53 protein-coding genes (2 of these 53 cut by a window edge) are annotated in these 57,671 nt (G+C 56.7%); 3 read left to right on the top strand and 50 right to left on the bottom strand.

The genetic code is table 11. The features are described from left to right. From ABRP31_RS08075 to ccmA, 6 genes are all read right to left on the bottom strand, one after another. On the bottom strand, positions 1-1,910 hold the 5' portion of the coding sequence (locus tag ABRP31_RS08075) for a heme lyase CcmF/NrfE family subunit (RefSeq protein WP_349970504.1). 61 nt of this gene lie to the left of the window's left edge; 1,910 of the gene's 1,971 nt are visible here — the first part of the coding sequence; it begins with the start codon at positions 1,908-1,910; its stop codon lies off the left edge, out of view. Between the two features lie 2 nt (positions 1,911-1,912). Then, entirely contained in the window at positions 1,913-2,377 is a 465-nt protein-coding gene (ccmE, locus tag ABRP31_RS08070) for a cytochrome c maturation protein CcmE (RefSeq protein WP_087266854.1), read from the bottom strand. Continuing rightward, a complete protein-coding gene (gene ccmD / locus ABRP31_RS08065) occupies positions 2,374-2,550 on the bottom strand; it encodes a heme exporter protein CcmD (RefSeq protein WP_349970503.1) in 177 nt (58 codons plus the stop codon). The genes ccmE and ccmD overlap by 4 nt, the downstream gene beginning before the upstream one ends. Then, positions 2,547-3,344, bottom strand: a complete 798-nt coding sequence (locus ABRP31_RS08060; RefSeq protein ID WP_349970502.1) for a heme ABC transporter permease — start codon at positions 3,342-3,344, stop codon at positions 2,547-2,549. Before ABRP31_RS08060 ends, ccmD begins: the two co-directional genes overlap by 4 nt. Before the next feature lie 84 nt (positions 3,345-3,428). Next, complete coding sequence (ccmB, locus tag ABRP31_RS08055; RefSeq protein ID WP_087267367.1) at positions 3,429-4,100, bottom strand: heme exporter protein CcmB; 672 nt, start codon at positions 4,098-4,100, stop codon at positions 3,429-3,431. Next, positions 4,097-4,738, bottom strand: a complete 642-nt coding sequence (gene ccmA, locus ABRP31_RS08050; RefSeq protein ID WP_349970501.1) for a cytochrome c biogenesis heme-transporting ATPase CcmA — start codon at positions 4,736-4,738, stop codon at positions 4,097-4,099. The genes ccmB and ccmA overlap by 4 nt, the downstream gene beginning before the upstream one ends. 194 nt (positions 4,739-4,932) lie before the next feature. Between ccmA and ABRP31_RS08045 the strand changes: the two genes are divergently transcribed. Then, positions 4,933-6,600: a flagellar hook-length control protein FliK gene (locus tag ABRP31_RS08045; RefSeq protein ID WP_349970500.1), complete on the top strand. Its 1,668-nt coding sequence runs from the start codon at positions 4,933-4,935 to the stop codon at positions 6,598-6,600. Then, positions 6,600-6,923: an EscU/YscU/HrcU family type III secretion system export apparatus switch protein gene (locus ABRP31_RS08040; RefSeq protein WP_087266842.1), complete on the top strand. Its 324-nt coding sequence runs from the start codon at positions 6,600-6,602 to the stop codon at positions 6,921-6,923. Before ABRP31_RS08045 ends, ABRP31_RS08040 begins: the two co-directional genes overlap by 1 nt. 277 nt (positions 6,924-7,200) lie before the next feature. Here the strand turns inward: ABRP31_RS08040 and ABRP31_RS08035 are convergent, their stop codons facing one another. The 14 genes from ABRP31_RS08035 to flhA form a co-directional block, all read right to left on the bottom strand. Beyond that, the gene (locus ABRP31_RS08035) at positions 7,201-7,602 is read right to left on the bottom strand and encodes a DUF2802 domain-containing protein (protein ID WP_087266840.1); all 402 of its coding nucleotides are present in this window, start codon (positions 7,600-7,602) and stop codon (positions 7,201-7,203) included. Next, entirely contained in the window at positions 7,603-8,082 is a 480-nt protein-coding gene (locus ABRP31_RS08030) for a chemotaxis protein CheW (protein WP_087266835.1), read from the bottom strand. A 57-nt stretch (positions 8,083-8,139) separates the two neighbouring features. Beyond that, entirely contained in the window at positions 8,140-9,042 is a 903-nt protein-coding gene (locus ABRP31_RS08025) for a CheW domain-containing protein (protein WP_349970499.1), read from the bottom strand. A gap of 114 nt (positions 9,043-9,156) precedes the next feature. Continuing rightward, the gene (locus ABRP31_RS08020; RefSeq protein ID WP_087266829.1) at positions 9,157-9,945 is read right to left on the bottom strand and encodes a ParA family protein; all 789 of its coding nucleotides are present in this window, start codon (positions 9,943-9,945) and stop codon (positions 9,157-9,159) included. A gap of 45 nt (positions 9,946-9,990) precedes the next feature. Next, positions 9,991-10,878 carry a flagellar motor protein MotD gene (gene motD / locus ABRP31_RS08015; protein ID WP_349970497.1) on the bottom strand — a complete coding sequence of 296 codons (888 nt, stop codon included), beginning with the start codon at positions 10,876-10,878 and terminating at the stop codon, positions 9,991-9,993. Positions 10,879-10,883: 5 nt separating this feature from the next. Then, positions 10,884-11,624, bottom strand: coding sequence for a flagellar motor protein (locus ABRP31_RS08010; RefSeq protein ID WP_087266822.1), 741 nt, complete (start codon positions 11,622-11,624; stop codon positions 10,884-10,886). Further along, positions 11,624-12,793, bottom strand: a complete 1,170-nt coding sequence (locus ABRP31_RS08005) for a chemotaxis response regulator protein-glutamate methylesterase (RefSeq protein ID WP_349970495.1) — start codon at positions 12,791-12,793, stop codon at positions 11,624-11,626. Before ABRP31_RS08005 ends, ABRP31_RS08010 begins: the two co-directional genes overlap by 1 nt. Positions 12,794-13,028: 235 nt before the next feature. Further along, entirely contained in the window at positions 13,029-15,314 is a 2,286-nt protein-coding gene (locus ABRP31_RS08000) for a chemotaxis protein CheA (RefSeq protein WP_349970494.1), read from the bottom strand. Positions 15,315-15,352: 38 nt separating this feature from the next. Next, positions 15,353-16,141 (bottom strand): protein phosphatase CheZ, encoded by a 789-nt coding sequence (locus tag ABRP31_RS07995; protein WP_087266810.1) that lies wholly within the window; start codon positions 16,139-16,141, stop codon positions 15,353-15,355. A gap of 19 nt (positions 16,142-16,160) precedes the next feature. Beyond that, complete coding sequence (locus tag ABRP31_RS07990) at positions 16,161-16,535, bottom strand: chemotaxis response regulator CheY (RefSeq protein ID WP_176469940.1); 375 nt, start codon at positions 16,533-16,535, stop codon at positions 16,161-16,163. 292 nt (positions 16,536-16,827) lie between these two features. Next, the gene (gene fliA, locus ABRP31_RS07985) at positions 16,828-17,568 is read right to left on the bottom strand and encodes an RNA polymerase sigma factor FliA (RefSeq protein WP_027898771.1); all 741 of its coding nucleotides are present in this window, start codon (positions 17,566-17,568) and stop codon (positions 16,828-16,830) included. Then, a complete protein-coding gene (gene fleN / locus ABRP31_RS07980) occupies positions 17,565-18,398 on the bottom strand; it encodes a flagellar synthesis regulator FleN (protein ID WP_087266807.1) in 834 nt (277 codons plus the stop codon). The genes fliA and fleN overlap by 4 nt, the downstream gene beginning before the upstream one ends. Before the next feature lie 115 nt (positions 18,399-18,513). Further along, positions 18,514-19,842: a flagellar biosynthesis protein FlhF gene (gene flhF / locus ABRP31_RS07975; RefSeq protein ID WP_349970490.1), complete on the bottom strand. Its 1,329-nt coding sequence runs from the start codon at positions 19,840-19,842 to the stop codon at positions 18,514-18,516. An 11-nt stretch (positions 19,843-19,853) separates the two neighbouring features. After that, complete coding sequence (gene flhA, locus ABRP31_RS07970; protein WP_087266801.1) at positions 19,854-21,983, bottom strand: flagellar biosynthesis protein FlhA; 2,130 nt, start codon at positions 21,981-21,983, stop codon at positions 19,854-19,856. A 340-nt stretch (positions 21,984-22,323) separates the two neighbouring features. Here flhA and ABRP31_RS07965 point away from each other — a divergent pair, with 340 nt between their 5' ends. Then, the gene (locus ABRP31_RS07965) at positions 22,324-23,499 is read left to right on the top strand and encodes an IS481 family transposase (protein WP_349973837.1); all 1,176 of its coding nucleotides are present in this window, start codon (positions 22,324-22,326) and stop codon (positions 23,497-23,499) included. 248 nt (positions 23,500-23,747) lie between these two features. Here ABRP31_RS07965 and flhB read toward each other — a convergent pair whose 3' ends face one another. The 30 genes from flhB to ABRP31_RS07815 all read right to left on the bottom strand — a co-directional run. Further along, entirely contained in the window at positions 23,748-24,884 is a 1,137-nt protein-coding gene (gene flhB, locus ABRP31_RS07960; protein WP_087273230.1) for a flagellar biosynthesis protein FlhB, read from the bottom strand. A gap of 1 nt (position 24,885) precedes the next feature. After that, entirely contained in the window at positions 24,886-25,671 is a 786-nt protein-coding gene (fliR, locus tag ABRP31_RS07955; protein WP_349971860.1) for a flagellar biosynthetic protein FliR, read from the bottom strand. Positions 25,672-25,675: 4 nt separating this feature from the next. Then, positions 25,676-25,945, bottom strand: a complete 270-nt coding sequence (locus ABRP31_RS07950; protein WP_349971859.1) for a flagellar biosynthetic protein FliQ — start codon at positions 25,943-25,945, stop codon at positions 25,676-25,678. 25 nt (positions 25,946-25,970) lie between these two features. Then, positions 25,971-26,717, bottom strand: a complete 747-nt coding sequence (fliP, locus tag ABRP31_RS07945; RefSeq protein ID WP_349971858.1) for a flagellar type III secretion system pore protein FliP — start codon at positions 26,715-26,717, stop codon at positions 25,971-25,973. Further along, positions 26,717-27,163 (bottom strand): flagellar biosynthetic protein FliO, encoded by a 447-nt coding sequence (gene fliO / locus ABRP31_RS07940; RefSeq protein WP_087273238.1) that lies wholly within the window; start codon positions 27,161-27,163, stop codon positions 26,717-26,719. The genes fliP and fliO overlap by 1 nt, the downstream gene beginning before the upstream one ends. A gap of 5 nt (positions 27,164-27,168) precedes the next feature. Continuing rightward, positions 27,169-27,636 carry a flagellar motor switch protein FliN gene (gene fliN / locus ABRP31_RS07935; RefSeq protein ID WP_087273222.1) on the bottom strand — a complete coding sequence of 156 codons (468 nt, stop codon included), beginning with the start codon at positions 27,634-27,636 and terminating at the stop codon, positions 27,169-27,171. A gap of 57 nt (positions 27,637-27,693) precedes the next feature. Further along, the gene (gene fliM / locus ABRP31_RS07930; protein WP_087273220.1) at positions 27,694-28,662 is read right to left on the bottom strand and encodes a flagellar motor switch protein FliM; all 969 of its coding nucleotides are present in this window, start codon (positions 28,660-28,662) and stop codon (positions 27,694-27,696) included. Positions 28,663-28,671: 9 nt separating this feature from the next. After that, positions 28,672-29,175 (bottom strand): flagellar basal body-associated protein FliL, encoded by a 504-nt coding sequence (gene fliL / locus ABRP31_RS07925; RefSeq protein WP_087273218.1) that lies wholly within the window; start codon positions 29,173-29,175, stop codon positions 28,672-28,674. Between the two features lie 196 nt (positions 29,176-29,371). Further along, complete coding sequence (locus tag ABRP31_RS07920; RefSeq protein ID WP_349971857.1) at positions 29,372-30,748, bottom strand: flagellar hook-length control protein FliK; 1,377 nt, start codon at positions 30,746-30,748, stop codon at positions 29,372-29,374. 85 nt (positions 30,749-30,833) lie between these two features. Then, positions 30,834-31,148: an Hpt domain-containing protein gene (locus ABRP31_RS07915; RefSeq protein ID WP_087273237.1), complete on the bottom strand. Its 315-nt coding sequence runs from the start codon at positions 31,146-31,148 to the stop codon at positions 30,834-30,836. A gap of 83 nt (positions 31,149-31,231) precedes the next feature. Next, entirely contained in the window at positions 31,232-32,938 is a 1,707-nt protein-coding gene (locus ABRP31_RS07910; RefSeq protein WP_349971856.1) for a fused response regulator/phosphatase, read from the bottom strand. Continuing rightward, complete coding sequence (locus ABRP31_RS07905) at positions 32,922-33,245, bottom strand: STAS domain-containing protein (RefSeq protein ID WP_349971855.1); 324 nt, start codon at positions 33,243-33,245, stop codon at positions 32,922-32,924. The genes ABRP31_RS07910 and ABRP31_RS07905 overlap by 17 nt, the downstream gene beginning before the upstream one ends. 231 nt (positions 33,246-33,476) lie before the next feature. Next, positions 33,477-33,926 (bottom strand): flagellar export protein FliJ, encoded by a 450-nt coding sequence (gene fliJ / locus ABRP31_RS07900; protein WP_087273210.1) that lies wholly within the window; start codon positions 33,924-33,926, stop codon positions 33,477-33,479. A gap of 6 nt (positions 33,927-33,932) precedes the next feature. Continuing rightward, complete coding sequence (fliI, locus tag ABRP31_RS07895) at positions 33,933-35,291, bottom strand: flagellar protein export ATPase FliI (RefSeq protein WP_087273208.1); 1,359 nt, start codon at positions 35,289-35,291, stop codon at positions 33,933-33,935. Beyond that, positions 35,281-36,096: a flagellar assembly protein FliH gene (gene fliH, locus ABRP31_RS07890; protein WP_087273206.1), complete on the bottom strand. Its 816-nt coding sequence runs from the start codon at positions 36,094-36,096 to the stop codon at positions 35,281-35,283. Before fliH ends, fliI begins: the two co-directional genes overlap by 11 nt. A gap of 125 nt (positions 36,097-36,221) precedes the next feature. Beyond that, a complete protein-coding gene (fliG, locus tag ABRP31_RS07885; RefSeq protein ID WP_087273204.1) occupies positions 36,222-37,238 on the bottom strand; it encodes a flagellar motor switch protein FliG in 1,017 nt (338 codons plus the stop codon). Next, on the bottom strand, positions 37,231-39,021 hold the full coding sequence (fliF, locus tag ABRP31_RS07880) for a flagellar basal-body MS-ring/collar protein FliF (RefSeq protein WP_349971854.1): 1,791 nt from the start codon (positions 39,019-39,021) through the stop codon (positions 37,231-37,233). Before fliF ends, fliG begins: the two co-directional genes overlap by 8 nt. A gap of 14 nt (positions 39,022-39,035) precedes the next feature. Further along, positions 39,036-39,362, bottom strand: coding sequence for a flagellar hook-basal body complex protein FliE (fliE, locus tag ABRP31_RS07875; RefSeq protein WP_349971853.1), 327 nt, complete (start codon positions 39,360-39,362; stop codon positions 39,036-39,038). A 250-nt stretch (positions 39,363-39,612) separates the two neighbouring features. Next, positions 39,613-41,034, bottom strand: a complete 1,422-nt coding sequence (locus tag ABRP31_RS07870; protein ID WP_349971852.1) for a sigma-54 dependent transcriptional regulator — start codon at positions 41,032-41,034, stop codon at positions 39,613-39,615. Next, positions 41,034-42,251, bottom strand: a complete 1,218-nt coding sequence (locus ABRP31_RS07865) for an ATP-binding protein (protein WP_349971850.1) — start codon at positions 42,249-42,251, stop codon at positions 41,034-41,036. The genes ABRP31_RS07870 and ABRP31_RS07865 overlap by 1 nt, the downstream gene beginning before the upstream one ends. 125 nt (positions 42,252-42,376) lie before the next feature. Continuing rightward, the gene (fleQ, locus tag ABRP31_RS07860; protein ID WP_087273194.1) at positions 42,377-43,855 is read right to left on the bottom strand and encodes a transcriptional regulator FleQ; all 1,479 of its coding nucleotides are present in this window, start codon (positions 43,853-43,855) and stop codon (positions 42,377-42,379) included. A 162-nt stretch (positions 43,856-44,017) separates the two neighbouring features. Beyond that, entirely contained in the window at positions 44,018-44,317 is a 300-nt protein-coding gene (locus tag ABRP31_RS07855; RefSeq protein ID WP_349971848.1) for a flagellar protein FliT, read from the bottom strand. Positions 44,318-44,343: 26 nt separating this feature from the next. Then, positions 44,344-44,739, bottom strand: a complete 396-nt coding sequence (gene fliS, locus ABRP31_RS07850; RefSeq protein ID WP_087273191.1) for a flagellar export chaperone FliS — start codon at positions 44,737-44,739, stop codon at positions 44,344-44,346. 115 nt (positions 44,740-44,854) lie between these two features. After that, the gene (gene fliD / locus ABRP31_RS07845) at positions 44,855-46,291 is read right to left on the bottom strand and encodes a flagellar filament capping protein FliD (RefSeq protein ID WP_349971846.1); all 1,437 of its coding nucleotides are present in this window, start codon (positions 46,289-46,291) and stop codon (positions 44,855-44,857) included. Positions 46,292-46,372: 81 nt separating this feature from the next. Beyond that, on the bottom strand, positions 46,373-46,750 hold the full coding sequence (locus ABRP31_RS07840) for a flagellar protein FlaG (RefSeq protein WP_349971845.1): 378 nt from the start codon (positions 46,748-46,750) through the stop codon (positions 46,373-46,375). Between the two features lie 71 nt (positions 46,751-46,821). Then, positions 46,822-47,670, bottom strand: coding sequence for a flagellin domain-containing protein (locus ABRP31_RS07835; RefSeq protein WP_349971844.1), 849 nt, complete (start codon positions 47,668-47,670; stop codon positions 46,822-46,824). A 499-nt stretch (positions 47,671-48,169) separates the two neighbouring features. Next, the gene (locus ABRP31_RS07830; RefSeq protein ID WP_087273182.1) at positions 48,170-49,096 is read right to left on the bottom strand and encodes a ketoacyl-ACP synthase III; all 927 of its coding nucleotides are present in this window, start codon (positions 49,094-49,096) and stop codon (positions 48,170-48,172) included. A gap of 304 nt (positions 49,097-49,400) precedes the next feature. Further along, positions 49,401-52,289: a TIGR00180 family glycosyltransferase gene (locus ABRP31_RS07825; protein WP_349971843.1), complete on the bottom strand. Its 2,889-nt coding sequence runs from the start codon at positions 52,287-52,289 to the stop codon at positions 49,401-49,403. Between the two features lie 122 nt (positions 52,290-52,411). Beyond that, positions 52,412-55,999 (bottom strand): glycosyltransferase, encoded by a 3,588-nt coding sequence (locus ABRP31_RS07820; protein ID WP_349971842.1) that lies wholly within the window; start codon positions 55,997-55,999, stop codon positions 52,412-52,414. A gap of 86 nt (positions 56,000-56,085) precedes the next feature. Next, positions 56,086-57,671, bottom strand: the 3' portion of a protein-coding gene (locus ABRP31_RS07815) for a flagellar hook-associated protein 3 (RefSeq protein ID WP_087273173.1). 7 nt of this gene lie beyond the right edge of the window; only the last 1,586 of its 1,593 coding nucleotides appear in the window; its start codon lies off the right edge, out of view — the gene reads right to left on this strand; it ends in the stop codon at positions 56,086-56,088.

Genomic DNA, 57,671 nt, shown 5'->3' with positions numbered 1-57,671 from the left:
CGCTTGTCCATCGCTGCCAGTACGCCACCCAATGCGGTGATCAGGCCGCCGAACCAGATCCAGCGCACGAACGGTTTGACGTGGACCCGCACCGCCCAGGCGCCATCGCCCAGCGGCTCGCCCATGGCCACATACAGATCTCGAGTAAAACCAGCGTCGATACCGGCTTCAGTCATCATCGATTGCTGTACGGTGTAAAGGCGTTTTTCAGGATGCAGGATGGTCACTAGCTTACCGCCCTCAAGCACGCGAACGGTGCCGCGATCCGACGTGAAGTTGGGGCCCTGATAATGCCGGGCACCTTCGAACACGAACGTGTAACCGCCCAGTTCCATGGATTCACCCGGAGACAGACGCAAATCGCGCTCGGCACTGTTCTGGCTGGACAGCACCACGCCCAGAGCGCACACCGCAATGCCGATATGGGCGAGCTGCATACCCCAGTAACTGCGGGTCAGACTGCGTGAGCCTTTAATCAAACCTTTGTGGCGGGTCTTGTCCAACAGATCGCGAACACCCGCCAGCAACACCCAGGCAGCCAGCATGAAAGTGGCCATGACCGCCCAGTGGAAATCATCCATGGCAAAACCGGCAATGACCGCCAGCACAGCACTTCCGATCAGTACCGGCGCGAGCATGCTGGCCAGCCATTTGACTGGAGTATCTTTCCAGCGCACCAGCACACCAATCGCCATGACCGCCATGAGCAAGCCCATCAACGGTACGAACAGCGCGTTGAAATAAGGCGGGCCGACCGACATCTTCGCGCCACTCATGGCATCAAGGACCAGTGGGTACAGCGTGCCGAGCAAAATCATCGATGCAGCCACCACCAGCACCAGGTTGTTGCCCAGCAGCAGTGTTTCCCGGGACCACAGGCCGAAGCCAACGTGGCTTTTGACCACAGGCGCACGGAAGGCAAACAGGGTCAGGGAACCGCCGACCACGAACAGCAGGAAGATCAGGATGAACACGCCGCGCTCGGGATCGGATGCGAAAGCATGCACCGAGGTCAGCACGCCGGAACGGACCAGGAATGTCCCCAGCAGGCTCAGGGAAAACGCAGCGATGGCCAGCAATACCGTCCAGCTTTTGAAAACGCCACGCTTTTCGGTCACGGCCAGGGAGTGAATCAGCGCAGTGCCAACCAGCCATGGCATGAACGAGGCATTTTCTACCGGGTCCCAAAACCACCAGCCGCCCCAGCCAAGCTCGTAATAGGCCCACCATGATCCCAGGGTGATACCAATCCCCAGGAATGCCCAGGCGACGATAGTCCATGGACGTGACCAACGTGCCCATGCAGCATCAAGCCGTCCTCCCAACAAGGCGGCGATGGCAAATGCGAACGCCACCGAGAAACCGACATAGCCCATGTAGAGCATCGGCGGATGGACGATCAGGCCGATATCCTGCAGCAGCGGATTCAGGTCGCGGCCGTTGGCGGGCACTTGCGGCAGGATCCGCGAAAACGGGTTAGAGGTCAGAATCAGAAACAGCATGAAACCAACGCTGATCATGCCCATGACGGCCAGCACTCGGGCCAGCATCACTTGCGGCAACTGTCGGGAAAATACTGAAACGGCGAAGGTCCAGGCACCAAGAATCAAAGCCCAGAGCAATAACGAGCCTTCGTGTGCACCCCAGACTGCGCTGAACTTGTAGTACCAGGGCAAGGCGCTATTGGAGTTTTCAGCGACATAAGCCACGGAAAAGTCGTCGGTCATGAAGGCGTAAGTCAGGCAACCAAAGGCGAAGACCAGAAAACTGAATTGCCCCCAGGCAGCCGGTTGCGCCAGGCCCATCCACAGCCGGTCGCCACGCCACGCGCCAACCAACGGCACGCAGGCCTGCACGACGGCGAAGCAAAGCGCCAGAATCATGGCCAGATGGCCGAGTTCAGGAATCATGATCAGCCCTGCTTCGATGGTGTTGAGGAAATCGGGGCGGGTTGACCGCTTTCCTTGAGCGCCTTGGTGACTTCCGGCGGCATGTACTTTTCATCGTGCTTGGCCAGCACTTCATCGGCGACGACCACGCCGTCTGCGGTGAGCTTGCCAAGAGCAACAATGCCCTGCCCTTCGCGGAACAGATCCGGCAGGATGCCGCGATAGGTGATGGTCACCGCCTTGTTGAAATCGGTAACGACGAACTTCACGTCCAGCGAGTCGGTGGAACGCTGCAAAGAGCCTTTTTCCACCATACCGCCCGCACGAATACGGGTATCCAGCGGCGCTTCGCCGTTGGCGATCTGGGTCGGGGTGTAAAACAGGTTGATGTTCTCTTTCAGAGCACTCAAGGCCAGAGTGACGGCGATGCTGACACCGGCGAGAATCGCAACGATGATCAACAGGCGCTTTTTACGCAGCGGATTCACTTTTGTTTCTCCCAGCGCAGGCGACGCGCCTCTTGTTGCAGGTAACGCCGACGTGCCAGCAACGGCAACGCCACATTGATCGCCAGCACCATGAAACAGATGCCATAGGCCGACCAGACGAACAGACCATGATGACCCATGGCCAGAAATTCGCCGAATGAATCAAATTTCATTGTGCCTCCCCCTTGGCTGGCGATTGACCCAGGGACTTGAGCACCTCGGCCTTGACCCAACTGGCGCGCGCCTCACGCTTGAGCACTTCAAGCCGCATGCGCAGCAGTAGCACCGCGCCGAAGAAGCAATAGAACCCCAGCACCGTGAACAGCAGCGGCAGCCACATTTCGGCGGGCATGGCCGGTTTTTCGGTCAGGCTGAACGTTGCGCCTTGATGGAGGGTGTTCCACCACTCCACCGAATACTTGATGATTGGAATATTGATCACACCCACAATGGCCAGCACAGCACAGGCCTTGGCGGCGCTGTCACGATTACTGATGGCGTTGCCCAGGGCAATCAGACCGAAGTATAGAAACAGCAGAATCAGCATTGAGGTGAGGCGCGCATCCCAGACCCACCATGAACCCCAGGTCGGTTTGCCCCAGATGGCGCCACTGACCAGCGCCAGGGCGGTCATCCAGGCGCCAATGGGTGCCGCGCTTTGCAGGGCAACGTCGGCCAGCTTCATCTTCCACACCAGCCCGACTACACCGCAGACCGCCAGCATCACGTAACAGGACTGGGCGAGCATCGCCGCGGGCACATGGATATAGATGATCCGGAAGCTATTGCCTTGCTGGTAATCGGGCGGCGCAAAGGCCAGGCCCCAGACGACGCCGATGCCGATCAGCAACACCGCGGCAATACTCAACCAGGGCAGCAGGCGTGCGCTGATGCCGTAAAACCATTTAGGTGAGCCGAGCTTGTGGAACCATGCCCAACTCAACCCGCGTTTAGCGTTGTCTTTCATTACGCTGCCTTTCATCAAGCTGCCTTCTCACGGTGTCGCTCGGGTTTGCTGCTGACTGAACCGCTTAGTCAGGCATAACCTCAATTATTCGCCGACGCTGATCTTCAGGCCAGCGGCTATTGCAAAGGGTGTCAGGGTGACCGCCAGGGCGGTCAGGCTGCCGAGCCAGAGCAGGTAGCCGGTCGCAGGCATACCTTGCAGTGCCGCTTGTAGAGCGCCACTCCCCAGAATCAGAACCGGGATGTACAACGGCAGGATCAACAGGGCCAACAGCAAGCCGCCGCGCTTCAAGCCCACCGTCAATGCCGCGCCTACTGCACCGAGCAGACTCAATACCGGCGTCCCGAGCAGCAGTGACAGCAACAAAACAGGCAGGCACTGCGTCGGCAAACCGAGCATCAAGGCCAGCAGCGGCGCCAACAATACCAGTGCCAGACCGGAAAAGGTCCAATGTGCCAGCACTTTGGCCAGAACCAGCAGCGCCAGCGAATGCGAGGACAGCACCCATTGCTCCAGTGAACCGTCTTCGAAATCACTTCGAAACAGGCCGTCCAGCGAGAGCAGAACCGATAACAATGCAGCGACCCACACTAACCCCGGAGACAAGGTTTGCAACAGCTGTGTCTCCGGGCCGACGGCCAGCGGGAACAGGGCTATGACAATGGCAAAAAACACTAACGGGTTGGCCAGCTCGGCGGGACGCCTGAACAGCAAGCGTGCCTCGCGCGCAACCAGCAGGGTAAACACATGACTCATACGGCCCATTGCCCCAGATCAATATCGCGGTAACCGGCCGGTATGCGGCTCAAGGTGTGGTGAGTGGTCAACACGATCATCCCGCCTCGCTCGCAGTGCCCGGCCAGATGTTCTTCCAGTTGCGCGACACCTTGCTTGTCCAGGGCAGTGAACGGCTCGTCGAGGATCCAGATCGGCGGGCTGTCCAGATACAAACGCGCCAGCGCGACGCGCCGCTGTTGCCCGGCGGACAACGTATGGCAAGGTACATCCTCGAATCCGCGTAGCCCGACAGCCTCGAGTGCTTGCCAGATGGCCGCTGATTCGACTGGACGATGCAGTGCGCAAAGCCACGCAAGATTTTCTACCGGCGTGAGTAAATCCTTGATGCCGGCAGCATGGCCGATCCACAGTAAATTGCGCGCCAGCTCGACACGCTGCTCGCTTAACGGCAAACCGTTGACGAGTACCTGTCCGGAAGTCGGCTGCATGAGCCCCGAAAGCAAGCGCAACAAGCTGGTCTTGCCGCTCCCGTTGGGACCGCTGATCTGCAACATGTCACCGGCATGCACTTGCACATCAAGGTGCTCGAAAAGCATCCGCCAGTCGCGTTCACACGCCAGGTCGCAGGCTTGCAGAAGAGGTATGGAACGAATCATCCAGGGTTCCCGGTGCTGCGTAGTCGCATCAGAACACAGTGAAGAAGGTGCGGTCTGAAGAAATGGCTGTTCAAGTCAGCTTTAAAACAGCCGTTACACTGTCAACTTCACGTGTATCGGCAGGCCGTTAAGGCGGGCCGCATTATACATGGCATGTCTGCCACCAGAGGGCATTTTCAACAGGTCGCGATTCCATGACAGGTGACATCACCAGCCTCCAACCGACAACCGCTGCAGCAGCCTTGGGACGCGCGGGTCTTTCCCCGGCTCAAGTGCTTCAACTGCTGCAGCCGCTGGAAAATCTTATAAAGCCGGGAGAGACTGTCGAAGCCGAGGTGATTACCCTCAAACAGTTGCAGCAGAACTTCCAATTGCTGATCAAACTGGCCCTGAGCAACGGCTTGCAGACCAGCGTCAACGTTACCAGCCCGCTCCCCCTCACACCCGGGACCACGCTGTCAGTCTCGCAAGCTTCACCCAATTCGCTGACCATGAGCCTGCAGCAGGTCAATACGGCTCTGAATAATCTACAAACCAGTATCGACACCGAACAGCTACCGCAAGGCACGCTGCTACAAGCCAGGGTGCTGACCACTCAGGTGGTCGCCAACGCCGTGAGCCAATTGACCGGCCAGGGCGCACCGCAATCCGGCGTGCCCACGGCCCCCGCTTTGCCCGGTGCCCCATCTGCCCCGGCGCTCTACCGGTCTATCGTGATTCTGCTCAATACCACCCTGGCAGGAACCAGCCTGAGTATAGAAAGCCCCCAGCCACTGCGACCCGGTGCATTGCTGAGCGCTCAGGTGCAAGGCAGCCAAAGCCTTAACTTTGTGCCGCTGCCCGACAACCTCGATCAATTGGCGGTGACTCAGCAGCTCACTACCCAGCAAAATCGTCAGGGCTCGCTGGACGTCCTGATCAATGCGCTGCGTAATCTTCAGCCGCCGATGTCGGCATCTTCTGCAGCACCGGCACCCTCTACGCCGTTACAGGCAAGCATTCAGCAGCTGTTGGCGGACTTGCCGGACATCGAGCAGATGAGCAATCCGCGCGTCGTTGCGCAGGCGATCAATGCCAGCGGCCTGTTCATGGAAGCCAAACTAATGAGCGGCCTGAATCCGATGGCGATGCCAGACATGAAGGCCAACCTGATGCAGGTTATTGCTCAGTTGCTGCCCGGTTTGCCCGCCAATACCAGCTACGACGCAGCCGCTGCGTCCAATATGCTGACCCGCACGATGCCTGGCGTTCTGCGCAGCGCCCTCGGAACGATGGGGCTCGTTGCGCCGCCGCCACTGCCGATCCACTTCCCATTGCCTTCGCGAGCCGTAAAAGGCGGCAAAGAAGACGATCTGGAAATCCTGCTCAAATTCGCCGCAGCGGCTGTTTCGCGTGTGCAAAGCCATCAACTGGCGAGCCTTGAACAGACACGGATTAACGCAGACGGTAAGCAGCAAACCACCTGGCAGCTGGAAATCCCCATGCGTAACGGCCACGAAATCGTGCCGATGCAGGTCAAGGTGCAGCGCGAAGACACGCCAGAGAAAGAAAACAGCAAGGACAAGGACGATAGCGAGCCAAAGGAGGTCCGGGATAAGCTCTGGAAGATTGACTTGGCTTTTGACCTGTCGCCGCTTGGAGCGCTTCAGGTTCAGGCGCAACTGCTCAGGGGCAAGTTATCAAGCCAGCTCTGGGCCGAGCGCGCCGACAGTGCAGAGTTGATCAACAGTGAGCTGGCCTACTTGCGCGAGCGGTTGATTGCAGTCGGCCTGGAAGTCGGTGAGTTGGCCTGCAGTCAGGGCGTACCACCGCAGGGACCGCGCACGACCCTTCAACAACGCTGGATCGACGAGAACGCCTGATGAGCACACCGGACCAAAACCCTCGTCAGGCCATAGCGCTGACTTACGACGGCACCCACACTCCGACCTTGAGCGCCAAAGGTGATGACCAACTGGCCGAAGCTATTCTGGCGATTGCCCGGGAATATGAAGTGCCGATTTATGAGAATGCCGAACTGGTCAAGTTACTGGCGCGCATGGAGTTGGGTGACAGCATTCCAGAGCCGCTGTATCGCACCATCGCGGAGATCATTGCTTTTGCATGGCATTTGAAGGGCAAGTTTCCGGTGGGTCAGGATCCGGATGCGCCGCCGGTGGAGCGGGATATTACGCCGAAGTGGTAATGGGTCTGCGCTGAATCAGCTGAATCTACGCCGCCTGCCACACAGCCATCGCGAGCAAGCTCACTCCTACAGCAGAACGCATTCCCCTGTAGGAGTGAGCTTGCTCGCGATGGAGTCGGTATAGGCAACAAAGATTTGAGAGGTTGATGCAGGCAGCGAAAACCGGTTCTGTAGGAGCGCACGGGCACCGCGAGGCCGCGATGGCGGTGTGTCAGGTAAACCGCTATCGCGGCCTCGCGTTGCTCGTGCGCTCCTACAGTTTTGAAGTGCGCCTCGATTACCCCTGATTATGACTATGCAGCTTGCTCATCAACTGAGCCTCTGCCTGAGTCAAACCACAGGCCTGGGTAAGTTCGTCGACGCTGGCCCCCATACCGACCAGGCGTGCGGCCTGGGCGAACGACAGGGTTGATGGATCACGCTGCTCCAACGCAGTGAGTTTGTCGGGCAGAGGCCCGACAATCGCCCGCAGCTCGTGCAGGGCCTCACCCATCTTGACGGTACCACTCTGGAAATGATCCACCCGCCTGGCCAGTTCCCGGAAGCGCTGGTCACGCAAAGCGTCAATCTCTTCCCGTTTAAGGTCGAGTTGACGCTGGCGCTTGGTGTGCATGATGAACAAACCCAGGGTCACTACCCAGAGAATCCCCAGGAAAATGACAGCTACCTCAAGAATCAATCAGATGTTCTCCAGCTCGGACCACTCTTCTTCGGACATCATCTTGTCCAGTTCAACAAGGATCAACAGCTCGCCGTTCTTGTTGCAGACGCCCTGAATGAATTTGGCGGATTCGTCGTTGCCCACGTTAGGCGCAGTTTCCACCTCAGACTGACGCAGGTAAACCACTTCAGCAACGCTGTCGACCAGAATACCGACCACTTGCTTGTCGGCTTCGATGATCACGATACGTGTGTTGTCACTGACTTCAACCGGTGCCAGACCAAAACGCTGACGCGTGTCGATTACGGTCACAACGTTACCGCGCAGGTTGATGATGCCCAGCACGTAGCTTGGGGCGCCCGGTACGGGGGCGATCTCGGTATAGCGCAGCACTTCCTGAACCTGCATCACGTTGATGCCGTAAGACTCGTTATCCAGGCGGAAAGTAACCCACTGCAGAATAGGATCTTCGGAACCTTGTGCGGACGACTTCTTCATAACCCCAACCCCTCGCGTGTGTGCTGTGCAGGAGGCGTGCTGTACGCCCCCTCTTGATTATCTGGTTTTGTGCATCTGCTTGACCGCGCCACTGGCAATCAGCTCGGCCAACTCTGAAACATCCAGCAAGGCGCACATGTGCTCTATCACTGTGCCCGCCAACCAGGGACGCTGCCCTCGCTGGGTACGCCATTTGATCTCTTTTGGGTCAAGGCGTAGCGAACGGCTGACCTGATGTACGGCCAATCCCCACTCATAACCCTGAACCGAAATTACATACTGCAAGCCCTGACGGAAGTCATCGCGGTAGCGATCCGGCATGATCCAGCGCGCCGTATCCAGGACTTTCAGGTTACCGCTCTGGCTCGGCAGGATTCCGAGGAACCATTCCGGTTGGCCAAAAAGCGGCGTCAAATCATGCCCGGCCAAAGGATAAATCGACCCCAGGCAAACCAGCGGTACCGCCAGCGTCAGACCGGCCACATCAAACAGCAGGCATTCAAACGGCTCCTCTGCCCAGGCTGGCCGACCGTCGCTGGCAGGCGGCGGCGTTGGTGTGCGTTGAGCAGTAGCCAGATGAACCTCGGCGACCGGCTCGATCAACTCGACCTCAGGCACCTGAACCACTTCTACAACTTGCGGCACCACTTCAACTTCAACCCGTGCCACCACTGGCGCGGCAACCGGCACCGCCACAGGTGCAGCGACAGCGACCGGTACAGCAACAGGCGCAGGTGCGGCCACGGCGACGGCGATCGGTGTCGCCAGAGCCTGCATGCGCTTGTCATGCTCCTGCTCCTCGCGCACCGCCGCTTCAAAGTCATCTTCGGCCGAGAGCTGCGCTTGAGCTGGCAATACTTCGGGCAAATCTTCGGTGGCGTCCTGAAGCAGCGCATCCAGATAAGACTGCAGGGCTAACTGCGGTCGTGTTGCTATCTCTACAGGCCGGTTCAGGTTCATACAGGTGCCACACAATGATTAACGCGATTACCGCTTGAAAGAGTTATCGGCCAATGTAAGCCCCGACTTGAATGGTTCTGCGTACCTGCTGCAAATAAAGACGACACGCTCATGTCAGGCCACCTGCGCCATGAGTTGTTCGGACAGTAAATGCTTGAGCAAAGCGCGATAGGCCAGCACTGCGCGACTTTTGTTATCGAACTGCGAAGGCGTGACACCCTTGCGGCTGGCATCGCGCAAACGGGTATCCACCGGCACGTAGGCTTTCCAGACGTGCTCGGGGAAACTGTCGCGCAGGAATTTCAGGGTGCCCATGGACGCCTGGGTACGCCGATCGAACAGTGTCGGCACGATGGTGTACGGCAGCGGCGTTTTGCGTGAACGGTTGATCATCGCCAAGGTGTTGACCATACGCTCCAGGCCTTTAACGGCCAGGAACTCGGTTTGCACCGGGATTACCAGTTGCTGACTGGCCGCCAAGGCGTTGACCATCAACACGCCCAACAACGGAGGGCTGTCGATCAACGCGTAGTCGAATTCCTGCCAAAGCTGCGCCAGGCTTTTGGCGATGACCAGACCCAGGCCATTCTGACCGGGCGTCTGGCGCTCAAGCGTCGCCAGCGCAGTACTCGACGGCAGCAGCGAAATACGCTGGTCGCTGGTGGGTAACAGTAACTGACCTGGCAAGCCGTCAGGAATGCTGCCCTTGTTCAAAAACAGGTCGTAGACACTGTGTTCCAGGCTGTCAGGGTCGTGACCGAAATAACTGGTCATTGAGCCATGGGGATCCAGATCGACCACGACCACGCGCTTGCCCGCCTCGGCCAACAGCCCGGCTAACGCGATGGTGGAAGTGGTTTTACCGACACCACCTTTTTGATTGGCTACTGCCCAGACTCTCATGTGTGCTCTTCCTCCCGCCATGGCGGTGGCCATACCGAGAAACGACTATCGTACGGGTGACGAAGAATTGACGGTATTGCTGCGCACCGCCGGGTTGACAGGCGCAGGTGCAGTTTGTGTGCCAGCACGGCGCATGGCGGCGTCCGGTTGTGCATTGGCCGAGCCGGTGGAGGTCAAACTGCGACGCACATCCAGATTGCGCGAGATCACCAGTACGACCCGGCGGTTGCGGCCACGGCCTTCAACGGTGGCATTGGAGGCTACCGGCTGAAACTCGCCGTACCCTACGGACGCCAGGCGGGAGGGATTGACCCCTTCCATCGCGAGCATGCGTACGATACTGGCCGAACGCGCCGAAGACAGCTCCCAATTAGTCGGGTATTGAGCAGTGCTGATGGGCTGATCATCGGTAAAACCTTCGACGTGAATCGGGTTGTCGAACGGCTTGATGATCCTCGCCACTTTTTCAATGATCGTGAACGCTTTGTCACTGGGCATGGCATCGCCGCTGCCGAACAACAGGCCTGAACTGAGTTCGATTTCAATCCACAGCTCATTGCCGCGTACGGTCATCTGATTCGACTTGATCAAGTCGCCAAAACCCGCGCGTACTTCATCGGCAATTTCCTTGAGCGGATCGGTCTCGCTCTGGCCGATACCGGCGTCGACTTGCTCACTGTCCTTGACCAAGGGTTCGGCCGGCTTGACCGACAACGGACGCTGCTCACCGATCGGGATCGGTTTCATGCTGCGCTCGGAGTCGTTGAATACACCGACCAACGCTTCAGAAAGGATCTTGTACTTGCCTTCGTTGACAGACGAAATCGAATACATCACGACGAAAAACGCGAACAGCAGCGTGATGAAGTCCGCGTAGGACACCAGCCAGCGCTCGTGATTTTCGTGCTCTTCGGGTCGACGACGTCGAGCCATGCGTATTACTCCATGAAGCCTTGCAGCTTGAGTTCGATGGAGCGCGGGTTTTCACCCTCGGCGATGGACAGCAGACCTTCGAGAAGCATTTCGCGATAACGCGACTGGCGCAACGCGATGCCCTTGAGCTTGTTAGCGACTGGCAACAGGATCAGGTTGGCCGAGGCAACGCCGTAAATGGTTGCCACGAAGGCCACCGCGATACCGCTGCCCAGCTGACTTGGATCGGCCAGGTTGCCCATCACATGGATCAGGCCCATGACAGCACCAATGATGCCGATGGTCGGCGCGTAGCCGCCCATGCTTTCAAAAACCTTGGCCGCCTGAATATCGCGGTGCTCCTGAGTCAGGAAGTCGACTTCCAGGATGCTGCGAATAGCTTGCGGCTCGGCACCGTCGACCAGCAGCTGCAAGCCTTTACGGGAGTAGGTATCGGGTTCGGCATCGGCAACGGACTCAAGCCCCAGCAGCCCTTCTTTGCGAGCGGTCATGCTCCAGTTGACTACCCGGTCGATACCGCCCGCCAGATCGATTCGCGGTGGAAACAGAATCCAGCCGCCGATCTGAATAGCTCGCTTGAAAGCGCTCATCGGCGCCTGCAGCATCGAAGCTGCCAGGGTCCCGCCAATCACAATCAAGGCCGCCGGACCATTGAGCAAAGCGGACAGATGCCCGCCTTCCAGGTAGTTACCGCCGACAATTGCAATAAACGCGAGGATGAGACCAATCAGACTCAGAACATCCATCAGACGCACGCCTCCACCAGGTGCCGGCCGATATCGTCCAGACTGTAAATTGCATCTGCCAGGTCAGCTTTGACAATCGCCATTGGCATGCCATAGATCACGCAGCTGGCTTCATCCTGAGCCCAGACGTTGCTACCGCCCTGCTTGAGCAAACGCGCACCTTCGCGACCGTCAGCACCCATACCGGTCAGCACCACTGCCAATACTTTGTCGCCGTAGGATTTGGCAGCCGAACCAAACGTGATATCCACGCAAGGTTTGTAATTCAGACGCTCGTCACCCGGAAGGATTTTCACCGCCCCCCGGCCATCGATCATCATCTGTTTACCGCCAGGTGCCAGCAGCGCCAGACCTGGGCGCAGAATGTCACCATCCTCCGCTTCCTTGACGCTGATCTTGCACAGCTTGTCCAGACGCTCGGCGAACGCCTTGGTGAAGGCTGCGGGCATATGCTGAATCAGGACGATAGGTGCCGGAAAGTTGGCCGGCAGTTGCGTCAACACACGCTGCAAGGCGACGGGGCCACCGGTCGATGTGCCGATAGCGACCAGTTTGTAGGCCTTGCGCTTGGGCGTACCCGACAACGGCCCGTGCGAGCTGCTTGCAGCCGGAGTGGCCGGAGCTGGCGCAGCCGCAGTACGCGGGGTTGTTGTACGCGCTGGCGCCGGGGCCGGGCTTGCAGTTCTGCTGGTAGCCGGAGCAGGAGCTACGGTCGGTGTCACTGCAGGCGCAGCAGCCGGAGCCGGAGCCGAACCGCCAAAGCCACGGCGGTTGCTGCGCGAGATGCTGTGGACTTTTTCGCACAGCAGTTGTTTGACCTTTTGCGGGTTACGCGAAATGTCTTCGAAATTCTTGGGCAGGAAATCCACTGCCCCCGCATCCAGTGCATCCAGCGTAACGCGGGCACCTTCGTGAGTGAGCGAGGAGAACATCAGCACCGGGGTCGGACTGCGCTGCATGATCTGGCGGACGGCCGTAATGCCATCCATCATTGGCATTTCGTAGTCCATGGTAATCACGTCAGGCTTGAGCGACAGCACCAGATCAATCGCTTCCTTGCCGTTGCTCGCGGTACCGACAACCTTGATATTTGGGTCTGAAGAAAGAATTTCCGTGACGCGGCGGCGGAAGAAACCGGAGTCATCCACCACCAATACCTTGACTACCATAAACACTCCATTACAGGCCGCACGGAAACGACTGGACTTAGCGACGCGTCATTGAAACGAGATTCGGGGGACTACAAAAGGCCGACCGAAGCACGCCTCAAAAAGTCACGAGGCACACGCGCTTGTGCAAGCTGCGCCTGCGACTCGTCATTATTATTGCCTTCGCATCCATTCGCAGCGTTTCGACACCGCCCGACCAGGCGTCACGGGCAGTTGTCTGCCCGCGACACCAGAATCAGATACGCCGTGCAGCGTACCGCTTCAGCATACTCGGCACATCGAGGATCAAGGCAATGCGACCGTCACCAGTGATGGTGGCGCCTGACATGCCTGGCGTTCCCTGCAGCATTTTGCCCAGCGGCTTGATAACCACTTCCTCTTGACCCACCAACTGATCGACGACAAAGCCGATACGCTGGGTGCCAACAGAAAGAATTACCACGTGCCCTTCATGCTGCTCCTCGTGAACGGCAGAACTGACCAGCCAGCGCTTGAGGTAGAACAACGGCAATGCCTTGTCACGAACGATCACGACTTCCTGACCATCGACGACGTTAGTGGTCGACAGGTCAAGGTGGAAGATCTCGTTGACGTTGACCAGCGGGAAGGCGAAAGCCTGGTTGCCAAGCATTACCATCAGGGTCGGCATGATCGCCAGAGTCAACGGCACCTTGATGACAATCTTCGACCCCTGCCCCTTGGTCGAGTAGATATTGATCGTACCGTTGAGCTGAGCAATCTTGGTTTTCACCACGTCCATGCCCACGCCACGGCCCGATACGTCAGAAATCTCGGTTTTAGTCGAGAAGCCTGGCGCGAAAATCAGGTTGTAGCAGTCGGTATCGCTCAGGCGGTCGGCAGCGTCCTTGTCCATCACGCCACGCTTCACAGCAATGGAGCGCAGAACGTTAGGGTCCATACCCTTGCCGTCATCGGAAATCGACAACAGGATGTGATCGCCTTCCTGCTCGGCCGACAGCACAACGCGTCCGCCGCGAGGCTTGCCCGATGCTTCGCGCTCTTCCGGGGTCTCGACACCGTGGTCGACCGCGTTGCGCACCAAGTGGACCAGCGGATCGGCAAGCGCCTCTACGAGGTTCTTGTCCAGATCGGTCTCTTCACCGACCAGCTCCAGGTTGATCTCTTTCTTGAGCTGACGAGCCAGGTCGCGTACGAGTCGCGGGAAGCGGCCAAACACTTTCTTGATCGGCTGCATCCGGGTCTTCATCACCGCGGTCTGCAAGTCGGCCGTTACCACATCAAGGTTGGAAACCGCCTTGGACATGGCTTCGTCGCCGCTATTAAGACCCAGGCGCACCAGACGGTTACGCACCAGCACCAGTTCGCCGACCATGTTCATGATCTCGTCCAGGCGCGCAGTGTCGACCCGAACGGTGGTTTCGGCTTCGGATGCGACCGGCTTTTCAGCAGGTGGCGCAGCCGCTTTAACCGCTGCAGGAGCAGGAGCAGGAGCAGCGGCTTTGGCGGGCGCTGGCGCAGCAGCTGGTTTGGCAACTGCGGCCGGAGCAGGCTTGGCTGCTGGCGCTGGTGCTGCCGCTTTAGCGGGCGCAGCAACTGCCGCAGCGGCTGCTGAACTGGCGGCTACTTCAGGCTCAAACTTGCCTTTGCCGTGCAGCTCATCAAGCAGCGCTTCAAATTCGTTGTCGGTGATTTCATCGCCCTTGCCTGCCGATGCAGCAGAGGCAGTGGCAGCAGGAGCCGGAGCCGGAGCTGGAGCGGCTGCGGCAGCAACGCCGTTAGCATCGAATGAACCTTTGCCGTGCAGCTGATCAAGCAACGCTTCGAATTCATCGTCGGTGATGTCACCGCTTTCAGCCTTGCCAGCGGGCGCGGCAGCCACCGGAGCGGCAGCAGGTGCTACGTCAGGAGCAAACTGACCTTTGCCATGCAACTGGTCAAGCAGCGATTCGAATTCCGAGTCGGTGATTTCGTCACTTGCGGCTTCGCCTGTCGCTGCCGGCGCTGCAGCAACTGCTGCTGGCTCCTTGGCTGCATTGAGCGAATCAAGCAGGTTTTCGAATTCGGTATCGGTGATCTCGTCCGAAGGCGCTTCAGCGACGACTTCAACCGGCGCCTCCTCCACGACTTCAGCAGGCGCTTCGTCAGCCGATGCTGGCTCTGCCAGACGCGCCAGTGCAGCCAGCAATTCCGGTGTAGCCGGAGTTACTTCACTGCGCTCACGCACTTGGCTGAACATCGCATTGACCGCATCCAGCGCTTCAAGGACCACGTCCATCAATTCCGAGTCTACGCGACGCTCACCCTTGCGCAGGATGTCGAAGACGTTCTCGGCGATGTGGCAGCACTCCACCAGCTCATGGAGCTGGAGGAAGCCGGCGCCCCCTTTTACAGTGTGAAAACCGCGAAAAATTGCATTGAGCAGATCTGCGTCATCCGGTCGGCTTTCCAGCTCGACCAACTGTTCAGACAACTGCTCCAGAATTTCGCCGGCCTCTACCAGAAAATCCTGAAGGATCTCTTCATCGGCGCCGAAGCTCATTGGGGTGCTCCCTAAAATTAACCGTCAACAGACCAGACTTAGAAGCCCAGGCTCGATAGCAGATCGTCTACATCGTCCTGTCCGGACACAACGTCTTCCCGTTTATCGGCATGAATCTGCGGACCTTCACCCTGTTTGATATGTTTTTGTGGATCTTTTTCTGCGCGGATGGATTCGTCGTCGTGTTCGATGCCCGCAAAGCGGTCTACATGACTGGCCATGAGCACCAGTTTGAGCAGATTGCTCTCGACTTCAGTGACCAATTGCGTCACGCGTTTGATCACCTGGCCGGTCAGGTCCTGGAAGTCCTGAGCCAGCAGAATGTCGTTGAGGTTGGAGGAAACCTGGTGGGTATCCTTTTCGCTGCGCGTCAAGAAACCATCAACACGGCGCGCCAGTTCACGAAACTCTTCAGCGCTGACTTCACGCCGCATGAAACGCCCCCAGTCCGCACTCAAGGCCTTGGCCTCGTCGTTCAGACTGTGCATCAGCGGAGTACTTTCCTCGACCAGGTCCATGGTGCGGTTAGCCGCACCTTCCGTGAGCCTGACAACATACGACAGGCGTTCGGTGGCGTCCGTGATCTGGGACACTTCTTCAGCTTGCGGCATGTTCGGGTCAATCTGGAAATTGACGATCGCACTGTGCAGCTCGCGCGTCAGCTTGCCGATTTCTTGATACAGGCCACGATCTCGAGCCTGGTTAAGCTCATGGATCAGTTGCACAGCGTCGCCGAAACGGCCTTTTTCAAGGCTCGTCACGAGCTCGCTTGCGTGTTTTTTCAGGGTCGCTTCAAACTCGCCCATTGACGTTTCGTTGTTCTCCATAGAGCCCTCGCGGCATACATCAGCTATTGACGCGCTCAAAGATCTTGTCGATCTTTTCTTTCAGCGCCTGAGCCGTGAATGGCTTGACGACATAACCATTGACGCCGGCCTGAGCCGCTTCAATGATCTGGTCGCGCTTGGCTTCTGCGGTCACCATCAACACCGGCAGGTGTTTGAGGCGCTCATCGGCACGCACTTTACGCAGCAGGTCGATACCGGTCATCCCAGGCATGTTCCAGTCCGTTACCAGAAAGTCAAAGGAACCGCTTTCCAGCATCGGCAACGCGGTAAGCCCGTCATCGGCTTCGGACGTGTTGGTGAAGCCCAGATCACGCAGCAGGTTTTTAATGATCCGCCGCATCGTTGAGAAGTCATCAACGATGAGGATTTTCATGTTCTTGTCCAATTCGACCTCCAAGCAGTCTTTGACGCGTTCAGCACCTGAACGCGCTGTTCAATCAATACTGGCACAGCTCACATTGGCTGCACGAAAACGACGACGGGCTTGGTAAATCAACAACTATGGAAACCGCACAGCAAATCCACGGGCTGCATGAAAGCTATTGCTTTTAACAGTCCGTGGAGCGAATGCCTGTATGGCTCCAGCCTTGTCCACTGTCCCACGTAACGCTTTGCACAGCCTGCTCACACGCGACACGCAATCACCAAGGATTACGTACCACCTGTCAACGCGCTCGCCACTCTCCCAAACGCCCTCGTAAACGAGCTGCGCACTGGCTGTGTAACTGGCTGACTCGAGATTCACTGACCCCCAGGACCTCACCGATTTCCTTGAGGTTCAGCTCCTCGTCATAGTACAGCGCCAAAACCAGACGTTCACGTTCCGGCAAGTTGGCGATTGCATCTGCCAACGCAGCCTGGAAGCGTTCATCTTCCAGGTCACGCGACGGCTCAAGCGAACCGCTTGCGCCATCCTCATGCAGTCCTTCATGTTCGCCGTCCTGCAAAAGGTCGTCGAAACTGAAGAGGCGACTGCCCAAGGTATCGTTCAAAATCCCGTAATAATCATCGAGACTCAATTGGAGTTCGGCCGCAACCTCATGATCTTTAGCGTCGCGACCTGTTTTTGCTTCAATTGAGCGAATTGCGTCACTGACCATGCGCGTATTGCGGTGGACCGAGCGAGGCGCCCAGTCTCCCTTACGCACTTCATCGAGCATCGCACCGCGAATACGAATCCCGGCATAGGTCTCGAAACTGGCACCCTTGGTGCAATCGTACTTGGTGGACACTTCCAACAAGCCGATCATGCCTGCCTGAATCAAGTCTTCAACCTGAACACTGGCTGGCAAACGAGCCAGCAAGTGGTACGCAATGCGCTTGACGAGCGGAGCATACCGCTCGATCAGCTCATATTGCGAGTTCCGGGACGCTTTGCTGTACATCTGATAGCCGCTCGCGGTCATTGAACAGGCCCTGCGCTTGTCTGGTAAACCAGTCGCTCAACGAAGAACTCGAGATGCCCACGCGGGTTGGCAGGCAGTGGCCAGGTATCGACCTTCTGCGCAATAGCCTTGAACGCCAGGGAGCATTTGGAGCGTGGAAAAGCTTCGTATACCGCACGTTGCTTCTGGACAGCCTTACGCACGCACTCGTCGTAAGGTACGGCGCCTACATATTGCAAGGCCACGTCCAGAAAACGATCAGTCACTTTGGTCAGCTTGGCGAACAGGTTGCGCCCTTCCTGCGGGCTCTGGGCCATGTTGGCCAGAACGCGGAAGCGGTTCATCCCGTAGTCGCGGTTGAGCAGCTTGATCAAGGCATAGGCGTCGGTGATGGAAGTAGGCTCATCACACACCACCAGCAACACTTCCTGAGCCGCCCGGACAAAGCTGACCACTGACTCACCGATACCGGCGGCCGTGTCGATCACCAATACGTCAAGATTATCGCCAATGTCGCTGAAAGCCTGGATCAGGCCAGCGTGCTGCGCCGGACTCAGATGAACCATGCTCTGCGTGCCGGAAGCAGCAGGCACGATGCGAATCCCGCCCGGGCCTTGCAACAAGACGTCGCGAAGCTCACAGCGCCCTTCGATCACATCAGCAAGGGTGCGCTTGGGCGTAAGCCCCAGAAGGACATCGACATTGGCCAGGCCAAGGTCGGCGTCCAGCAGCATGACGCGCCGGCCAAGCTCGGCCAAGGCCAGCGAAAGGTTCACTGACACGTTAGTCTTACCGACGCCACCCTTGCCGCCGGTCACCGCGATCACCTGTACGGGATGCATGCTGCCCATGTTAGTTTTTTACCTTGTGTTGCGTAGACCGAAGCCAGATTGCGGGCGACACGCTCAATGAAGAGCCGTGCCAGGCAGACCATCGATGCAGGTAAGTTTCAATTGTTCGCATCACTTAACCGACCCGTTTGTTGGGGTTGTGGTAAAGGTCGGCGAACATATCCGCCATGGCCTCTTCGCTTGGCTCTTCTTGCATCTGCACATTGACCGCGCGCGTCACCAATTGGTGCCGACGTGGCAGGTGAAGATCATCAGGAATTCGTGGTCCATCGGTCAGATAGGCCACAGGCAACTCATGACTGATGGCAAGACTGAGTACTTCGCCCAGGCTGGCGGTTTCGTCCAGCTTGGTCAGGATGCAACCGGCCAGACCACAGCGTTTGTAGCTGTGATACGCGGCAGTGAGCACCTGTTTCTGGCTGGTGGTTGCCAGCACCAGATAATTACGCGACTTGATACCGCGCCCGGCCAGGCTTTCCAGCTGCATGCGCAAGGCCGGGTCGCTGGCTTGCAGGCCCGCAGTGTCGATCAACACAACACGCTTGCGCAACAGAGGGTCCAGCGCCTGCGCCAGTGATTGACCAGGATCAACGTGAGTCACCGGCACATTGAGAATACGACCCAATGTCTTGAGCTGCTCCTGAGCACCGATACGGAAGCTGTCCATGCTCACCAGAGCAATGTTCTGCGCGCCATACTTGAGTACGTAACGCGCCGCCAATTTGGCGAGTGTGGTGGTCTTGCCCATGCCGGCAGGGCCGACCATTGCAATGACACCACCCTCTTCAAGCGGCTCGACATCAGGCACTTCGATCATGCGGGCCAAATGAGCCAGCAACATGCGCCAGGCCTGACGTGGCTCGTCGATATCAGGGATCATTTCCAGCAGGTCGCGGGACAGAGGGCCAGACAACCCTACACGCTGCAGACGACGCCACAGGTTGGCCTGTGCCGGACGGCTGCCCTGCAACTGATTCCACGCCAGGGAGCCGAGTTGGACTTCCAGCAGCTCACGCAGGCCGTTCAATTCAAAACGCATCGAGTCGTAACCGCGCTGGCTGGCAGCCGGAGCAGCCGGAGCAACCTGCGGCTGTGCGAACGGACGCGGCGGCTCTTCAAGCGTCGGCTCGATGTGGGTGTCAGCAGCACTCAGCGGCAAACCGGCGAACAACTGCCGATTGACTGCCCCGTCGCTATCACCACGATTATTCAGTTCAGCCTGGGCCGAGACGATGCGCGACTGGGTTTTGCGCAACTCGTCCTCAAGCTCGATGTTCGGTACACGGGGTGCGAGCGCAGAAAGCTTATAATCTAGGGCAGCAGTCAGCTCGACGCCACCGGCGATTCGCCGGTTGCCGATGATGGCCGCTTCTGCGCCCAGCTCATCACGAACCAGTTTCATGGCTTGACGCATATCGGCGGCGAAAAATCGCTTAACTTGCATGACTCACTACCTCAGCCGTTAGGCCCGACAGTCGCTACGATGGTTACTTGCTTGTTGTCAGGAATTTCCTGATACGCCAACACATGCATATTCGGTACAGCCAACCGCCCAAACCGCGACAGCATGGCCCGAACCGGGCCGGCTACCAGCAGAATCACTGGCAAGCCTTGCATCTCCTGACGCTGGGCGGCGTCGATCAGCGAACGCTGAAGTTTTTCCGCCATGCTTGGCTCTAGAAGAACGCCTTCTTCCTGACCCTGACCAGCCTTCTGCAAACTATTGAGCAATATCTGTTCCAACCTTGGCTCCAGCGTGATAACTGGTAGCTCCGGCTCAATGCCTACAATGCTTTGCACGATTGCACGGCTCAATCCGACCCGAACCGCAGCAACCAATGCGGCGGTATCTTGACTCCGCTGAGCATTATTGGCGATAGCTTCGGCGATGGTCCGGATATCCCGTACAGGGACCTGCTCGGACAGCAGCGCCTGCAATACCTTGAGCAGAGCCGACAACGAAAGGATGCCAGGCACGAGCTCTTCAGCCAGTTTAGGTGAGCCTTTAGCCAGCAATTGCATCAATTGCTGCACTTCCTCATGACCAATCAGCTCGTGCGAATGCTTGTAGAGAATCTGGTTCAGGTGAGTGGCGACCACAGTACTGGCATCCACTACGGTGTAACCCAGCGATTGAGCCTGACTACGCTGGCTGATTTCAATCCAGACCGCTTCCAGACCAAACGCCGGGTCCTTGGCGGTAATACCGTTCAACGATCCGAAGACCTGACCAGGGTTGATCGCCAGTTCCCGGTCGGGATAGATCTCTGCCTCTGCCAACGTCACGCCCATTAGCGTCAAACGATAGGCACTTGGCGCCAGATCCAGGTTGTCGCGAATGTGTACGGTTGGCATCAGGAAGCCCAACTCTTGGGAAAGCTTCTTACGCACACCCTTGATCCGCGCCAGGAGCTGACCACCCTGATTGCGGTCCACCAGCGGAATGAGGCGATAGCCCACTTCCAGGCCAATCATATCGATCGGCGTTACATCATCCCAACCCAATTCTTTGGAGTCCTGAGCGCGAGTTGGCGATGGCAGCATTTCTTGCTGACGCTTGACCTCTTCCAGCGCCATGACCTTGACCCGGTCCTCTTTCTTCCACAGCACGTAAGCGATGCCGCAAGCAACAAGGCCCAGGCTGATGAAGGAAAAGTGCGGCATGCCTGGCACAAGGCCCATCACGATCATGATCGCGCCAGATACACCCAGTGCTTTCCACGAGGTAAACATCTGACGGTTAATCATTTTGCCCATTTCTTCCGAACCGGAAGCACGGGTCACCATGATTGCTGCGGCGGTGGACAACAGCAGTGATGGCAATTGCGCCACCAAACCGTCACCAATGGTCAGCAGCGTGTAAATCCTGCCAGCGTCGGCGAAGGTCATGCCGTGCTGCAGCATGCCAACCAGCATGCCGCCGATGAGGTTGATAAACAGGATCAGCAAACCAGCGATGGCGTCACCACGAACAAACTTGCTCGCACCGTCCATGGAACCGTAGAACTCGGCCTCCTGAGCGACTTCGAGACGGCGACGCTTGGCTTCTGGCTGATCGATCAAGCCAGCGTTCAAATCGGCGTCGATAGCCATTTGCTTGCCAGGCATGGCGTCCAGGGTGAAACGCGCGCTCACCTCAGAGATACGCCCGGCACCCTTGGTGATTACCACGAAGTTGATGATCATCAGGATGGCAAAAACCACGATACCGACGACGTAGTTACCACCGATCACCACTTCACCAAAAGCCTGAATCACCTTACCTGCAGCGGCGTGACCGTCTTGACCGTGAAGCATGACCACGCGGGTCGAGGCCACGTTGAGCGCGAGACGCAACAGCGTGGCAACCAGCAGAATGGTCGGAAATACCGAAAAATCGAGTGGGCGCAGTGCGTATACGCAGACCAACAGGACCACGATGGACAACGCAATGTTGAATGTGAAAAACACATCCAGCAGAAACGGCGGGATGGGCAACATCATCATTGCCATCATGACCAACAGCAACAACGGAACGCCCAACTGACCACGGCCGAGGCCTGCCAGATTGCTGCGTGCGCTACTGATTAACTGAGAGCGTTCCACCGATTATTCACCTGCGCACTAAATCAAAACTTTGACGCCGATGGCGACCTGATATGACCTATTGCAAGAAGCTTTCCAACTGTGGAATCGGTGATGAAATAGCGGGCGGGGTCTGTAAGAAAGTGTGAGATGGGGGTGGTCATTTAGTGATTTGTGTACATATCCGTTACTGGGTAACGGCGGCTTTATGGTTCCGCCCTTACGGCGGGTCACTTTCGAAAAGCGCGAAAGTAACCAAAGCGCTCTTGCCAGTATGACTCACCCACATGGGTTACAAATCAGTTCACGCACATAGGTAACAGTTTTTAACTGGCAGGGTCGATTTCGCGAGGATCTGACCATGCCCTGGAAAGAGCTGAAACCTATGGACCTTAAAGTGATGTTTATCGCCGACTACCTGTCCCAGAAGCACAGCCTTAGCCAACTGTGCCGGGACTATGAGGTCAGCCGAAAGACTGGGTATAAGTGGATCAGGCGTTACGAGGCAGAGGGTCCGAGCGGGCTTGATGAACATAGCCGCTGCCGCCACAACCAAACCTACGTGGTGCCCTTGGTGGTGAAGCAGGCAATCGTTGAGTTTCGCTTAATTGGCGAGACGATCCCCGGCCCGAAGAAGATTCAGAACAGCCTCATGCAGCGTTTCCCAGACCAGGATCCGCCCTCTAAAACGACCATTTACAACATTCTCAAAGCAGCTGATTTGATTACCCCCAAGCCATTGCGCCGACGGGTGGCTGTGTATCCCAAGCCTTTACGTAAGGCAGAAAATCCCAACCAGTTATTCAGTGCTGACTACAAGGGCCAATACCTGACCGGAGCAGGGATTTGGTGTTATCCGCTGACGATCATGGATCATGCCAGCCGGTTTTTGCTGGCTTGCCAGAGCATGAGCAGCACCAATCTCAAGGAAACACAGCAAACCTTCGAAAGGGTTTTTCGCGAATACGGCCTGCCAGAGCGTATTCGTACTGACAATGGGATTCCGTTTGCCAGCACCAGTCGTGCAGGGCTGTCACAGCTGTCGATCTGGTGGATGAGACTTGGGATCATTCCTGAGCGAATCGAGCCCGGTCGCCCAGACCAGAATGGGCGGCATGAGCGTATGCACCGGACGCTGAAAAGTACGTTACCTCATCCATCGGCAATTGCCTGGGAGGCCCAGCAGCGCCACTTTGATCGCTTCCTGCAGCACTACAATTACGAGCGTGGACACGAGGCGCTTGGTCAGAAAACGCCTGCTGCTTGCTATACGCCTTCAACTCGAATGTACCCAGAAACGCTACCGGAAATGACCTATGCGAGTCATATTGAGAGTTACCTGGCCGACAGTAGCGGAATCATCAATCGAGGAGGCATGCGGGTTTATGTGGGCAATTTACTTTGTCATCAGACCATCGGAATGGAGATGATCGGTGATGGGGTATGGAATGTAATCTTCGGTCCGGTGATCTTGGGCCATGTGAATGCGAGAGATGCAAAAAACGGTTATGTCTCAATCAAAGTGTCACCTATGTGAATGCACTTTTTTGTAACCCATGTGGTTGATCCGTACATGCCCCACCACTTGGTGCCTCGCCTAGGCTCGGCATGCCCGAGCCTAGGCGAGGGACCAAGTGGTGGGGTAAAAGCCTTTTGCTTACTTTTGGGCCCAAAAGTGAGGCGCTGTAAAAGCGCAACCAATATCAGCCCTGAATGCGGTAACGGATATGTACTCAATAATCGCGGCCGCGACGGCGCCAGCGCAGTTAGCAGCAATAGCAAACCTCAAGAATCCCGCTGCAAATCTGGCGGAATAGTGATATCGCCCAGCGGATCCGGGCGCTTGCCCTGCCCCGCATGGTACTGACGGATCTGATACACATACGCCAGGACCTGCGCAACAGCCAGGTACAGGCCGCCCGGGATCTCCTGGTCAAGCTCGGTACTGTAATAGATCGAACGCGCCAGACCTGGCGACTCGAGAATCAGAATCTGGTTGTGCGCACCAATCTCCCGAATCTTCAACGCCACAAAGTCCACCCCCTTGGCCACCAGCATCGGCGCCCCGCCCTGCTCAGGATCGTACTTGAGCGCGACAGCAAAGTGGGTCGGGTTGGTAATGATCACATCAGCCTGGGGAATCGATTCCATCATCCGCCGCTGCGACATCTCATAACGCAGCTGACGAATCCGCTGCTTGACCTCAGGACTACCCTCCGAGTTTTTATGCTCATCGCGTACTTCCTGTTTGGTCATCAAGAGTTTTTTGTGCGCTTCCCATAGCTGGAATGGCACATCGACGGCGGCGATGAAAATAAGGCCGCAGGCCATCCACAATGTGCTCCAGCCTACAACTTGCAGACTGTGAATAATCGCCTGCTCCAATGGCTCATGGGCAATGGAAACCAGCGCGGCCTTTTCCATGTTAAGCACCACCAGCGCCACAATCAGCACGATGACGAACTTGGCGAAGGATTTCAGCAGCTCGATTAGCGCATTGGGGGAAAACATACGCTTGAGCCCGGCCAGCGGGTTCATGCGGCTGAATTTGGGGGCCAGGGACTTTGTGGCAAATAACCAACCACCCAACGAGATAGGGCCGATCACCGCAGAAGCGAGCATGACCAGTAAAAACGGCATCATGACGACCAGCGCCAGCTTGCCGGTGGCCAACAGCATGCGCCCCATGGAGCCCTGATCCATAAGGACTTCACGGGTAATGCTGAAGTTGGAGGTCATCATGTAAGACATCGCCTGGGCAATGTCCGCGCCTTCAACCAGTAACCCGATGGCGCCGGCCATCATGATTGCCAGCGTGTTCAGCTCCTTGGAACGCGCGATCTGACCTTCGGCCCGAGAATCACGGACCTTTTTATCCGTGGGGTCTTCTGTCTTGTCCTGACCATTCTCGTTCTCGGCCATGTCAGCGAGCCCTCACCATGTCGCGCAAATTCTGCAAGGCCTGAGTTGCCAGCGGCTGGTACTGATTGAGAATGTCGCCCAGGCTGAGCCACAGGATAAACATACCCAACACCAGCGTCAGCGGGAAACCGATCGAAAAAATATTCAATTGCGGAGCAGCGCGCGTCATGACGCCGAAGGCGATGTTGACCACCAGAAGTGCCGTGATTGCTGGCAACACCAGTTTCAAACCAGCCGCCATCACCCAACCCAGACCGTTGGCCAGCGCCCAGAAATTTGACACCAGCAAACCGCCGCCCACGGGCAGGGTCGTAAAGCTTTCGATCAGGGTTTCTATCACCACCAAGTGGCCGTTCATACCTAGAAACACCAGCGTGACCAGCATGGTGAAAAACTGCCCTATCACCGCCGATGACACGCCGTTGGTGGGGTCCACCATGGACGCAAAGCCCATCCCCATCTGTGTGGAAATGATCTGCCCAGCCACCACAAAGGAATGAAAGAACAACTGAAGGCACAGTCCCAGCCCTGCCCCAATGATGATCTGTTCACCCACCAACAGCAGCGCCGTCAGATCCAGTGCATTGACCTCCGGCATCGGCGGCAGCACGGGTGCCACCACCACGGTGATGGCCAGCGCGAGGTAAAGACGCACGCGACCGGGAACCAGTGTCGTGCCGATGATCGGCATGGTCATCAGCAGCGCGGTAATACGGAACATCGGCAGCAAGAAGCTTGCGACCCACGTGCCAATCTGCCCATTGGTCAGGGCCAGAACCGGTTCCATGGAGTTAGCCGATCACAGTCGGGATGCTGGTGTAGAGCCCGATGATGTATTCCATGAACACCTTGAGTAGCCACGGACCGGCAACAATCAGGGTAATCAGCATGACGATCAGACGCGGCAAAAAGCTCAACGTCTGTTCGTTGATTTGAGTGGCCGCCTGAAACATGGCAACCAAGAGACCACACAACAGACTGGGAATGACCAGAATCGCCACCAGCACGGTGGTCAGCCACAACGCCTCGCGGAACAGGTCGACAGCTACTTCTGGCGTCATCGCACAGACTCCTGATCAAGACGGGTCATACACCACCAAAACTGCCCGCGAGGGTGCCGACAATCAACGCCCAGCCATCCACCAGCACAAACAGCATGATTTTAAACGGCAGCGAAATAATCAGCGGCGACAGCATCATCATACCCATCGCCATCAGCACACTGGCGACCACCAGGTCGATGACCAGAAACGGAATGAAGATCATGAAGCCAATCTGAAAGGCGGTCTTGAGTTCTGATATGACAAATGCGGGGACCAGAATGGTCAATGGCGCAGCCTCCGGAGAGGCAATATCCGTGCGCTTGGAAAGGCGCATGAATAACTCAAGATCGCTGGTCCGGGTTTGCGCCAGCATGAAATCCTTGATCGGCACCTGCGCACGAGCCACTGCATCCTGTGCCGTCAGGGTTTCCGCCAGATAGGGTTGCAAGGCGTCCTGATTCACCCGGTCAAACACCGGCGCCATAATGAACATGGTCAGGAATAGCGCCATCCCGGTCAGGATCTGGTTCGATGGCGTCTGCTGCAAGCCAAGGGCCTGACGCAGAATCGAAAAGACAATGATGATCCGGGTAAAGCTGGTCATCAGCATGACGAACGCCGGAATGAAACTCAGCGCCGTCATGATCAGCAGAATCTGCAGGCTGACCGAGTATTCCTGCTGACCGTCCGCACCGTTGGACAGGGTAATCGCCGGGATCGACAACGGATCGGCAGCGAACGCCAAAGGCGCCGCCAGCACCAGCAGAAGCGTCAACAGAATACGCAGCATTACTTCTTATCCTTCTGAACCTTATTGCCCATCAAGTCCATCAAACGCTGCGCAAACTCGGAGTTCACCGGCTGACGCTCCGGCACCTGCACGTGCTCATTGAGCACATGCAAAGGCGTGATTCGGCCCGGCGTAACGCCCAGCAGGATTTGCTCATTACCTACCTGAACAAGCACCAGGCGATCACGCGGACCAATGGCCCGCGATCCGACCAGCTCAATAACCTGGGCATTACCCGGCACACCGCGCTGAACCCGACGCATCAACCAGGCCAAAGCAAAAATGAGGCCGACCACCAACAACAGGCCGAACAGCAACTGCACGATTTGCCCGCCCATGCCCGAAGACACCGCAGCATTTGCCTGAGGTGCCGCCGCCTGTACTGCTGGCTCGGCTGCCAGCACACTCAGCGGCGTGGCAAGTAAAACCGCGATGGCTTTAATCATTTTCACTAGCGCAGCTTCTTGATGCGTTCGCTCGGGCTGATCACGTCAGTCAGGCGAATGCCGAACTTCTCATTGACCACTACTACCTCGCCGTGGGCGATCAAGGTGCCGTTGACCAGCACATCAAGCGGCTCACCCGCCAGACGATCCAGCTCGATCACCGACCCCTGGTTAAGCTGCAACAGGTTTCGAATGTTGATATCGGTACTGCCCACTTCCATGGAAATGGACACCGGGATATCCAGAATCACGTCAAGGTTCGGACCATCCAGAGTCACCTGAGCATTGCTCTTGGGCACGCTACCGAACTCTTCCATCGCCATACGGCTGGAAGCTGCCGAATTTCCGGCGTCCGCCGCCAGCAGCGCGTCGATATCGTCCTGACCGCTTTCACCGGACTCACCCAGTGCCGCAGCCCACTCATCGGCCAGCGCCTGATCATCAGCAGACGTCATATCGTTTTCATCAGCCATCGGTTGTCCTCGGTGAACATTGATTCAGTTGCATAAAATTTTCGGCGAAAAAGAAACTCAACGCCGGTCTATCGGCTCGATGACCTGCAGCGCCAGATTGCCCTGGTGCGATCCCAACTTGACCTTGAACGAAGGTACACCATTAGCGCGCATGACCATTTCATCAGGCATTTCGACCGGAATAATGTCACCTGGCTGCATGTGCAGAATGTCGCGCAGCAACAACTGCCGACGGACAACCGTCGCGCTCATGGGCACCGCTACATCCAGCACGTCCTGCTTGAGTGCATTGATCCAGCGCTCGTCCTGGTCATCCAGATCGGACTGAAAGCCCGCATCCAGCATTTCACGGATAGGCTCGATCATGGAGTAAGGCAGAGTGACGTGCAGATCGCCGCCGCCACCGTCCAGCTCGATATGGAAAGTTGATACGACGACGGCCTCACTTGGCCCCACGATGTTCGCCATGGCCGGGTTCACTTCAGAGTTGATGTACTCGAAATTCACCTCCATGATCGCCTGCCAGGCTTCTTTCATATCAATGAAAGCCTGATCCAGCACCATGCGTACCACACGCAGTTCGGTAGGGGTGAATTCGCGCCCCTCGATCTTGGCGTGACGCCCGTCACCGCCGAAGAAGTTATCCACCAGCTTGAACACCAGCTTGGCGTCCAGGATGAACAACCCGGTACCACGCAACGGTTTAAGCTTGACCAGATTGAGACTGGTCGGCACATACAGCGAATGCACGTATTCGCCGAACTTCATGACCTGCACACCGCCAACAGCCACGTCAGCCGAGCGACGTAACAGGTTGAACATACTGATACGGGTATAACGAGCGAACCGTTCGTTGATCATTTCCAGGGTCGGCATGCGCCCCCGTACGATCCGGTCCTGACTGGTCAGGTCATAGCTTTTGATACTGCCGGGCTCGGCAGCATTTTCAGTTTGAACCAGACCATCGTCCACGCCATGCAGCAGCGCGTCGATTTCATCCTGGGACAGCAGGTCCTGCACGGCCATGTCGAGTTCCTACTGCAGTACGAAGTTAGTGAACAGAAGTTGCTCGATCACTGTTTTGCCGAGTTCTTTCTGAGCGACTTCCTGAACACTGGCGGTCGCTTTCTGACGCAGCATCTCTTGACCTATCGGCGAAGCCAACTGGTCAAACGGAATCCCCGCGAAGAGCATCACCAGGTTGTTACGAATCACCGGCATGTGCACTTTCAACGCATCAAGGTCAGGCTGATTGCGCGCCAGCATGGTGATGCTGACCTGCATGTAGCGCTGGCGACCATTGGAGTTGAAATTGACCACAAAAGCCGGGGTCATCGCTTCGAAAACCGCTGGATGTTTGGCGTTCGGGTCAGCCGCAGCCGCGGCCGCCGGATCTACCTTGGGTTCGGAGCTGTGCATGAAAAACCAGGTCGCGCCGACCGAAAGGCCGACAGCAAGCAATAAAGCCACTACCACGATGATGATGAGCTTGAGTTTGCCTTTTGAGGCGGGGTCTTTAACTTCGTCGCTCTTCGCCATGCCAATAATCCGTCACAATTCGGGGGGTTCGCTAATGCGTGACAGAGGGAGAGCAAGTGTTATGCCAGAGTTGCGAGGGAATGTTGCAGCAGGCGGTTTTTAACAGAGCTGCGAACGCAGCGCAGGCCAGAAGGAGCTGCCGCAAGCTGCGAACCATCGCGTCGCAGCCTGCGGCAACTCCTGCATGAATAGCAGATCAGGCGTAGTAGTCGATTTCGCTGGTGCCGACAATTCGCTGGACAGGCTGGCTGACAGCTACGCCAGTATCTCCATCAACCCCGTCAATCTCCCCGTCAACACCATTCCCGCCAGAACCGCCATTGCCAATACCACGAGCATTATTGGCCTGCTCCTGCTGCTGAGCCTGGTTCTGCTGGTTACGCGACTGGTCGGAAACGTTCACGTCCACTTGCCCCATACCCTGCTGGGTAAAGGAATCACGCAAACGGGACATCTGGCTTTCCAGTGCCTCACGAACACCGATGTGGGCACTCATGAAGGTCACCTGAGTCTGCTGATCCGGCGCCATGTTGATGCGAATATCAAGACGGCCCAGTTCGGCAGGCTCCAACTGAATGTCAGCCGACTTCAGATTCTGGCTCGACAGATACATGACGCGCTCTACAACGCCTTCGCTCCAGCCACTCTGATGCATCGCCAACGGCTGATTCATCAGTGGCACGGTCGGCGCTACAGCTGCGCGCGGCGCCTGGGCGGCCTGGCTCAAAGCAGCCAACCGATCAGCAAAGTTGTCCACACGCGTATCGCCGACCGCACCCTTGACATCTTTCAGACCGCTATCAAGCAAACCTTCGAAGGATTTGTCACTGCTTTCGGTACTGGGCTCATCAGTAACAGCGCGTTGGTCGTCCAGCGCTGCCAGGTTATTGGCGAGCTGCGATGGATCGGCGTTATCCGTTTTGGCGTTTTTACCCGAGCCGACGGCCTGATTCTGTGCACCTTGCGCCTGCTGCGCTTTGGCTGCCGCATTCTCCAGGGCGAACTGCAACGCTGGCATGTCGTCGAGCGGATCTGCGTTTGGATCGAAAGACGCGTCGGCAGGATCAGTAACCTGAACAGCAATGGCCGGCGCGGTCGGTGCAGTTTCTGCTTTCGCGTTGTCGGTATCCGGCTGAGCCAGCGCCTGACTGGCGATTGCCTGCAGCGCCGGGTCAAGAGCAGGATCCGTCGCCGGCTCCGGCGTCAGCGCCTGCAGCAACGCCGGATCAACTTCCTGATCACTCGCCTCGCTGTCGCTTTCGCTGGCAACCGGCTCGACAGGCAAGGTATTGCCGCTATCGGCAACAGTCGTCGACTCTGAAGTGGCCGCATCGCCCTTGTCTGCCGCTCCCTTATCTGCGACCTGTTTGTCTTTGTCTGCAGCGGGTTTGGCCTTCACCGGGGCATCATTGCCCGTGGTCGATTTGGCCTGAGCCTGCTTGGCGTATACGTCAGAGAAGCTGGAAGCATCGTCCCGACCGCCGTCAGCCGGCTTGGCTGAATTGCTGGCAGAACTGGCCTTCGATGATGCCACAGGGGTGGCTTGAAGGAGGGCATTGGTGGCGAGGGGCATGTCGGTCTCCGCGAAAACAGCTGATTAAGCGGAGTACAGCAAGATATGGGCCACATTCAGTCAGACACAGGACATCCAGGTGGAATCAAGGATGCGCGGTAAAAAACTGGCGTTCGGCGTCGAATAACCGACGCACCGTGGAATACTCAAGATCCAGCGCTGCCAATAGTTCGCCAAGACCGGAGCTGTCTGCGCGGCGACTGCGCTCCTCTAGCTCTCGACACAAGTCGGCCAGCCTGAGTGCGCCCATATTGCTGCTGCTGCCTTTAAAGCTGTGAGCCAGCATGCTCAGTTCCTGCAGGTCGAACACCGACGCCCCCATAAGCTGACGCAAACGGGAGATGCGATTTTCAGAGTCGGTGAGGAACACATCAAGGAGCGTCGGGTATTCGCCTTCCATGACTTCCTGCAACGTCGTCAACACGCTGTAATCCAGATGAACTACCGACACCTTGCTCACTCCCTGATCAAGTATCCGGAGGGTTATGCCTTTTCCCCCCAGCAGAATTCCACGCTTGCGGTCCGGCCGTCGTTAGACCACGAGGCCTTGTCAGTCAACTCCCGCACCAGCGCAAGACCGCGACCGTACAACTCATCGACTACCGGCGGCAATGCAAGAATTGTATCAATGTTGAAACCGTGACCGCTGTCCTCCACCTGCACACTCAAACGACCACCTGTGCCCAGCGCAATGACCTGAAAATGTATGCGGATGAAGCCATCATTCAGCGCCGCAAGTCGCTCCGCCCGTTGCTGATAATAGCGGGCAAATCCAGATGCGTTACTTTTCAGTTTTGAGTCCAGCCCCAAAACGCCATGCTCCAGTGCATTACTGTATAGCTCCGTCAGCACGCTATAGAGCGCACCACTCTGATGGCGCAAACCGTGCACTTCCAGCAACAACTGCAGCAGGTAGGGCAATGGATTGAAGCGCCTGAGGGTTGACGCCCTGAATTCAAACGTCGATGACCAGTCCAGCGGTGTGGAGGTGCCGCTGTCAGAATAGGTCACTGTTTGCGGCCCGAGCTCTGCCTGCTCGACGGCAATGATTTCCACCATGCTGACGTCATCACGAGCTTGCCCGCCAAACGCATTCAGCGCTTGCTCAATTTCTGTGATCAAGAGCTGCGGCTCACGATTGGCCGCAAAGACTTCATGCAGACGCTGCACGCCGAACAACTGCTCTGTGCTGTCGCTGGTATCGATCACGCCATCGGAGAGCAGAAATACTCTGTCACCCAGCGCAAACGGATAAACCTCGGTCTGATAATCGAAAGATGCCGAGTCAAGCACGCCAAGAGGCAGATGCCGGGACACCAATGGAGTGCGCTCGCCGGTCGCCGCACGGAGCACATACCCATCGGGCAGGCCACCATTCCAGACCTCGAATTGCCGCTGCCTGAAGTTGACACAGAGCATCGTCGCGCAACAAAACATATCCACCGGCAAGATGCGCTTGAGCTTGGCGTTCATCTCGCGCAGGGTTTCGGCCAGACCGTAACCCTTGGCGGTCATGCCGTAGAACACTTCAGCCAGGGGCATCGCGCCAACGGCGGCCGGTAAACCATGCCCTGTGAAGTCGCCGAGCAACAGATGCATGTGCCCGGCCGGCGTGTAAGCGGCCAGTAGCAAGTCACCATTGAACAGGGCGTACGGTGACTGCAAATAGCGGATATTGGGCGCATCCAGGCAGCCGGAATGCGCTACCTGATCGAACACCTCTTTGGCCACCCGCTGCTCATTGAGCAGGTAATCATGATGGCGGGAAATCAGATCACGCTGCTTGAGGACGGTTTCCTGCAGCAGGCGCAGGCGGTTCATGGCATTGATTTTGGCCGTGAGCACCGTCTGGTTATAGGGCTTGGCGATGAAATCATCGCCCCCGGCGTCCAGACAGCGGGCCAACGCTTCACCCTCGGTCAGCGAAGTCAGAAATATGATGGGCACCAGCGCCTCACCCGCCAGCTCCTTGATCCGGCGCGCGGCCTCAAAGCCATCCATCACCGGCATCATGGCGTCCATCAAAATCAGCTGCGGCCGGTAAGACTCAAATAAAGCGACAGCACTGGCACCGTTATCAGCACACAACACACGATGCCCTTGACGCGCCACGATAGTGGACAGCAGGAGGCGATCACTGGCGTTGTCGTCAGCGATCAGGATGCACAGGGACTCACCGGTGGGTTGCAAGGGGTTGACCGATATGGAACAGCTTCGAGAAATTAGAGATGGTCAGGATGGTAATGACATCAGTGCTGCAATTGACCAGGCTGATGCGCGAACGCTCACCACCCGCGTGGTCGCGCAACAGCAAAAGCATGCCTAGCGCCGAGCTGTCGAGGTAGTTGGTCCCGCCTAGATCGACGACATAGCGCAACTCACTGCCCAGGTTCTCATAGGCTGCACGGAAATCCTGATGGGAAGCGAAATCGAAGCGCCCAGAGATGAAAATGGTCAGTTGCTGACCATCAGAAGAAAACTCAGAAGTGACCGACATGTAAAATTCCTGCGAGAGAGACGTGCGTCACGTAATCAAGGTTTAGCACTGGCTGGTGATGTCTGCAATTTCTCTGTGGAACTGCGCTTACCCACAATAAGGCTGAACTCAATTCACTTTAGAGCGCATCAAACCTTATTGTCGAAATACCGCCCAGACCTAGCCAGGCCTCCCACAGAGAAATGCATAACGGTTCAGTAATGTGCAGCGAGCTCGAACCCGGTCCCGCTGTTAAAACGGCGCATGCCTGGGCAGACGCTGGGATAATTCATCCAGCAGTTTTTGCTCACGCTTGTCTTCAAGCTGGCGGGCTTCATCGATGTAGCGCTGGACCAATTTGCGCAACCCTTCCACACGCGCATAAGCCTGCTGCCAGGTGGCGCGCGCTTTATCGACGTTATCCTGATGCCAGGCCAGGCTTCTACGCTGCTGATCGACAGCGGTATCCAGCTGGGTGAGAAAGCGCTGATAGCCCATCAGCCATTGCCCGGAAACACCATGGGCACCCTTGTCGATCCATTGCTGCTGATAGTCCAGGCGAAACTGCTCCAGATCGTTGAGCTTGCCTTCAGCGATGCGCACCTGACCTTGAAAATGCCCCAGACTCTGGGCAGCCTTGCGCTCTGCGTTTTCAGCCATGTCCACCACGGGAGCCAGGCGCGCTGCGCGACTTACGGCCATGACTTATCAGCCACCCGCTGCCGGATTGAACACAGCGGCCAACTGCGCACTGCTGTTTTCCATACTTTCATTTTCATTCAGCCCCTGGCGCAGATAGCGCACCAGCGTTGGCTGCAAATGAATCGCCAGGTCTGTTTCCCGATCACCGCCCGGCACATAAGCACCCACGCTGATCAAATCCCGACTTTGCTGATAACGCGACCACAGCTGCTTGAAATGTTGAGCCTGATTCATGTGATCCGGCGTCACTACCGCCGGCATGACCCGGCTGATCGACGCCTCGATATCGATGGCAGGGTAATGCCCCTCTTCTGCCAGACGTCGGGACAATACGATGTGACCATCGAGCACTCCTCGCGCGGAGTCCGCGATCGGATCCTGCTGGTCATCACCTTCCGACAGTACGGTGTAAAACGCAGTGATTGAACCACCGCCCGCCTCGGCATTACCCGCGCGCTCCACCAGTTTGGGCAATTTGGCAAATACTGACGGCGGATAACCCTTGGTCGCAGGGGGCTCGCCAATAGCCAGAGCAATTTCCCGCTGAGCCTGGGCAAAACGAGTCAGGGAATCCATAAGCAACAGAACATTCTTGCCCTTGTCGCGGAAATACTCGGCGATACGCGTGCAATACATGGCCGCTCGCAAACGCATTAAAGGGGCATCGTCCGCAGGGGAAGCGACGACCACTGAGCGTTTGAGCCCTTCCTCACCGAGGCTGTGCTCGATGAACTCTTTAACTTCTCGACCCCGCTCACCAATCAGGCCAACGATGATGATGTCGGCCTCAGTGAAGCGGGTCATCATGCCGAGCAAAACGCTCTTGCCGACGCCTGTACCGGCGAACAGACCCAGACGCTGACCACGGCCAACCGTCAATAATCCATTGATACTGCGAATACCCACATCGAGGGGCTGGCTGATCGGGTTGCGTTTGAGCGGGTTGATCGTCGGACCGTCCATGGGCACCCAGTCCTCGGCCTTCACCGCACCCTTGCCGTCCAGCGCCCGACCGGCACCATCAAGTACCCGACCCAGCATGGCCATGCCCATGGGCAAGCGGCCGGTATCCACCAATGGCACCACTCGGGCACCCGGTGCCAGCCCGGCCACGCTGCCCACGGGCATCAAGAAGATTTTGCTGCCGGAAAAGCCCATCACTTCGGCTTCAACTTCAACCGGGTGGTGACTGTCGTCATTGATCACCACACAGCGACTGCCCATCGCTGCGCGCAAACCTTCGGCTTCCAGCGTCAGCCCCACCATCCGCAGCAAGCGGCCCTCAACAACAGGCTGAACGGGCAACTCGACGTTTTCGGCATAGGAGCCAAGACGTTTGCCGAAGCTGGTGCGATCAAGGCGCATCGGATTTCTCGACTTCTGAGCTGGCAGGCGCGGTCGCGGGCGCAGATGTCTCTAACTCCAGACTGAGGTCTGGAGTGGCTGGATGCAGCGACTGCTCGTGCATCTGGTCGTACATTTTGGCAATGGCCAGCGTCAAGCGAGTCTCGATGCTTGCATCGATCCGGCTGTGCTCGGTTTCAATCCGGCAGCCACCGGCCTGCAGCGTGTCATCCTCAACGATGCGCCAGTTTTCTTCATGGCGTTCGCGCAGCGCTTTCACCAGTTCGAAATCCTGTGGATTGATGAAGATCCGCACATTCGAAGCCCCCATGGGCAACAGCTTGAGCGCGTCGCGCAAAACATTGCCAATCTGTCGGGAGTCGGTGGTCAGTTCACGCTGAATGACCTTGCGCGCAATGTGCTCGACCAGATGAATCACCGACTGCTCGATTTGCTTGTCTTGCTCGGCAATCGGATCGAACAATTGGGCCATCAGCACTTCAAGGCTCGCAAGCTTGCCCTTCAGCGCGACTTCAGCCTCTTGGCGAACCTTGAGCTGCGTACTGTGAAAGCCTTCTTTCTCGCCAGTGGCAAACCCTTCGTTGTAGGCCTCCTGACGGATGCTTTCCAGCTCTTCGAGGGTCAGTGGCTGAACTTCTTCCAGCGGCACTTCTTCGATCGCATCAACCGGCTCTTCGATGACCGGTTCCGGCTCGGGTTCAGGCTCTTGATACGGGTCAAAACTGGGCAGCGACCACACGTCAAAACCGCCGACGTCCTTGGCGCGGATAAGCTCGCTGACCGGTTCTTTGTTGGAGCTGGACATGAATAGTGCCTTAGAGTCTGTGTTGTTTCAGCGCAGGCCGCGTGGCCGGGCGATTGTCGCCCAGCCAGACGGTGGACACCGGGGAGAGCCTCCCCGGTCAGTTTCTCCGACGGAACGTCAACAGACTAGATCATTTCCTCGCCACCTTTGCCGCCAAGAACGATTTCCCCGGCCTCGGCCATACGGCGAGCAATCGTGAGGATTTCTTTCTGTGCGGTTTCCACGTCGCTGACGCGGACCGGGCCCTTCGCTTCCAGGTCGTCGCGCAGCAGCTCGGCCGCACGCTTGGACATGTTCTTGAAGATTTTTTCCTTGATCGCCTCGTCGGAACCCTTGAGGGCCAGTACCAGCACGTCCGAAGAAACCTCGCGCAACAGCGCCTGGATTCCGCGATCGTCCACGTCCGAAAGGTTGTTGAAGACGAACATGAGGTCTTCGATCTGCGTCGACAGATCTTCGTCGACTTCGCGGATCGAATCCATGAGCGCGCCCTCGATGGAGCTGTCGAGGAAGTTCATGATATCTGCGGCACGCTTGATACCGCCCAAGGTCGTACGCGACGTATTGGCGTTGCCGGAGAACTGCTTCTCGAGAATCTGGTTCAGTTCTTTGAGTGCCGCTGGCTGCACGGTGTTGAGTGAAGACACCCGCAGAATAATATCCAGCCGCACCTTGTGGTCGAAATGCCCGAGCACTTCACCCGCTTGGTCAGCATCCAGGTAAGCAACCACAATGGCTTGAATCTGCGGGTGCTCGAAACGGATGACGTCAGCCACAGCACGTGGCTCCATCCATTTCAGGCTGTCCAGACCACTGGTGTTACCACCCAGCAGGATCCGGTCGATCAAGCCGTTGGCTTTATCTTCGCCCAATGCCTGCGTCAGCATTTTGCGGATGTAGCCATCAGAGCCGACACCCAGGCTGGTCTGATCGCCAACGATCTCGACGAACTCAGTCATCACCTCTTCGACTTGTTCGCGATGCACGTTACGCATCTGCGCCATCGCAACGCCTACCCGCTGAACTTCCTTGGGCCCCATGTGGCGCAGAACCTGCGCCGCATCGGTTTCGCCCAGAGAAAGCAGCAATACGGCGGCCTTTTCAACTTTGCTCAGTTTGGCTACGACGGCTCGATCATTCATCAGTGTTAATCCACTCTTTCACAACCTGGGCCACACGACCCGGGTCTTCGGCCACCAAGCTCTTGATTGCGTTCAGCTGTGCGTCATAACCCTCGGTCGGGCTAGGCAGCAGAATACTTTGCGGACCACCCAAGCTGACACGGTCATTGGACAGCTCGTCAGAACCACCACCGCCCATGCCACCGAAGCCACCCGCACCGTCGTCAAACCCGGCAAGCTCTTTGCTCTTGCCGTTGGTGATGTTGTTCAGCACCGGACGCAGTACACCGAAAACCAGAACCAGGATGAAGATGACACCCATCGCCTGCTTGACGATGTCCCAGAACCACTGCTGCGAGTAGAACGGAATATCCGGAATCAGCTCGCCCTGCTCGGCAGAGAACGGTACGTTGACAACGCTGACACTGTCGCCACGGCTGGCGTCAAAGCCGACAGCGTTCTGTACCAGACGCGTGAAGCGATTCAGATCTTCGGCGCTCCATGGCGTACGGGTCGTCTCACCGTTGGCAGGGTTGATCTTGACCTGATCATCAACCACCACGGCAACCGACAGGCGATTCAAACGGCCCTGCTGCTGCTTGGTGTGGCTGATCGAGCGGTCCAGCTCAAAGTTTTTCGTCGACTGCACACGCTTGTCAGCCGGGTATGGCGCCAAGGCAGGCTGGCCCGTGGCCGGGTCCATGATCTGCTGACCGTTGGCATCCAATAGAGGTTGGCCCGGAGCAATCGCTGCGGCAGCACCCGCTGCACCAGCGCCGGCAGTTTGCGGTGCGGTTGCCGGTCCTGGAGGCTGGTTGCTCAAGGCTCCCGGCACACCTGACGGTCCCGAACTGCTGGAGCGTTGTTCGTTGACCGACTGCTCGCTACGCAATGCAGGCTGATCAGGGTTGAAGCTTTCTGCAGTGGACTCGACAGCACTGAAGTCGACGTCGGCAGACACTTCAGCCTTATAGCGATCAGTGCCCAGCACTGGCCGCAGGATGTTCTGTACACGCTGAGTCAACATGCCTTCCATGCGACGGGCATAGTCAAACTGTTTGCCCGCCATGGTCAGCTCGGAATTTTCCGCCTGATCGGAGAGCAAGTTGCCTTTTTGATCGACTACGGTCACTTGCGACTTGGTCAGCTCGGGAACGCTGGTAGCCACCAGATTGACGATTGCCATGACTTGAGCAGGCTCAAGCGAACGGCCGGGATACAACTCAACCAGAATAGAAGCCGTTGGCTTGCGATCATCGCGAACGAACACCGAACTTTTCGGAATCGCCAGGTGCACACGCGCACCCTTGATGTTGTTCAGGGATGAAATTGTCCGCGCCAGCTCACCTTCCAGACCACGACGATAGCGGGTCGCTTCCATGAACTGACTGGTACCCAGCCCCTGGTCCTTGTCGAGGATTTCAAAACCGACATTGGCGTCAGTCTGGGCAATACCAGCGGATGCCAGCTGGATGCGCGCTCGCTGCACGTCATCAGCCTTGACCAGCAATGCGCCGGAATTAGGCTCTACGGTGTAGGCAATATTGGCCGTAGTCAGAGTGTCCATAACCTGCTTGGCGTCCATACCGGCCATGCTGCCGTACAACGGACGATAATCAGGTTGCTGCGACCAGAGCACAACGGCAAAGCCGATGGCCACGCTGGCAGCCAGGCCGACCATAAGGCCAACCTGACGCAGCATGGTCATCTCAGAGAGGTTTTCCAGGAAGGCCAAACCAAACAACGGTTTGCCCGCAGGAGCGCCTGCTTTGGCCGGAACGCTATCGGCGAGTGTTTCTGCCATGACTCAATACGTCCTTAAACCGGCATCTGCATGATGTCTTGGTAAGCCTGAACCAGTTTGTTTCGAACCTGGGTCAAGGCTTGAAAAGACACGCTGGCTTTCTGCGACGAAATCATCACGTCGGTAAGGTCCACGCCGCTCTTGCCAATTTCAAAGGCACTGGACAACTGGCTCGACGCCTGCTGAACGTCATTGACCTTGTTGACGGCCTGGCCAAGCATGTCGGCAAAGCTGCTGGAGCCGATTTCCGGCGTGGCGGCAGCCTTGGGCGCAGCCATGGCATCCATCTGCATGGCGCGCATGTCCAACATCAAGCGATTAAATTCAACACCTTGGCTCATGGACGTTTCTCTCATAAGGGCCGCAAATTTTTGACACCGAGTCAGCGGTCATTAATGTCAAAGCAACAAGAGTGCCAGCTACATAGCAGCATTTAGCCATCATGATGCGTTAATTCGTAGGATGGTTACGCCAAACCTTGCTTTGAATCAGTATTTACTGACCCGATTCAGATTAAATTTTCCACCCCACATTACCCTGCGACAAATAAGCGCAACCGAGGTCACGTTATCGGCACAACCCTGAAAAACCTCAGGTGGCAAACAAATACGCTTCTACATCCATACCCGCATCACGCATTTGCGCCAGCTTGTAGCGCAATGTCCGGGGGCTGATACCCAGCCGCTCGGCAGCCTCTTTACGGCGGCCACGCTCAGCGCGCAGCGTATCGATGATCATCTGAAATTCGCGCCGCCGCAGGTCATCTCCCAGAGCGCCTGCCGAATCCCCGCTCGTCAGCTCCAGCGGCGTCGCAGCAGCGCCTGAAACAGCGGCACCGCTGGCACTAGTGCCCGGCAAAGCCACAGGCGCGACTGCATAGACCACCGGCCCGGTGAGGCAAAAGTCCTCAGCTTGAATCACGCCACCCTGCTGCAGAATCAGCGCTCGCTGCACAGCGTTATCAAGCTCCCGGACATTTCCAGGCCAGGCATAACTCACCAGACAAGCTTGCGCCTGCGCAGAAAGCCTGACAGCAGCGTGCTTCATTTTATTGGCATGCTTGGCCAGCAATCGCTCGGCCAGCGGCAGAATATCGGCAGTCCTTTGACGCAGCGGCTGCCACGCCAGAGGGAAAACCGAAAGCCGATAGTACAAATCTTCCCGGAAACGCCCCGCCGCCACTTCACCGGCCAGATCACGGTTAGTCGTGGCGACGACTCTGATATCGAGGAGGATGGGCTTCTTGCCACCGACTCGCTCCACCTCGCGCTCCTGAAGCACACGAAGCAGCTTGGCTTGCAAGCCCATGGGCATTTCGGATATCTCATCGAGCAGAATAGTGCCGCCATCGGCTTGCTCGAACTTACCCGCCTGAGCGGCGATAGCACCGGTAAAAGAGCCTTTCTCGTGCCCAAACAAGGTTGCTTCAAGCATGTTGTCGGGAATGGCCGCACAGTTGATGGCAATGAACGGCTTATCAGCCCGGGGTGAGTGCTGATGAATAAACCGGGCCAGCACTTCTTTGCCGGTTCCGGACTCACCTGAAATCAACACGGTCGAATCGCTTTTCGCCACTCGACTGGCCAGATGGAGCAACTGCGCGCTGGCAGGCTCGACGGCGACAGGGCCATCGCTGCCTGCTGGCTCCAGACGACCGAGTGCATGGCGCTCAACCAGCCCCAACAAAGCCTTGGGTTCGAACGGTTTGACCAGATAATCGGCCGCCCCATGACGCATCGCGTCCACCGCCCGCTCCACTGCGCCATGGGCCGTCATCAACAGAACCGGCAGCTGTGGATGACGCTCGCGCAGCAACTTCAGCAGCTGATGCCCGTCCATACCTGGCATGTTTACGTCACTGATCACCAGACCGAATGACTCATCGGCGGCAGCCAGCAGCGCATCTTCCGCGCAGCCAACCGCGCGATAATCATGCCCTGCCAACTCAAGGGTATCGCCCAGCGCTTCTCGCAATGAACGGTCATCCTCGACCAGCAATACCTTGATCGCCATCAGCAAACTTCCCTTGAGCCGGGTGCCGGGATCAGCGGCAACGTGACAATCGCGCAAGTACCGCGTCCCACCCGGGATTGGTACCGCACTCCGCCCTGATGCGCGCGGGTAACAGCGGTCACTACCGCCAGACCAAGACCGGTTCCCGTCGTTTTAGTCGTAAAGAACGGCTCACCGATTCGCGCCAGCGCCGCCGCATCAATGCCGCTGCCGTTATCGCTGACACACAGCCTCAACACATCGCCACGCGCGTAAGCATGGATTTTCAGACGCGTGCGACCAGCGCTGGCCTGCACAGCATTCTCGACCAGATTGAGTAACGCCCCGACCAGCGTGTCGCGATTGCACAATAGCTGGCCCTCAACACTGTCACATTGCCAACGCACAGACAGATCCTGCGTTTGAGTATGCGCTGCAGCCTGCAGCGTCTCGAACAGCTCGACCGGCGTTATGCGGTCGGTCAGCGGCAACTCGCCACGGGCAAAGACCAGCATGTCGCGGACCTGATGCTCCAATTCATGCAGGCGCTCCTTGAGCCGCCCTGCAAAACGTTGCTGGGTTTCCACCGGCAACTGTTGCTCTGTCAAATGACTGGCGTAGATCAGTGCGGCAGAAAGCGGCGTGCGAATCTGATGAGCCAGCGAAGCTACCATTCGACCCAGGGACGACAAACGCTCGTGACGAGCAAGCTGCCCTTGAAGACGACGGGTTTCAGTCAAGTCGTTAAGCAAAACCAGTTGCCCGGGCTCAGCATCCAGCGAGCGCGTGGAAATGGACAAACGACGCCCATCCTTGAGGGATATTTCGTGACCATCGTCTTCACGCGGCGCAAAGCAGCGGCTGATGACATGCCGCCAGAGCTCACCCACCAGCGGTTGACCGAGCAGATCCACCGCTGCCGGATTGGCTTCGCGTACGACACCCATGGCATCGATCACAATTACGCCACCCGGCAGCAGGTCCAGAAGATTCTGCAGTCGGAACGCCAACCGCTCTTTCTCCGCCAGCTCCTGCATACGCTGAGCACTGACGACTGCCAACTCGCCTTTGAGCTCTGTGACCCGCGCCTCCAGCAAGCTGTAAGAGTCCGTCAGCTGCGTAGACATCTGATTAAACAGCTGAAACGCCTGTTCGAGGCCCTGACGACTTTCCAGCTCGAGGGACTGCGGCACGTGAAGTGCGGGACCAGAAGAAATCTGCTGAGCGGCCTGGGACATAGATATTCTCTCGCGTGGCGAACCGTCATTAAAAACGGTATGTTCCTGGAGACTTAGCAATCCTCGTGCCGAAAAAAAAGCCCCTGATAATTCAGGGGCTTGGCTTTATTCAGACAGCGTGCGCGTCAATCATCCGCCTGTTCATCGCCATCGCGACGCGTCATGCCGTATTTACGCATCTTCTCAACCAGCGTGGTCCGGCGGATTCGCAGCCGCTCGGCGGCACGCGCCACGATGCCGCTGGCATCGTCCAGCGCCTGCTGAATCAAACCTTGTTCAAGGCCACCCAGATAATCCTTGAGGTCGAGCCCTTCAGGCGGGAGAACAGCGCTGTTGGCGAAGTTTGGCGTGTGCCCATTGATCGCAACGCGCTCTTCGAGATCGCTGCGGATACCTTCGACCATCTGCTCATCTTCGTCATCGACGTAACGGAATTTTTTCGGCAGCTCCGCAACGCCAATCACACCATACGGATGCATGATTGCCATACGCTCAACAAGGTTGGCGAGCTCACGGACGTTACCCGGCCAGCCGTGGCGGCACAGCGACATGATGGCAGCGGAATTGAAACGAATCGAACCGCGCTTTTCGTGCTCCATGCGCGAGATCAGCTCATTCATCAGCAGGGGAATATCTTCGACCCGCTCACGCAGCGGCGCCATCTCGATAGGGAATACGTTCAGACGGTAGTAAAGGTCTTCCCGGAAGCTACCGATCTCGATCATGGTCTCGAGATTTTTGTGCGTGGCAGCAATAATCCGAACGTCGACACTTTGCGTCTTGTTACTGCCGACGCGCTCAAACGTGCGTTCCTGAAGAACCCGCAGCAACTTGACCTGCATCGGCAGCGGCATGTCACCGATTTCATCCAGGAACAACGTGCCGCCGTTAGCCAGTTCGAAACGCCCGGCACGACTGGTAATTGCCCCGGTAAAGGCGCCCTTCTCGTGACCGAACAATTCGCTTTCAAGCAGCTCCGCAGGAATAGCCCCGCAGTTGACCGGCACAAAGGGTGCGTCGCGACGTTTGGAGTGATAGTGCAGATTGCGCGCGACCACTTCCTTGCCGGTCCCGGACTCGCCGAGGATCAACACACTGGCGTCGGTGTCAGCAACCTGCTGCATCATCTGCCGGACATGCTGAATGGCGCGACTGGTACCCACCAGGCTGCGGAAAAGGTTGGGTTCGCGATGACGACCGCGCTCACGCGCCTGGTCATACATCTCGCGATAGACCTGAGCCCTGTGCAGGGAATCTAGCAGCTTGCTGTAGCTCGGCGGCATCTCAAGGTTCGAGAGCACACGGCGACGCAAGTCTTCAGGAAGCTCGACGGAAGAAGAATTTTCTCCCAAAAGCAAAACAGGAAGGAACTCATCCCATGCAGCGACGGTCTTAAGCAATCCTTGAAGGCTGCCCGGAGAATTAACGGTGCCAACAAGCACGCACAATACTTCGCGTGTGGACGTAAGAGAGCCAACAACCTGCTGCCAATCCTGGCTGGAACAGGCCAAATTTTCTTCGCCAAGAAAATTCAGAATTACCGCCAAATCACGGCGGCGCTGGCTGTCGTCATCGATCAGGAGAATCTTGATTTCACGCCACATGCAATAGCAACTTCCCTAGTCAACTCAGTGCCCATACATGGGGCAGCTTGGTATCTCGGCCACTTCTTATACCGAGCACCAGAAAATAGTAAACATCGCTAGTTAAGTCAAAATACCGTAAACAGTCAAATTTATGGCGTAAAGCATATTTTGACCAACCGGTCACGAATCAAACAGATGGTAAACCTTTGCTGCGTTTTTGGCTTGGGTGATTTGCGTCATTTCGTCGACAATCGCCTGACGCTCGCCCGTTGCAGTGTCAATCAGCTGCCGATAGACCGTCAATAACTCTTCCAGGTTATTACGCAACTCCGGCTCATTAGGCGTATCTTTGCTAATAACGTCCTCGACACAGGCACGACAGGCCAGGTCCAGCTTGCCAATGGTTTCCCAATCGCGCTCAGCCAAGGCGCCAACCAGCGCTTCGCGAGTTTCTTCGATACGCTTGAGTGCAGCACTCATGTCAATATCCTCAGTACAACAGCTTCTTATTGATTTTGTTGATCAGCAATTGCATCCCAGCCTTCCTTGACTGTGATCAGTAAACCTGCAACTTCATCCAGCATCTTTGGATCATTCTTTACATTGGCTTCAGCCAGGCGCTTCATCATGAAGTGATAAAGATTATCCTGATTCCTCAGTGCGTCAGTCGGATCCTTGTCCAGATCCAGCCCTTCGCGCAGACCGCCAACAATACCGATGGCCTTGCTGATGAAGATGCCTTTACTGGCAATATCCTTGCGGGCCATTGCGCCTTTAGCCTGGGCAATACGGTCAAGACCGCCTTCCATCAACATTTGCACAAGGCGATGAGGACTGGCTTCAGAGGTTTGAGCCTGAGAGCCAATCTTCTGGTATTGCCGCAACGCTAACATCGGATTCATAAATAACCTCGTATCAACTCCAGGACCACATACTCAAGCTATCGACGCCACGTCAAAAAACTTTAGCGTAAAGCAAAAACCCGACACGGGGTCGGGTTCTTGAATGTCATGTCAATTACGACGCATTTTTCTGTGCATTCATTGCCTCAAAGATCGAGGTAATGCTTGAGGCCGTTGCTTTGAGCTGGCCTACGACAAGGTCCATGGCGTTGTACTTTTTGGTCAAAGACGCGGTGAGCGATTCAACTCGACGATCCAGTGCGGCCTTTTGGTTAGTCAGATCATTTTGAGTCTTGGTCAGCTGAGTGGTCTTGGTTGCCAGAATACCGCCAGTCTTCAGGTAAGGATCGATTGCCTTGCCAATCCTTGCCAGTAGCCCGGTGTCGCCTGAGAACAGACTCTGGACCTGACCTGCAAGCTTTTTGTCGTTCATCGCAGCGGTGAATTTTGTGCTGTCCATGGACAGTGTACCGTTGCTCTGAGTAGTGATACCCAGTTGCGCCAGGGAACCCAGACCGCTGTTGGTGGTAGCAGTCGCGAGCTGGTTACGAATGGCGGAAAGCATCCCGGCAGCCGTCGAATCACCGGTCAGTTCGGCAGGAGCAAAGGTGCCATCAGCGTTGGTGGACCCCTTGGTCAGACTCGTGACCAGGTTGACCAGCGTGTTATAGGACGTCATGAAGGTGTTGAGCGAGGTCTTCAATCCGTCAGTATTGGTGGCTACGGTAATGGTCGAATACTTCGGAGCATCCGCCGTACCCGCCGTCAAAAGATCGAAACTCAAACCAGAAATCGCACCGGAAACGGTGTTGCTTTTACTGGTTATGGCAAGGCCGTCGACGGTGAACTCCGCATCCCCTGCCACCTCAGAAATGGCACCGGCACCCTTGACACCACCTACGGTGGTTTCTTTCATGGTTTTGGTGCCGTCAATATCCAGCAGCGAACCGACATTACCGCTACCGGCTACCGAAATGTCGCTGCCCTTGCCGGTGGTCGTCGAGCTGAACACCAGACGCGAGCCATCAGCATCCGTAATGATGTTGGCGCTGATGCCTGCGGTCTGTAGTTGCTTGTTGATCGAGTCCCGAGCATCCTGCAGCGTCCCGCCATCGGCGAGCGTAACTTTGTAATTAGTGCCATTTTGACTGATGAGCAACTCACCACTCGGAATGGCACTGGTCTGAGCGGTTGAAAGCGCAGCGGTGGCAACCTTGGAAGCCGTCGCGAGCTTGTTAACACCAATGGTATAGGTGCCGTTAACTGCAGTGTTGTTTGCAGTCGCTTTGACTACCGTATCGGCAGACGATGTTGCGGCATAACCCAGAAATGCAGGCGCAGTGGTGCTATTCAGGGTTTTCATTGCATCCTGAAGTGCAGTCAAAGCCGATTTAAGCTTTGCAACGCCCGACAGAGAATCATTGGTTTTGGCGGTTTGCTTGGTGATCTGGTTCTCTTTGGCTGCCTTGTCCGAATCAACCAAAACCTTGACGATGTCACCGATATTCAGGCCGGAACCCAGACCTGTACTAGCAGAAATTGGACTTGCCATGTGCATCTCCCTTCAAGAGTATTGCCGGTCTTTTGACCCGTTAGCGGCCCATCGGACCTGCAACAAGTTTCGTGCCAGTTATCAGACTTCAGCCCTGAACAACAAGCTACCTGCATCACTCAGGCTCTCGGCGAGCTTCAACACTTCCTCATTCGGAATCTGTCGAACCACTTCACCAGAATAGCTTGCGATAACTTTGACCACGACCTTGCCAGAGGATTCGTCGACTGAGAATTCGAGATTACGCTCGACCGACTGGAAGAATTTTTGAATATCTTCCGCAGCAGCCTTTACCCGCTCATCATCCGGCGCCTGCCCCTGTTGCTGCGAACCTTTACTTTCAGCCGAAGCAGAAACGCCTGCCACTGAAGTTTTCTCTACCGGTTTATCCACAACCACAGACTGCGGTGCCGGTTGAGCGGCAGGATAAGACAGGTTCAGCTTTACATTCATATCCATAACCAAAACCTCTGAAAGTAAAAAGGCGAGAGAGCACGAAACGCACTCCCCCGCCAAAGCTCATGCCGTTATTACTGAAGCAGTTTCAGTACAGCGGAAGGCAGCTGGTTGGCCTGAGCCAGAACCGAAGTAGAAGCCTGTTGCAGAGTTTGTTGCTTGGTCAACTGAGCAGTTTCAGCAGCGAAGTCGGTATCTTGTACGCGACCCAGTGCAGCACTGGCGTTTTCGTTGATGTTTTGCAGGTTGGAGATGGTGCTGGTCAGACGGTTTTGTGCAGCACCGAGGTCAGCACGAGTGGCGTTGATGGTCGACAGAGCCGAGTCGATTGCAGCGATTGCAGCAGAGAAGTTGTCTTCTGCTTCAACGCTGTCGGAACCGACGATGGTGATTGCCGAGCCGACACCCAGGGTGCTGGCGTCGAAGCTTGCGCTCAGAGTCAGGGAGATCTGGTTCGAGTCGCCGCTGTTGGAGCCAACCTGGAAAGTCATGGTGCTGGCGGAACCGTCGATCAGGTTCTTGCCGTTCAGGTTGGTGCTGTTGGCGATACGGGTCAGCTCTTCACTCATCTGAGTGAATTCTTTGTTCAGAGCGATACGGTCGTCTGCGCTGTTGCTATCGTTACGGGACTGAACAGCCAGTTCACGCATACGCTGCAGAATGTTGGTCGACTCTTGCAGAGCGCCTTCAGCAGTCTGAGCGATCGAGATACCGTCGTTGGCGTTTTTGATCGCCATTGTCTGACCACGGATCTGCGAAGTGATACGGGTAGCGATTTGCAGGCCGGCAGCGTCGTCTTTAGCGCTGTTGATTTTCAAGCCCGAGGACAGACGAGTCATCGAAACCGAAAGGGCGTCAGATGCCTTGCCGAGGTTCTTTTGAACGTTCAAGGATGCAACGTTGGTGTTTACTGTTAAAGCCATGATGAATTCCTCGTTGGTTGAGTACTGCGGGCTTCCGGCCCCTGCAAGCGCCGGGTGTGCCTAGAGAACCTTCGTAATAGTTATCGTCGCGGTTGCAACTTGCTTGAGGACTTTTTTGAAAAAAATTACTAGCAGACGGCCACCCCCTGTAAAACAAGGGCTTAGCGCGAGAACCACAAAGAAATGACGCCAGAAAATCACCGCACTGGAGAGGCGTTTGGTGCATTCATCAATGAAACAGCAACCAGAAGCAATTTATAACGCGTCTGCAGGATTGCCCTGCCAGCGTCGCTGCCGACTAAACAGTAGCTGAATAAATCGTCTGTAGAAAATGAAGCGAAGCGCAAACCCTGGACTGAAGGCGCTGACGAACAACACCATGCAGCGAAACCACCACGGGATAAACCAGGAGGATTGGACTTGCTTGTTAAGATCAGCGGGAGGGAAGTAACGCAGCGGCGTGTCAGGCAAACCGCTACGTCACAGCTGATGCGCTCGCTCAGCCTTTATAAATAATCGCCGAGCCCCACGACAGCCCCACACCAAAGCCACTCAAGGCAACGCGTGTCCAGGTTGAATCCAGCACATGCTTTTCGAGCAGCAGCGGGATACTGGAGGAAACCGTGTTACCTGTCTCGACCATGTCCTTGAGAAACTTCTCGGGCTTGTCTTCAAAGCGACGCGCCACGGCATCGACGATCGCTGCACTGCCCTGGTGAATGCAGAACGCGTCGATGTCATCAGGTTGCAAGCCTGACTCGGACAGCAACTCGTGCAAATGCGCGGGCACTTTTAGCAAGGCAAAGTTAAAGACCTGGCGGCCATTCATGAAGAACACGCCATTGCTGACCTTCAAATGGGGCGCACCGGAACCGTCAGTGCCGAACTTGGCTTTGCCCAGTTTCCAGACAGCATCCTCCCCCATCCAGGTCGCTGTGGCGGCATCGCCAAACAGCATGGTGGTATTACGATCTTCAGGGTCAACGATCTTCGAATAAGGGTCGGCAGTCACCAGCAAGCCGTTCTTCAAGCCAGCTGCTTCCATGAACCCTTTGATCGCGTAGATACCGTAGACATAACCCGAGCAACCCAGGGAGATATCGAACGCTGCGACGTTGGTCGACAGGCCCAGCTTGTCCTGGACGATAGCTGCGGTATGAGGCAGCCCCTCTTCATCACCGTTCTGCGTCACGACGATCAATACATCAATACTTTCGCGGCTCAGCTGCGGGTTATTGGCCAGCAGTTTGTTGACCGCTTCGACGCAAAGGTCGGAAGTCTCCTGACCTGCGTCTTTGCGCGGCAGGAAGGTGGAGCCGATTTTGCCAAGGATGAAATCTTCATCCTTGTCGAACTTGGCACCCTGAGCGTAGTTATCCACGCCAGCCGTGGGCACGTAACTCGCTATGCTTTTTATGCCAATCATCAGGGTTTCCCGATTAGTAAACAGTTCAATATTCGTCCCACAAAGATCAGGGCACTACCAAAAGAGGTCATTTGCGGACATTTTCAGGGCGATGGGCACGTTAAGCAAGCCGGACGCATGGCTGTGCCCTTAACACAATAAGGTGAAGATGCACTTTATGACCCGCAGGTCACTGCGTTCAGCATGCTATGTGATTTTTTTGTGTTTTGAAAAAGCATCTTTCATTGCGCACAAGGATCGCCAGGACAGCGAAATGCGCAGATATACGGGGCCGACGCTAGTCACCGACCCCGTACTGAAGGTTCTAGAATGCGCCCAGCGTAAAACCTGCGCCGTTCAGGTCAAGATTACTGTTGTAGGCCTCATCCTGCGCAAACTGCGCTGGCCATTTGCCTTTCAAGGCGCTCAACGCCTCACTACCAGCGCGCACGACACCGTGATGAATCACCTGAACATGAGGCGTCCAGACAGTCAGATAACCGGCTTGTCCTGCTTTCAGGCATAGGTCGACATCATTCAACTCTTCGGCGAACACACCTTCATCCAGCCCGCCTACGGCATCGTAGAGTTCTTTGCCGATCATCAGACAAGCTGAAGACACCGCTGAATAATTCTGCTCGACCACCAGACGTTGCATATAGCCCCTGGCGCTTTTCGGCTCGCCGACAAACGCTGAGCCGACACCACCATTGAGCCCCAGAATCAAACCGGCCTGAGTAATGGTGCCTTTCGGATCAATCAGCCGACATCCAACCACGCCCACTTCAGGGCGTTGCGCCTGATTAAGCAGTGATTCGATCCAGCCCACGTTGACGATCTGGCTTTCAGCATCCAGCAGAATCAGATACTCACCGGTGGCTTGCTGACTGACCAGATTGTGCAGAACGGCGGAACTCACCCGCTCGTCACTTCTGAACACTCGAACACGGCTGGAGGTCTGCTCTTGCTGGTCAAGCCATGCCGATAGCTGCGCAGAACTGCTGTTGTTATCACAGATCAAAACTTCGTATCGAGGATAACGAGTGCGCTGAAGAATGCTCAGCAGACAGCGTTGAAGCTCAGGCAGATTATCCCGACTCTCGAGCAGGATGGAGACCATCGGACGCTGTTTATGACGGTAATCTATCTTGTAAGTCCCTGGCAGCACCGAGCTGACTTCCGCCTGATAACCACGCTTACCAAGATGTCGCACAAGCGCCTTGTGCTCATCCTCGTTGGTTTCAAGCTGGGGAGCGTCGCAGATCAGCACCGGCTCACTCAAGTGTGCCAGCCCGCTCATGCCGCCCTCCTCTATCAGGCGCAGCAGCAGATCGAACTCCAGAGCCTTCCCGGATTCACGGGAATAACCTATCTGCGCCACTAGCTCACGACGCACCAACCAATGACGAGCCATCAGCGCGGGCAGACTTTGCAGCAAATCAAGGTTGAAGCCCGGGCGCAAGGCATGAGCCAAGGTTCCATCTGCCTGACGATGAACCTCGTCCACGGCCACTGCGCGGCACTGCTCTGCGTCGATGAGTTCGACACTGGCCTGCAGCAGACCCGCGCTAGTGAATTGCTCCCCGGCCTGCGCCAACATCAGCCAGTCACCGCTTGCCTGCCTGGCGATCAGATTAATTTTGTCGATGTAATTGCTTTCCGTAACACGCACGAAATGCAGAGTGTTCTGGATCGTCGTTACTGCCGGCAATTCACCGGTGGTGAAAACAACGACTTTGAATGATCGATAGTGGCCATTGATCAAGCTGTCGAAGGTGGCCTGCAGTTTGAAAACATCCGCATCCAGATCGAGAAGCAGTACGCAGATCTGTGCCCCCTGAGGATTTTTTGCCAGTCTGGCGCTGATTTTTTTCAGCTCGGCATCCTTCGGATTGCGCGAATCGAGCCAGCGCAGCAAACGGCCGGATTCCATGTCATGCAACAGCTCACCGTTATCGTGGGCCGATAATGCCTGCAGCCGCTCAGACCACGCGGTCAGCACCTCAATCTCTTCTTCCTCACCGGCTGCCTTGATCAGTGCCTGAAGCAGACGCTGAAGGAGGCCGTAGTTGAAAGCGTAAACTCCATAGGCCTGCCAGAGGCGACTTAACAGGGGTTCCGCATCCGGATTGATCTGAATACGGGTCAATTCAGCCTGCTTGAGCAGCACTCCTTCAAGCTCTTTAAGCTGAACCGTGCCTGCCGGGATAGCGTGAATCAGAAATTCGATACGAGCCAGCTCGTCAAAAAAAGGCTGGTTGTAGAACGGCATTTCGATGAACTGTTGAGGCTCAAAGCGCGGCTCCGGGGCCTCGGCAGCCACGCTCCATTTAGAGCTGACAATTTTTTCTCCGGCCTGGAATGACTGACGCGCCAGTGAATCAGCCATCGCCTTGAAACCGGCCAAAATCTGCTCGCGAGTCAAGCTCGAAATACCGTCAAGCGTCGTCAACAGAAAGTCGGCGAATGCCTGACGCTCGGCGCTGGCTTTGGGGTCAAGATGGTTGAGAGCACCTTGCAGAGCGCTGCTGAAACTCAGTTGCTGCTGCCTGTCCTGCGCAAAATGCAGTGCGTACGGTACGGGCAAAATACGCACGCTTGCGGCGGCGGCCAGATAGCTCATGTAACCCACTTCTTGCCAGTGCAGCTTGGTGTCAGCAGGTACCGCGGCAAACCACTTCAACGCAAGATCGGTCCGCGTGACGGCATTCAACAGCGACAGGTTCTGCGCCAGAAAACCATGGACTCGCTCTTCATCCAGCGCTGACGAATAATCCTCGTCGACCTTGCGGTCCCGGCGGAAATAATCCACATGATTCACATGCGCACGGTAACTCAGGCTGTAGCCCTGACACGCGCCATATCCATCATTGGTTTCAAGAAAACCCAGTGAGGCCTCAAGTGAATCCGCGATCAGAAAACTGTCGACGGTAGCAAACACCATGAAGGGGGTCTTAACTCTTTTGACGCCCTCGGCCACTTTGCTGCTCAAGCTCGTCCCGGCCAGGGCACCAAGGTGAGCATATTCAAACCCCTGCGAAGGGTCGTACTCCTTAGCGGGCTGGCGCGAGGTATCAAGAACAATCACTGCGAAGGGAAAGCCACTGTAGTACTTCAAGGCACGACGCAGAAAGTCCGGCTGATCCTCAGCCAGCAACACCAATGTCAGACGAGTGTTCAACGGTGCAGCTTCCTTCCCGATTTTGCTTTGCATAGCCTTTCCTATAGCGAACCAATGGCACCTTCAACTCACAGGACTTTTTATCCCGCGCCGAAGCAAGAGCGAAACACAGCAACCGCAGCGCACAGAGTGCCACAGCGATTTGATAAATGGTGTTAGTCCGGCAGCCATCCGTTGGCCCAGTACTGGAGGTTATCCCCCCTCAACATGAAATCGCGCAACACCGCTTCCTGCAATTCGTCGCCCATGCGATAGCTGGCGTCGGGATCCGAGAGGTGCATGCGAATGGCTGCCAACCACTCCTGGGTGGTATTCGTGTGAATACGGGTCGCAGGCAGATGACCGCGGTAAGCCTCGGTATCGGAGCAAATTACCGGATACCCGCACGCTCCGTATTCCAGCAGCCGCAGATTGCTTTTGCAGTCATTGAAGATATGGAACTCCAACGGAGCCAAAGCGAGATCCAGATTGAGGCTGGCAAGTTTCGCAGGGTAACTGCTAAGAGCTACCGGAGAGTGAAACTCGTGAATGTAAGGCCGGAGCAAATCAGGGCACATGCCAAAAAAGACCCACTCCACATCATTGGCGAGCTCACGAACGACATCTGCGATGAGCTCAAGATCGCCCCGGTGACTGGTACCGCCACCCCATCCTATACGAGGCTTCCCGGAGGTACGGCGCTGACTCTTTTTCAGAGTGCTCCATAACTGGGTGGCCAACATGTTTGGCACTACACGAATGTCCGTGTGCATGCTGGACAAGGCCTGTGCCAACGGGTGGGTCGATACGACAACCCGATCACAACCGGCGATCCCTTTGCGTAACGTGGCGCCGATGTTGTCGGGCATGTTGCGTCGGTGCTCATTCTTCTCGGGAACGTCCGCGATGTAGTCATCCAGTTCAAAAATGCGCATCGCACTGGAATACGTTTTGACCTGATAGATGTCCGGAACCTTGGCTTCTGTATAGCGACCCTGGAATACAATGACGTCCGGTGACTGGCGCTCGATTTCGATAATCGAAGGCGACTCGTAACTCATTTTGCCAATGATCCGTCCTGCGGCCTGCAGTTCTTGCAGCGGTTGACTGACGCGATAGTGCCCGACCGCCGATGAGTTGACGGCCATGCCCAGAATGGACGGCAAATTGCGCGTGACGAACGGGTTCCATCCAGCACGCAACCCTTGTTCAATACTGAATGACAACGACTCGCTCAGGGACAGGTTCGGATTGTATGCGGGGTCGCGGGCGATGCGCGGCAGCCAGCGGAGGTAGAACGCCTCCTGCTCCTGCTTCAACCGCGCGCTCGACGACTCACTGCGGGGCAACGCTGCGGGCTCGATGAGAATGATCGAGGACGCAGGAGTCCAGACAATCAGGTAGCCATCACGGCCCACACGCATGCACAGGTCGAGGTCGTTCAGGCCCTGAGTGAAGACGGACTCGTCCATCGCGCCAGCGGTGTCGAACACCTCTCTGCGCACCATCAGGCAATTGCCGCTGAGTGCGCTCCAGTTCTGCGCGAGCTGCAAACGCTGCATATAGCCGGTAGACGTAGCAGGTTGATGTACCGAAGGCCGACCCGCAAGGCCGTTCATTCCCAGTACCATGCCCGCGTAAATGATCGCCCCCTGAGAGTCGAGCACGCGGCTACCCACTATCCCCACTTCCGGTCTCTGGGCATGGTTGAGCAAGCCTTCCAGCCAGTGGCTATCGAAGATCACCGCATGAGGGCTCAACAGAAGCAGGTATTCACCGCGCGCTTGCCGGGCAGCAAAATTCAGAGTGGCAGCGTCATTCTGAGGATCAGGTGCCGACAATACCCGAAGCTTGTCGCTACCCAGCTCGCCCATGGCCGCGAACCAGGTACGGGCATCCTGACTTTCACTGGCCCTGTCGACGAGCAGGACTTCGTAATTCACATAAGCAGTTTTGCTGAGCAAGCTGTCGACACAGCGCTCCAGAGCAAACAATTGGTCTTTGCTACTGATGATGATCGAGATCAGCGGGCTGAAGTCGTGCACATACTCGATGCGGTTGAGCAACGGCATCTGATCATGATGAATGACGTGCTCGATGCCCAAACGCTGCAAATGCGCCGCAACCAGCGGTTCACTGCGCTCGATGACCTCAGGCAACGACAACCAATCGCTCAGCGCCAGCCTGGACTCGACCTGAATCTCAGCGATGTGCTCAATCGCCTGCGGGCCAGTGCTCTCGACTATTCGCCAGATAACATCGTGCGGCGCCAGCTCGCCATGTACAGCGTCAAAACCACCGAGATCCAGCAATGCGCGTCGCTCGAACGCCAGAGTCCGACCGACATAAGGGTAGCCACGCATCAGGTCCAGATTGAAGTCGGGTTTGAACACTGGAACCTGAGACTCATCCCCTTCATGCAAGGCGCCTTCATCGCTGTACACGCACAGTAGCCCTGGCTTCTGGGCAACGCGCTCGGCCAGAACCATCAAAGCAGGTTCGGTCAGCCGGTCACCTGCACGTAACAGGTAGATCCAGTCAGCATTTTCCAGCAACGGCAATAGATCATTGAGTTGTTGACCGAGACTGGCCTGTAGCGGAAGACGCAAGACCTGTGCATCCATCGTGCTCACAGTGTCAGTGAACACCACCACTGATTCAGCGGCATACGCCTGAACGGCAATGCTTTTGAGTGTCAGATCCAGCGCATCAGAATCCCCGTATTGATCAATGATCACCGGTACGATTCTTGGTTGCGACGCCCAACTGGCAACGCGCCGGGGCAAGTATTTTTTCTGCCAGGGCGTAAACACACGGCATGCCAGCCAAGCCGCATAGAATTCGGAATAGCTATCGGTGTCGCTGCCAGCACGGCTATTCATGATGCCTTGCCGCGCGGCCATCAACCCATACAAGCCAACTTCATCCCATTCCCAATCCGTATCGGCGAGAACATTTTTCAGAGATGCGAAACGTACCCAGCCCGAAGCTGGAGCCTGCTCACCGCTGCGCACCTTGAGCATCTCGCCGAGCCAGCCCCATTCGGTCGTGGTTGCTCCAAGCAACTCAGGCTGCTGACTCATACGCTTGGGGTGCAATCGCTCGACGCTGTCGATGCTATGTAAAGCAATCAGGTTCCCGCGCCGAAGCAAGCAGTTGAACAAAGCAAAATCAAGCAGCCCTGCAAAGCCCTGGCCTGGCTGCGCGAGGGAAGGCAGATAGTGGCGAACATCGGCAGTGCGCATCAACGCCCCGCTGAAACCGCCAAGATAGTTGCGCGGCGTCTTTTCATGAATCGCCAACATATCTTCGCCCTTGAACAGAGCGTCATAGGGCACCAGTCCTATGTTCTCCATGCGCGCGGGAAGAATGTAATCCTCAACATCAACCAGGTGTCGACGGCTGACCACCAACTGTACATCTGCCAGCGCGTCCAGCGCCGCGGCCTGACGGGCAACGCAATTGATGTCCAGGCGGTCATCATCACAAAGAAACTTGATGTATTCGCCACTGGCCTCGTCCAGACATTTGAGCATGTTGCCCTGAAAACCCAGCCGGTACGGATTTTTGACATAGCGCGTAACGACGGCCGAGGACTGCGCCAGTTCGTCATAGATGTCTTTGATTTCGTTCGAGGGACAGTCGTCGCAAACGATGATCTCGAGCGGCTCGTAAACCTGAGCCAGGGCACTTTGCAGCGCCGCTCGAAAGTAACGTGGATTAAAGGCGGGAATGACGATGCTGACGAGAGGAGTTTGATTCACAGTACTAACTCACGAGCGGCGGGGAACCAGCCAAATCCTGGCCCCCTCTCACCGCAAAAAAACGGCCTGCGCTCGACGCCAGAATGTTAGATCTGGCTGAACAGGTTCAACTTGGACAACTGGGTAAAGACCATCTGCGATGCTTCCAGCATGGTCTTCTGCAAAGTCAGACGTGTCGTCGCTTCAACAACATCGCTGTTCACGATTTTGCCTGACTCAAGTTCGTTGTTGCCCAACAATAGATCGTTGGTTGTGCCCTGTGCAATCGCGGCATTCTGCCGTGCACCACCGGCAGAGATAGCAGTGCTCACTTGCTCACCGCTGCTGGTGATGTTACCCAGCGCGGAAGTCAGTGCCGAATTCAGCGCCTGGGTTGCAACCAGATTCCCATCGCTAGGGGTACTGATCGCCTTGATGGCTGCGGTCAACGTGTTGAGCACGTTCTCCGTCTGGTGCGTACCGGACTCGATGATGAAAATGTCACCGTCATTTGGCGGACCACCCGCGATCGTGAAGTCGACACCAGCCGCCTTGACCGTCGAGCCGGTTACTACGCCGGTTGCGACCGGGGTGTTACCGGCTGCATAAGGCGAAGCGTAAAGCTCATAACCATTGACCGTGGAGTAGCGCAGCGTTGCGCCGCTGCTCGGGAATGTCGTGTTGAATGCAGTCTTGTCCGCCGCGCTCGAGCCAACCGCGGACTGAGTGATGGCAGTGCTCGACGTATTGCCCGGGTTACGGATGGCGGTCACGCTGTCAGGGGTCGACGCGACCTCGAAGCTGCGCCCGGTCAACACCGCACCAGCAGTGGCTGCGGTGGCTTTCTCGGCAGCCGTCAGGTTGACGTTCAGGTTCAATTCCACACCGCGGAAATTGAAAGTCTGATTCTCGAAGGTGCTGAAGTCGAAGTTACCTGTCGTCGACACTTCACTGGTCTTGTCGTTACCGGCGCTGTCAAAGATCTGGAACGTACTGCCGCTGGTGAACGTCAGCGTGTAGGGTTCGCCGCTCTGGAAGCTGTCGTTGTAAGCCGAGGTGGACTTCACCAGACCGCTGGTCAGCCCTACCTTGCCGTCGTTGGGACCGGCACTGACGGTAGACGACACACGCGTTGTGTTGACGGCCTTTTCGAATGCTTCAAAGCCAGTGACATTACTTGGCAGTTTGAGCCCATCACCCACGGCAAGGTCGATGGTCGTCTGATCACCGTTATAGGTGTAAGTCCCGTCAGAGTTCATCGAGTACGGCGGCGTTGAGGATTTGGTGCCGGAAAAAATGTACTGGCCGTTGGAATCCTGGGTGTTCATCAAGCCCAGAATCTGACTTTGCAGTTGCTTGAGCTCACCCGCGGTCGAAACACGGTCAGAGTCAGTGTAGGAACCGTTGCCAGCCTTGATGATCAGCTCACGCGCAGCCTGGATGGCCGACCCGATGCTGGTCAGTGCCGTTTCAGAGTTGGCAATGTTGGTATTGATAACGTTAATGTTCGACTTGTACTGCGTCAGCATTGAGTTCTGCTGAGACAGCTGCAGAACGCGAGCCGCACCTACCGGGTCGTCGCTGGCGGTATTGAGCTTCACCCCGCTGGAGACCTCTTCGCCCGTCTTGAGCACGTTCGCGTAGCTGCGCTGATAGTTCTGGGTCGAGATTTCGTAAAACTGAGTAGTAGAAA

The organism is Pseudomonas caspiana (assembly GCF_040224095.2).
Classification (GTDB): domain Bacteria; phylum Pseudomonadota; class Gammaproteobacteria; order Pseudomonadales; family Pseudomonadaceae; genus Aquipseudomonas; species Aquipseudomonas caspiana.
This window is presented reverse-complemented; position numbering and strand designations above follow the sequence as displayed.

Excerpts from the sequence above, each read along its gene's own strand:
- ccmD (WP_349970503.1), bottom strand. The coding sequence starts at position 2,550 with ATGAAATTTGATTCATTCGGCGAATTTCTGGCCATGGGTCATCATGGT.
- ABRP31_RS08060 (WP_349970502.1), bottom strand. The coding sequence starts at position 3,344 with ATGAAAGACAACGCTAAACGCGGGTTGAGTTGGGCATGGTTCCACAAG.
- ccmB (WP_087267367.1), bottom strand. The coding sequence starts at position 4,100 with ATGAGTCATGTGTTTACCCTGCTGGTTGCGCGCGAGGCACGCTTGCTG.
- ccmA (WP_349970501.1), bottom strand. The coding sequence starts at position 4,738 with ATGATTCGTTCCATACCTCTTCTGCAAGCCTGCGACCTGGCGTGTGAA.
- ABRP31_RS08045 (WP_349970500.1), top strand. The coding sequence starts at position 4,933 with ATGACAGGTGACATCACCAGCCTCCAACCGACAACCGCTGCAGCAGCC.
- ABRP31_RS08040 (WP_087266842.1), top strand. The coding sequence starts at position 6,600 with ATGAGCACACCGGACCAAAACCCTCGTCAGGCCATAGCGCTGACTTAC.
- ABRP31_RS08030 (WP_087266835.1), bottom strand. The coding sequence starts at position 8,082 with ATGAAGAAGTCGTCCGCACAAGGTTCCGAAGATCCTATTCTGCAGTGG.
- ABRP31_RS08025 (WP_349970499.1), bottom strand. The coding sequence starts at position 9,042 with ATGAACCTGAACCGGCCTGTAGAGATAGCAACACGACCGCAGTTAGCC.
- ABRP31_RS08020 (WP_087266829.1), bottom strand. The coding sequence starts at position 9,945 with ATGAGAGTCTGGGCAGTAGCCAATCAAAAAGGTGGTGTCGGTAAAACC.
- motD (WP_349970497.1), bottom strand. The coding sequence starts at position 10,878 with ATGGCTCGACGTCGTCGACCCGAAGAGCACGAAAATCACGAGCGCTGG.
- ABRP31_RS08010 (WP_087266822.1), bottom strand. The coding sequence starts at position 11,624 with ATGGATGTTCTGAGTCTGATTGGTCTCATCCTCGCGTTTATTGCAATT.
- ABRP31_RS08005 (WP_349970495.1), bottom strand. The coding sequence starts at position 12,793 with ATGGTAGTCAAGGTATTGGTGGTGGATGACTCCGGTTTCTTCCGCCGC.
- ABRP31_RS08000 (WP_349970494.1), bottom strand. The coding sequence starts at position 15,314 with ATGAGCTTCGGCGCCGATGAAGAGATCCTTCAGGATTTTCTGGTAGAG.
- ABRP31_RS07995 (WP_087266810.1), bottom strand. The coding sequence starts at position 16,141 with ATGGAGAACAACGAAACGTCAATGGGCGAGTTTGAAGCGACCCTGAAA.
- ABRP31_RS07990 (WP_176469940.1), bottom strand. The coding sequence starts at position 16,535 with ATGAAAATCCTCATCGTTGATGACTTCTCAACGATGCGGCGGATCATT.
- fliA (WP_027898771.1), bottom strand. The coding sequence starts at position 17,568 with ATGACCGCGAGCGGCTATCAGATGTACAGCAAAGCGTCCCGGAACTCG.
- fleN (WP_087266807.1), bottom strand. The coding sequence starts at position 18,398 with ATGGGCAGCATGCATCCCGTACAGGTGATCGCGGTGACCGGCGGCAAG.
- flhF (WP_349970490.1), bottom strand. The coding sequence starts at position 19,842 with ATGCAAGTTAAGCGATTTTTCGCCGCCGATATGCGTCAAGCCATGAAA.
- ABRP31_RS07965 (WP_349973837.1), top strand. The coding sequence starts at position 22,324 with ATGCCCTGGAAAGAGCTGAAACCTATGGACCTTAAAGTGATGTTTATC.
- flhB (WP_087273230.1), bottom strand. The coding sequence starts at position 24,884 with ATGGCCGAGAACGAGAATGGTCAGGACAAGACAGAAGACCCCACGGAT.
- fliR (WP_349971860.1), bottom strand. The coding sequence starts at position 25,671 with ATGGAACCGGTTCTGGCCCTGACCAATGGGCAGATTGGCACGTGGGTC.
- ABRP31_RS07950 (WP_349971859.1), bottom strand. The coding sequence starts at position 25,945 with ATGACGCCAGAAGTAGCTGTCGACCTGTTCCGCGAGGCGTTGTGGCTG.
- fliP (WP_349971858.1), bottom strand. The coding sequence starts at position 26,717 with ATGCTGCGTATTCTGTTGACGCTTCTGCTGGTGCTGGCGGCGCCTTTG.
- fliO (WP_087273238.1), bottom strand. The coding sequence starts at position 27,163 with ATGATTAAAGCCATCGCGGTTTTACTTGCCACGCCGCTGAGTGTGCTG.
- fliN (WP_087273222.1), bottom strand. The coding sequence starts at position 27,636 with ATGGCTGATGAAAACGATATGACGTCTGCTGATGATCAGGCGCTGGCC.
- fliM (WP_087273220.1), bottom strand. The coding sequence starts at position 28,662 with ATGGCCGTGCAGGACCTGCTGTCCCAGGATGAAATCGACGCGCTGCTG.
- fliL (WP_087273218.1), bottom strand. The coding sequence starts at position 29,175 with ATGGCGAAGAGCGACGAAGTTAAAGACCCCGCCTCAAAAGGCAAACTC.
- ABRP31_RS07920 (WP_349971857.1), bottom strand. The coding sequence starts at position 30,748 with ATGCCCCTCGCCACCAATGCCCTCCTTCAAGCCACCCCTGTGGCATCA.
- ABRP31_RS07915 (WP_087273237.1), bottom strand. The coding sequence starts at position 31,148 with ATGGAAGGCGAATACCCGACGCTCCTTGATGTGTTCCTCACCGACTCT.
- ABRP31_RS07905 (WP_349971855.1), bottom strand. The coding sequence starts at position 33,245 with ATGTCGGTCACTTCTGAGTTTTCTTCTGATGGTCAGCAACTGACCATT.
- fliJ (WP_087273210.1), bottom strand. The coding sequence starts at position 33,926 with ATGGCCGTAAGTCGCGCAGCGCGCCTGGCTCCCGTGGTGGACATGGCT.
- fliI (WP_087273208.1), bottom strand. The coding sequence starts at position 35,291 with ATGCGCCTTGATCGCACCAGCTTCGGCAAACGTCTTGGCTCCTATGCC.
- fliH (WP_087273206.1), bottom strand. The coding sequence starts at position 36,096 with ATGTCCAGCTCCAACAAAGAACCGGTCAGCGAGCTTATCCGCGCCAAG.
- fliG (WP_087273204.1), bottom strand. The coding sequence starts at position 37,238 with ATGAATGATCGAGCCGTCGTAGCCAAACTGAGCAAAGTTGAAAAGGCC.
- fliF (WP_349971854.1), bottom strand. The coding sequence starts at position 39,021 with ATGGCAGAAACACTCGCCGATAGCGTTCCGGCCAAAGCAGGCGCTCCT.
- fliE (WP_349971853.1), bottom strand. The coding sequence starts at position 39,362 with ATGAGCCAAGGTGTTGAATTTAATCGCTTGATGTTGGACATGCGCGCC.
- ABRP31_RS07870 (WP_349971852.1), bottom strand. The coding sequence starts at position 41,034 with ATGGCGATCAAGGTATTGCTGGTCGAGGATGACCGTTCATTGCGAGAA.
- ABRP31_RS07865 (WP_349971850.1), bottom strand. The coding sequence starts at position 42,251 with ATGTCCCAGGCCGCTCAGCAGATTTCTTCTGGTCCCGCACTTCACGTG.
- fleQ (WP_087273194.1), bottom strand. The coding sequence starts at position 43,855 with ATGTGGCGTGAAATCAAGATTCTCCTGATCGATGACGACAGCCAGCGC.
- ABRP31_RS07855 (WP_349971848.1), bottom strand. The coding sequence starts at position 44,317 with ATGAGTGCTGCACTCAAGCGTATCGAAGAAACTCGCGAAGCGCTGGTT.
- fliS (WP_087273191.1), bottom strand. The coding sequence starts at position 44,739 with ATGAATCCGATGTTAGCGTTGCGGCAATACCAGAAGATTGGCTCTCAG.
- fliD (WP_349971846.1), bottom strand. The coding sequence starts at position 46,291 with ATGGCAAGTCCAATTTCTGCTAGTACAGGTCTGGGTTCCGGCCTGAAT.
- ABRP31_RS07840 (WP_349971845.1), bottom strand. The coding sequence starts at position 46,750 with ATGGATATGAATGTAAAGCTGAACCTGTCTTATCCTGCCGCTCAACCG.
- ABRP31_RS07835 (WP_349971844.1), bottom strand. The coding sequence starts at position 47,670 with ATGGCTTTAACAGTAAACACCAACGTTGCATCCTTGAACGTTCAAAAG.
- ABRP31_RS07830 (WP_087273182.1), bottom strand. The coding sequence starts at position 49,096 with ATGATTGGCATAAAAAGCATAGCGAGTTACGTGCCCACGGCTGGCGTG.
- ABRP31_RS07825 (WP_349971843.1), bottom strand. The coding sequence starts at position 52,289 with ATGCAAAGCAAAATCGGGAAGGAAGCTGCACCGTTGAACACTCGTCTG.